Source organism: Streptomyces sp. NPDC000345, assembly GCF_042898825.1.
Taxonomy (GTDB): domain Bacteria; phylum Actinomycetota; class Actinomycetes; order Streptomycetales; family Streptomycetaceae; genus Streptomyces.
In genome coordinates, this window is sequence record NZ_JBIAZE010000006.1 from 1 (window position 1) to 55,437 (window position 55,437).

Here is a 55,437-nt window from a genome sequence, read left to right on the forward strand (position 1 = left end):
CGCCCCGGCCGGGGGGGGGGCCCCCCCCGCCCCCCCCGCCCCCCGGGGGGGGGCGGGGCCGGGGGGGGGGTGGGGGGGTGGGGGGGGGGGCGGGGGGCGCCCCCCCCCCCCCCCCGGCCCCCCGCCCGGCGTCCGGATTCAGGCGGCCGGCTCGCCGCCGAAGCGCTCCTTGTACGCCGCCAGGTCGTCGTCCGTGAGCTTGGCGAACAGGACCGGCGGGACGGTGAAGGGGGTGCCGGCGGGGACGGAGGCGAGGGCGCGGGCCTCGTCGGCCGTGACCCAGGTCGCCGTGTCGTCCGTGAGGGCGAACGCCTCCCGCATGGTCTTCGCCGTCGTCGGGATGAAGGGCTCCGACACCACCGCGTAGAGGTGGATCAGGTTCATCGCCGTCCGGAGCGTGAGGGCCGCGCCGTCCTTGTCGGTCTTGATCTCCAGCCAGGGGGCCTTCTCCTCCAGGTAGGAGTTGCCCGCGGACCACAGGGCGCGCAGGGCGGCGGCCGCCTTGCGGAACTGGAGGCTCTCCATGTGGCCCTCGTACTCGGCCAGCAGCTCGGCGATCTGCTCCCCGAGCTTCGCCTCGGCCTCACCGGCGGCGCTGCCCGCCGGCACCTCCTCGCCGAAGCGCTTCTTGGAGAAGGACAGGACGCGGTTGACGAAGTTGCCCAGGGTGTCGGCGAGGTCCTTGTTGACCGTCGCCGTGAAGTGCTCCCAGGTGAAGGACGAGTCGTCCGACTCGGGGGCGTTGGCGATGAGGAAGTAGCGCCAGTAGTCGGCCGGGAGGATGTCGAGCGCCTGGTCGGTGAAGACGCCGCGCTTCTGCGAGGTCGAGAACTTCCCGCCGTAGTACGTCAGCCAGTTGAAGGCCTTGACGTAGTCGACCTTCTTCCACGGCTCGCGCACGCCCAGCTCGGTGGCCGGGAACATCACGGTGTGGAAGGGGACGTTGTCCTTGGCCATGAACTCGGTGTAGCGGACCGTGTCGTCGGCCTCGTACCACCAGGACTTCCAGTCCCGGTCCTCCGGGTCCGTGTCTCGCGCGGCGTCTGCCCACTCCTTCGTCGCGCCGATGTACTCGATCGGGGCGTCGAACCAGACGTAGAAGACCTTGCCCTCGGCGGCCAGCTCCGGCCAGGTGTCGGCCGGGACCGGGACGCCCCAGTCCAGGTCACGGGTGATGGCGCGGTCGTGCAGGCCCTCGTTCAGCCACTTGCGGGCGATGGAGGAGGCCAGCTGCGGCCAGTCGTCCTCGTGGCGGGAGACCCACGCCTCGACCTCGTGCTGCAGCTTGGACTGCAGGAGGAAGAGGTGCTTGGTCTCGCGGACCTCGAGGTCGGTGGAGCCGGAGATCGCCGACCGCGGGTTGATCAGGTCGGTGGGGTCGAGCACCCGGGTGCAGTTCTCGCACTGGTCGCCGCGGGCCTTGTCGTAGCCGCAGTGGGGGCAGGTGCCCTCGACATAGCGGTCCGGGAGGAAGCGGCCGTCGGCCGGGGAGTACACCTGGCGGATCGCCCGCTCCTCGATGAAGCCGTTCTCGTTCAGACGGCGGGCGAAGTGCTGGGTGATCTCGACGTTCTGGGGCGAGGAGCTCCGGCCGAAGTAGTCGAAGGCCAGCGCGAAGCCGTCGTAGACCGCCTTCTGCGCGTCGTGCGCCTGCGCGCAGAACGCGTCGACCGGGAGACCCTGCTCCTTGGCGGCCAGCTCGGCGGGGGTGCCGTGCTCGTCCGTCGCGCAGATGTAGAGGACGTCGTGGCCGCGCTGGCGGAGGTACCGGGAGTACACGTCCGCCGGGAGCATGGACCCCACCATGTTGCCCAGGTGCTTGATTCCGTTGATGTACGGAAGGGCGCTGGTGATGAGGTGTCGAGCCATCGGGGGCTGCTCCCAGGTCGGTCGTTTTGTGAGGCTTGGAGTCTTGAAATCGTAGCCGACACGGGTGGGCCGCCCGCCTCCCGTTTTAAGGGGTGGGAAGCGGGCGGCCTGATCACGCCGGGTCGCGGGTGCCGCGGGTGCCGCCGGCACCAGGGGGTGTCACGGGCGCCAGTCGGCCAGCACGCCCTCGTAGAGCTCCTGGTCGGTGAGTTCGCGGGGGGTGGGGCCCGCGTGGAAGAAGGCCGTGTTGCCGGTCTTCAGCTTGCGGAGGTAGTCGAAGGCCTTGTTGTCGTGCTCACCGAAGGCGACGAAGGAGAAGAACACGGTGGGGTGGTTCTTCTTCGCGTCGGTGAGGGACTGGGTGGCGGGGGTCTTGGCGTCGGGGGCGCCGTCGGTCTGGAAGACGACGAGGGCGGGGCGGCCCTGTCCGTGCTCGCCGTGGTGGCCCACGACCGCCTCGACGGCGGCGTGATAGCTGGTACGGCCCATACGGCCGAGGCCGGCGTGCAGCTCGTCGATCCTGTCCTCGGGGTCGCTGAGGGTGAGGTCGGCGGTGCCGTCGAGCTCCGTCGAGAAGAAGACGACGTGGACCGTGGCCTCGGGGTCCAGGTGGGCCGCGAGGGCGAGGGTCTGGTCGGCGAGGGACTGGGCGGAGCCGTCCTTGTAGTACGGCCGCATCGACGCGGAGCGGTCGAGCACCAGGTACACGGAGGCCCGGGCACCGGTGAGACCGAGCTTGTCGAGACCGTCACCGGCGGTGCGGTAGGCGGCGACGAGGTGAGGGGCGCTGTCCTGGACGCGGGCGAGCGGCGTCGCCGCGTCCCCGCCCGGCTCCCCCGCGGCGGCAGCCGCGAGCACCGGCTCCGGAGCCGCTTCGGAGACGTCAGCAGCGGCAGCGGCCGGCTCGGGCTCGGGCTCGGCGTCCGCTTCGGCGGCGGGCTCGGCCGCAGGTTCGGCGGGTGCGTCGGCGGCGGCCTCCGACTCCGCCTCGGCAGCGGCCGGAGCGGCCTCGGTGTCGGCGTCCGCCGGGGTCTCGGCCGTCGGCTCCGCCTCCGGCTCGTCGGCGGGCTCGTCGGTGGGCGCCTCGGGCTCGGCTTCGGCGTCCGCGCCGACGGGGGTCTCGGCTTCCGCGGGAGCTGCTGCGTCCGCTTCGGCGGGTGCGTCGGCGGCGGCCTCGGGTTCCGCCTCGGCGGCAGCCGGAGCGGCTTCGGGCTCGGTGTCGGCGGGGGTCTCGGCCTCGGTCTCGGCGGGGGCTTCGGCGGTGGGCTCCGCCTCCGGCTCGGCGGCGGGCGCGGCGGCCTCGGGCTTCGGCTCCGGTTCTGCCGCAGCGGCGGCGGCCGGCTCCGGCTCGGTGTCCGCCTCGGCGGGGGCGGTCTCGGCCGCCGGTTCGGCGTCCGCGTCGGCGGCAGCCCCGGCCGGGGCCTCCGGCTCCTCGGCGGCAGCCGGCTCGGTCGCCGTGTCCGGCGCCGGCTGGGTCGCCGCCTCGGGCTCGGTCTCCGCAGGGGGCTCGGCGGCAGCCGGCTCGGCCTCGGCCTCTGCCTCGGGCTCGTTCGCCGGTGTCGGCTCGGCCGGGGCAGCCTGCGCCGCCACCGGAGTCTGCTCCTCCGCCGGCGTCGGCTTCTCCGGCTCGTCCGTGTCCTCAGCGTTCGCGTCCGCCGAGGGGGTCGGCTTGGGGACGGTCACGTTGTCGAAGGCGGCCGAGACGAGTTCGTGCTCCTCGTCGGTCGCCGGGCGGGGCTCGGGGATCCGGGCGGTGGGCGCCGGGGCACCCTCGGTGCCCGGGGCGGGGTCGGAAGACTCCGGTGCGTGATCCCGCAGCTCCTCCCGCGAAGCAGCCGGTTCCTGCGAGGGAACCAGTTCCGCACCCTCCGCCTCGGCGGTGCGCTCCTTGCGTGAGCGGCCGAATGCGTTCCGAAGGCGAGTGAGAATGCCCATGCGCGCAACCCTTCGCGTGAGTTGAAGCCCGTCAATCCCTGGCCAGGACGGACACGTAAGGTTAGCGGCCCCCCGTGGCGATCTTGGGCAGGGGTGAGTGAGGGGAAGCGGGGTGTGTCAACACCGCCTCCGGGCCGTCCGGCGGCCGCGCCCGGGCCGAATGCGCCGCCCGTCTCAACACCCGTGTGGCTGCCGGGGATTCACCCCTCGTTCACTCCGCCGCCGCGCCTGCGCACATACGTGCCCCTACCGTCACGCTCACACCAAGGGCACGCAAGGGGAGATTAAAGGTGCGCAAGCTGCTGCCGCTGATCGGAACGCCGTCCCAGTCCCACCCCGGCGGACGATCCGCCATGACCTGTCGTTTCCGGTGTGGTGACGCCTGCTTCCACGAGGTGCCCAACACCAGCGACAACGCCTACGTCGGTGACGTCATCGCTGGGGCCCTCAGCCGCCGGAAGGTGATGCGCGCCGCCGCCGTCGTGACCGTCGCGGCCACCGCGGGAGCGGCCGGCGCGCTGCCGGCCGCCGCGACGACCACCGCGACGGCCACCGGGCCGTCCCACGGCGCACCCACCGGAGCCGCGGCCCGCGGCCTGCGCTTCACCCCCGTCCCGCCGAACACCGCCGACGCCGTCACCGTCCCGGACGGCTACCGGCAGAACGTCGTCATCCGCTGGGGCGAGCCCATCCTGCGCGGCGCCCCCGCCTTCGACCCGGAGAACCAGACCGCCGCCGCCCAGGCCGGCCAGTTCGGCTACAACAACGACTTCCTCGCCCTGCTCCCCCTCCCGGGCGAGCGCCGCCGCCAGCTGCTCGTCGCCAACCACGAGTACACGGACGAGGTGCTGATGTTCCGGGGCTACGACCCCGCCAACCCGACCCGGCAGCAGGTGGAGGTCGCCTGGGCGGCGCACGGGCTCGCCGCGGTCGTGGTGGAGGAGGACCGCAGGACGGGGGCGCTCACCGCCGTACCCCGCCACCCCCTCAACCGGCGGGTCACCGCCACCACCGAGTTCCGGCTGACGGGCCCCGCCGCCGGATCGGACCTGCTCAGGACCTCCGCCGACCCGACCGGGACCAAGGTCCTCGGCACCCTCAACAACTGCTCCGGCGGCACCACCCCCTGGGGCACCACCCTGCACGGCGAGGAGAACTTCAACCAGTACTTCGCCCACGGCAGCCGGCCCACCGACAAGCGGTACGGGATCGGGGCCGGGGCCACCGAGCGCAAGTGGGAGCGGTTCGACGAGCGGTTCGACGTCGCCCGGGAGCCCAACGAGGTGCACCGCTTCGGGTACGTCGTCGAGTTCGACCCGTACGACCCGGCCTCCACGCCCCGCAAGCACACCGCCCTCGGACGCTTCAAGCACGAGGCCGCCACCGTCCGGCTGACCGACGACGGGCGGCCCGTCGTCTACTCCGGTGACGACGAGCGGTTCGACTACTTCTACAAGTTCGTCGGCAGCAAGCGCATGCGGAAGGGGTCGTCCCGCGCCGTGCGCGAGCACAACCTCTCGCTGCTCGACGAGGGCACCCTGTACGTCGCCCGCCTCACGGGCGACTCCCCCGCGATCGAGATCGACGGCACCGGCAAGCTGCCGGCCGACGGGGAGTTCGACGGCAGCGGCGAGTGGATCCCGCTGGCCACCGCCTCCGCCGGGGGCGCCGTCTCGCACGTGGAGGGCATGACCGCGGAGGAGGTCTTCGTCTTCACCCGCCTCGCCGGTGACAAGGTCGGCGCGACGAAGATGGACCGGCCCGAGGACATCCAGCCCTCGCCGGTCACCGGCAAGGTGTACGTCGCCCTCACCAACAACGGCAACCGCGGTGTCGGCACGAACGCCAAGGCCGACGAGGCCAACCCGCGCAACGCCAACAAGCACGGGCACATCCTGGAGCTGACCGAGCGCCGGAACCGGCCGGAGAGCACGTCCTTCGCCTGGTCGCTGTTCCTCGTGGCCGGCGACCCGGAGGACCCGGCCACCTACTTCGCCGGGTTCCCCAAGGACGACGTCAGCCCCATCTCCTGCCCGGACAACGTCGCCTTCGACCCGTACGGCAACCTGTGGATCTCCACCGACGGCAACCAGCTCGGCTCCCACGACGGCCTCTTCGGCGTGGCCACGCGAGGTGCGCGGCGCGGTGAGCTGAAGCAGTTCCTGACCGTGCCGACCGGCGCCGAGACCTGCGGGCCCGTCATCCAGGACCGGCGGGTGCTGGTCGCCGTACAGCATCCGGGCGAGGTCGACGGGGCGTCCGTGGAGAAGCCGGCCAGCACCTGGCCCGACGGGCCCGGCAAGATCGTCCGTCCGGCGGTGGTGGCGGTGTGGCGCGCGGACGGCTGCGACATCGGGAACTAGCTGCGAGGGGGGCGGGGGCGCCGCCCGGCGGCATGACCGCCCGTGGGCCGCGTCCGCCGCTCAGTCCTGGTGGAGGGTGAGGTCCACGAGCAGGGTCCGGTGGTCGGTGCCGTCGAGGTGGAGGAAGCGGGCGTGGCTCGCGGAGAACTGCCTCGACACGAGGACGTGGTCGATCTGCGCGCCGAAGGCGGGGGCCGTACGGCTCGGCCAGCTCGGGGCGCGGGCGGCCCCGGACAGGCGGGCCGCGTCGCGCAGTCCCGTGTCCAGGACGCGGCGGAAGGCCGCGTGGTCCTGGGAGGCGTTGAAGTCCCCGGCGAGGACGAGCGGGCCGTCCCCGTACCGCGCGGCGACGTCGCGCAACCGCCCCAGCTCCCGCTTCCACAGGCCGACCTGACCGGGCAGCGGCGGCTTGGGGTGCGCGAGCTGGAGCCGTACGGGACGCCCGGCCACGTCGGCGACGGCCCCCGGCATCCCCATGCTGCCCGGAACGCCCTCGGCGGGGGTGAGCCGGAACCGGCTGAGGATCACCGATCCCACGGAGGTGCCCCCGGGGACGGCCTCCCGGTAGGGGTACTCCCCGCCCAGCTCCCGCCGCACCGCCGCCTGACAGGTGTACTCGCACTCCTCGACGAACACGATGTCCGGGCGCTCCCGTCGCACCACCCGGATCAGCGAGCCGGTGGCCCGGCCGAACTCGACGTTGGAGGTGAGCACCCGCACCCCGGCGACCGCCGCCCCCTCGGGCCCGCCCCCGTCCCCGTAGGGCCGTACGCACCAGGCGAGCAGGGCGAGCACCACGGCCCCCCAGACGAGGCCCGTCCGCCACCGGGCGAGAAGGGCCACCGCCACCGCGGCCCCCGCGGGTACGAGCAGCCACGGCAGGAACGCCAGCACCTGCGGCACGGGGGTGACCGCGTCGGTGCCGGCGACCCGGCACCCGACGACCGCACTCACCGCGGCGAGCGGCACTCCCGCCCACCAGGCGCCGAGCAGCCGCCACCGCGGGCGTCGGCCGGGCGCGTCAGCGGAACTCCCGGACGACCTCGATGCGTCCGACGATGTGCGCGTTGAACTCATCGAGCTCCTCCGCCGGTACCCACAGCTCCAGGATGGTCTCTCCCCCGGCCTGGCGCACCGGATACCGCCGCAGGAACTCCGTGTCGACCTCGAACCGCGTGACGTGGCCTGATCCGGAGGCGGGCACGTTCCAGTCCCGCGCGATCCGCACCGCGTAGTCCTCGTTGAGCACCGGATAGAAGATCGGCTGCTCGGGCAGGCGCGGCGGCCAGGCCGTCCAGCCGGAGGCCTCCACCAGTGCCAGCTCCTCGGGGCCGGTGGGGCGCCAGAGGGTCGTGGTCTTCCGGTTCGGGGAGCTCATGAACCGGACGGTAGCCGGGCGGGCGGGGCCGGGGCCAAGGGATTACGACGCGTCGGCCCTGGCCAGGAAGGCCCCCAGCACCTCGTTGAACTCCGCCGGCCGCTCCAGGTTCGGCATGTGGGCCGCGCCCTCGACGACGTGCAGGACGGAGTCGGGGAGCGCCGCGTGCATCGCCCGCGCGTACGGGACGGGGGTGTACGCGTCGTCCGCGCCGACCACGACCAGGGCCGGGACCGTGACCCGGGTCAGCAGGCCGCGGTAGTCCGGGCGTTCGGCGCGGCCGCGCAGGGCCGCCGCCGCTCCCTCCGGGGGCGTCGACGTCATCATGCGGTGGACGTGCGCCTTGACGGCCGGGTCGGCGTACGGGGCGACCATCTTCTCCAGCACCTCGTCGGCGTAGCCGCGCATGCCTTCCGCGAGGAGGCGGTCGGCCGTCTCGTTGCGGGCCCGCCTGCCCCCGGCCGTCTCCGGGTCGGGGAAGGTGTCCGCGAGGACCAGGCCCCGCACGCGGCCGGGGAACCGCCCGTAGCAGTCCATCGCGATCTGGCCGCCCATGGAGAGGCCGGCCAGCACGAAGTGCTCCACCTTCAGTTCGTCCAGGAGGGCCTCGATGTCCTGCGCGAAGTCGGACAGGAGCGTGATGCCGGGGACCACCGGGGAGGCGCCGTAGCCGCGCAGGTCGGGGGCGATCACCCGGCGGCCGGTGGCGAACGCCTCGATCTGCGGATTCCACATCGTGCGGTCGAAGGGGTGCCCGTGGACGAGGACAAGGGGGAGAGCGGGGGAATGCGCGTCGCCTTTGTCCTCGTATGCGAGGAAGGGGGTCATGGCGGCGACTCTAGGGCGGCTCAATTCCTCGGTGCAATAAGATCTTTGCTCTCGGTGCAATCCCAAGGAGGGCCGGCGCGTGGGTGACTTCCGGGCCATCGCCGACCGGATCGCGGGCGACATCGCCTCCGGGCGGCTGCGCCCCGGTCAACAGCTGCCTCCCCAGCGGTGGTTCGCGCGACGGCACCGCATCGCGCCCTCCACGGCCGGGCGGGTGTACGGCGAACTCGTGCGGCGCGGACTGGTCGTGGGCGAGGTCGGGCGCGGCACCTTCGTCCGGGCCGCCCCGGAGCCGGCGCGGGGGCGGGCGCTGATCGAGGCGGCCACCGCCGCACCCGTCAACCTGGAGCTCAACTACCCGGTCGTGGCGGGGCAGTCCGAGCTGCTGGGGCAGGCCCTCGCGCCCCTGCTGCGGGCCGACGCGCTGACGGAGGCGTTGCGTCCGGGCGCCGCCGCCGGGACGCCCGCCGCGCGTGAGGCCGCCGCCCGGCTGCTCGGACTGCCGGACTGGCGGCCCGGGCCCGACCGGATCCTCTTCGCGGGCAACGCCCGCCAGGCCATCGCCGCCGCCCTCGCCTCCCTCGTCCGGCCCGGCGGCCGGGTCGGGGTGGAGGAGCTGACGTATCCGCTGGTCATGGAGGTCGCCGCACGGCTGGGGATCGTCCTGGTGCCGCTGGCCGGCGACGCGGAGGGCGGAGTACGGCCCGACGCGCTGCGCGCCGCCCACCGGGCCGCCCCGCTCCGCGCGCTCTACCTCCAGCCGACCCTGCACAACCCGACCTCGGTGACCATGACGTACCCGCGGAAGAAGGAACTCGCGCTCGCCGTCGCCGACTTGGACATCCCCGTGGTCGAGGACCGGATCTGGTCCTTCCTCCACCCGGACTCCCGGCCCTTCGCCGTCCACGCCCCCTCCCTCACCCATGTCGTGGACGGGCTGTCCAAGCGGGTCGCGCCCGGGCTCACCGTCGGCTTCCTCGTCGTACCGGAGGGCCGGGCGCAGGCCGTGGGGGCCGCGGTGCGGTCCGGGGGGTGGAGCGCCGCGGGGTTCGCGCTGGAGGCGGCCGTGCGGTGGGAGGCGGAGGGGATCGTGCGGCGGCTCGTCGAGGAGAAGCGCGCGGACGCGGCACGGCGGCAGGCGGTGCTCGCCGAGCACCTCGGCGGGTTCTCCGTACGGACCGACCCGCGCGCCTACTTCGCCTGGTGGGAGCTGCCCGCGCCGTGGCGGGCGGACACCTTCACCGCCGCTGCCGCCGCGCACGGCATCGCCGTCACGCCGGGTACCGCCTTCGCCGTCGACCCGCACCGCACCCCGGACGCGGTCAGGCTCGGGCTCGCGTCGGCTCCGGTGGAGGAGCTGGCGCGGGCGTTGCGGACGCTCGCGGGTGTCGCGGCGGGCGGCCCGCCCTCAGGTACCCCGTGAGCCAGGTCGCCGCGGCGACCGTCAGGCCGACGCCGAGCAGGAGCCAGGCCGCGGTGCGCAGGGTGGTGGTGAGGGCGTCGTAGACCGCGGCGGCGGCCGGGCGGTGGGCCGGGTCGGGGAGGTCGGCGAGGGTGAGGTGGCGGCCGATGGCGACGGCGAGGCCGAGGAACGCGCCGCCGAGCGCGGTGCCGAGGGCGGTCGCGGTGATCGCGCGGCGGCGGCAGGCGGCGACGGCGATGCCGCCGGCCGCGAAGACGACGGCCGCCAACGGCAGCCAGAATCCGGCGACATCGAGCACGTGGTAGCCCTTCCGCAGGGTGGCCAGGTCGTCGGGCGGCAGCAGGGCCACCCGGGTGTGCTCGATCGGGATGCGCTCGGCGAACGGCACGTGGTCGAGGGTCATCTGGTGCTTCAGAGGGGTCGTGACGGTCGCCAGGTCGACCGTCACCGGGCCGTCGTCCCGGTCGGCGCGCTCGTCGTTCAGCGCTCTCATCACGGCTGTGTGCGCGGCCTCGTTGCCCGCGTCCCACGCGGTCCGGTAGGCGCGGGTCGAGGTGAACGAGCGGACCGCGTCCCGTGTGAACAGCGGGCTCATCCCGGACTCGCGGGCCACCCCGTCGCCCACCGTGTCCGCCACGGCGTCCCGCACGGCGGGGTCGGAGGCGAGCGGCGCCATCGCGGTGACGTAGCTGCGGGTGTCGGTGAGGCCGTACGCCGCCCAGGCCGCGAGCGTGCCGAACGGCACGAGCAGGCAGGACAGGGCGGTCAGGACGGCCGAGAGGGCGGTCCGCAGGCTTCGGGACACGCCTCCAGGCAACGGGCTGGGCGCGGCCCACGCCAGCCGACCTGAGCCGTACGGGTGCCCCTGGGACTGCCGGGATCTCTGGGGCCTGTGGGGCCTCCGGTGGAGCGTTCACCCGAACGGGTGTTTCCTGGTTCTGGGGAGAAGGAGGCCGATCATGCGCACCACTCCGGCTCTGCGGACACTGGCCGCGGCTCTGCTCACCGGCGGCACCCTCGCCGTGACCACGGCGGGAACCGCGGCGGCGGCCCCGCCGACCAGCGGCGACGACCATCCGATCCGGGGCACCGTCGTCTCCCGCACCGACCTGAACGTGCGACAGCAGCCCACCACACACTCCGCCGTGGTCGCCTCGCTGGCGCCCGGCAGCCACGACCAGGTGCAGTGCAGGGTCGTGGGACAGAGCGTCAACGGCAACCCGTACTGGTACTGGCTCCTCGGCGCCCAGGGCTGGGCGAACGCGGCGTTCGTGGACACCCGCGGCGCCCACGTGCCGGCCTGCGCCGACCCGTGCCCGCGGTGGAAGAACGGGGACTGGACCAACTGGGACGACCCGTTCACCAACAGTTCCTTCAGCGTCTCCGGCTCCGGCTCGTTCAGCGTCTCGGGCTCCTGGAGCTTCAGCGCAGGAACGTCACAGACCTCGTCGGGTGGCTGGGAGTGGATCCCGGTCGGCCGGTGAGTGGAGGGATGAGGGAAACGCATGGGCCCCGGCCGACCGCCGGGGCCCATGTGCGCGTGCCGCGCTCCGTGCGTGCCGCGCTAGCGGATGCGGTGTCCCTCCGCGTCCTCGTGCGTGTAGTAGCGGTAGAACAGGACCGCGAAGACGCTCGCCGCGATCACCAGGCCCATGGCCGTCGAGCGCAGGACGGTCTTGTCCGTCTGGCTGTACATGAAGCCGAAGGCGCAGCCCGCGAACGCCGCCCACAGCAGGGCGTGCAGTTCACGCGGCAGACGGGGGGTCATCGCGGCCAACCCCATCCACAGGGCCGCGAACACGATCGTGCTGGCGAAGCCGAGCAGGAGGTTCCAGCCGGTGATGGGGCCGCCGGCGCGGCTGTTGGCCGCCACCCAGTAGCCGTAGACGAGCCCCAGCGCCACGGGGACCGCCCACCGCGCGATCCGGTGGGTCCGCTCGCTGAAGATGTCGGGAGTCCTGGCCGGCCGGGCCGGCGTCAGTGCGGGTGCCGCATGAGCCATGAGAGCGCTCCTCTCTCTCCTCGCCCCCGACTTCCAGGGCACACCTGGCAGCGGGCGGTGGCAAGTCGGGTGCGTCGAGTACCCGGATGCGGGCCGTCCCACCCCGTGATTCGCTGACCTCATGCGCGACTCCGGGGGCCAGGGAGGCCACGGGGGCCACGGTCCGCTCGACCGCGGCCTTCCGCGTACCCGGCGCCGGGACGTCCTGCAACGCCACCAGCTGCTGCAGATCCGGGGCCGCAGCGTGACCTGGCTGGTGCCGCTGACGGTGCTCGTCGCCATCACCTTCGCCGACTTCCACAGCACCGGCGAGTTCCGGATCGTGTCGTGGTGCGTGTTCGTCTCCGCGATCGCCGCCGCGCTGTGCGGGGTGTGGACGACGGCGCTCTTCGCGGTCCTCGCGCTCGTCGTCTACGTCGCCAGCGACGCCGCCTGGCCCACCGAGTACCGGGAGGGCCCGGCCGACTTCGTGCTCGTCCTCGTCGGCGGGGTGCTCTCCGTGCTCGCCTCCTCGGTCCGGGTGCGCGGCGAGCTGCGGATGCTGCACATGATGGACATCGCGGAGACGACCCGGCGTACGGTGCTGCGCCCGCTGCCGCCGGGCTGGGGCGGCCTCGACCACGCGGCCGTGTACCTCGCCGCCGACGCCGACGCCCGGGTGGGCGGCGACTTCTACGACATCCAGCCCGGACCGCACGGCACCCGTGTCCTCCTCGGCGATGTGCAGGGCAAGGGGCTGGGCGCGGTGGACGCGGCGGCCGCGCTGCTGGGCACGTTCCGGGAGGCGGCGTACCACGAGGCGGACCTGGCGACGGTCGCCGGCCGTCTGGAGACCCGGCTGCGGCGGCACCGGCTGCACACCGTGGCGCTGGGGCGGGACGACGGGGACCGGTTCGCCACGGCCGTGCTGATGGGGTTTCCCGACGCCGAGCGCGGGGTGGCCGAGGTGGTCGGCTTCGGCCATGAGCCGCCGCTGGTGGTGGGGGCGGCGGGGGTACGGCCGCTGCCCTGCGGGGACGGGCTGCCGCTCGGGCTCGCCGACCTGGCCGGGGCGGGCGGGACGCCGCCCGCGCTGCGGGTGAAGCTCGCCGCCGGGGAGACGTTGCTGCTGGTCACGGACGGGGTGACGGAGGCCCGGGACTCCGCCGGCGTGTTCTACCCGTTGGCCGAGGAGGTCGCCGCGGCGGTGCGCCGGGACGCCCGCGCGGCGGAACCGGCCCGCCTGGTGGCGCTCGTCCGGGACGGCACGCTGCGCCACTGCGGCGGCCGCCTCGCCGACGACACGACGATCTTCGCGGTACGGCGGACCGGGCGCGCGGCGGCGGAGGGCGCGTCGGGGGCGGGGAGCGCGTCGGGGGCGGTTCCGGACCGGGGTGACCGGGGCCCCGTACGGGGGCGTTCACAGGTCTGAGGCAGACCTTTGCAGCAGCAGCCGTTACGGTGCTGAGGTACTGATCGACAGGGGGAGGGGACCATGCCCGGAACCGTGCTGCTGCTGGCGGCCTCGCCCGTGGGCAAGGGGTGTCTGGTGGACGCGGCGTCCGTCCTCCCCGTGCTCGCGGCCGTGCCGCCCTCCGTGCTGGCCGGAACGGACACGGCGAACGTCGTCGAGCTGGCCGATCCGCTGGAGCCGCAGGCCGTGCTCACCCGGCTGCGGGCCGCGGCGGCGGCGGCCGGGCCGCTGACCGTGTTCCTCACCGGGCAGCTGCAGCTCGACCGGCGGCAGCGTCTGCCGCACCTCGCGCTCGCGCGGACGACTCCGTCGACCGTGCGGTACACCGGGTTTCCCTGGCACTGGTTCCGCGAGGAACTGCGGTTGCGGGCGGCCGGGACGACGACCGTGGTGGTGGATCTGCACGCCGACGCGGAGACCTGGGGCTGGCTGCGGGACCACGCGCTGGAGTGCGGGCCGACGGTCGCCGTGTACGGGCGGGTGGCGCCCCCGCCGGGGCGGCGGGCGGTGGCCGCGCCGACGTACATGAAGGCCGTCGCGACGATACTGCGGAGCGGCGGGCGGCCGGCGGACGAGCAGCTGCACCAGATGGCGTTGGGGCGGATCGCGGGGGAGGGGGAGGTGGGGGACCTGGTGCTGTCCGGGGCCACCCGGCCGGGTCTCGCCCCCGCCGCGCCGGCCGGGGCGGGTCTCGCCCCCGCCGCCCCCGCCCTGCCCGGCCCCGCCCTTCCCGCCTCCGGGGGCCACCGCCCCCAGCCCACCGTCACGACCTTCGCCGTTCCCCGTCCCCAGACGGCGGACGGGCCGGCCGGCGACCCCCACGCCGCCATCTCGAGCGCCGTCCAGGCCGGGCGGCACGCCGACGCCGACGCACTCGCCGCCCGGTGGGAGCAGGCCGCCGCCGCCTCCCGCGGGGCGGGCTCCGAGGAGGCGCTGCACTGGGCCGAGGTGCGCGCCGATCTCGCGATGTTCGCGGGGGACGCCGAGCGCAGTTGCCGTACCTGGATGGCGGTCGCCGCCGCGCGGCTGGCCGCCGGGCAGGCGGTCGACGCCCCCGCCGTCGAGGCGGCCGTGGACCGGGCGCACCACCAGTGGGGGCGGATAGCCGACGCGGCGCGGGCCCGTGAGCTGGGGCCCGCGCTCGCGGAGCTGCGCGGCCGGGTGCCCGGCCGGCGGCAGGGCGCGCTGGACCATGTCCGGCGCCAGCTGGAGCAGTTGCAGCTTCAGGCGTGATCGGCCGTACGGCCCGGGAACGCGTGCCGGGCGTCGCGCGGCGGGCGCCGCCCTCCCACCGGCTTCAGCGGCCCGCCGTGTGTTCCCGGGCCGCCGGGGCGGGCGGGGGCGTGGAGGTCGCTCCGGCCGGGATCGCGTTGGCCGCGGTGATCAGGGTCGCGGCGGCCAGGACGGCGGCGGCGAGGGCCCTGGCGTAACGGCGTCCGTGGTGGGCGGATGTGGGTCCGGGCACGGCAACCTCACAGCATCGGCGAACTACGGCTCACGACACTCATGTATTAAGCATGCTTAACTCGCCGTTTAACGTAGGGGCTGCCATAGTCCAACGGCAAGGGCGCAGGGGGAGTTGGGGGGCCGAGGCGTGGGAGAACGGGATGAACCGGAGGTCATCGGGCGGCGCGTGCAGCGGATGCGCGTCGAACAGGGCCTGACCCAGAGGCAGCTGGCGGAGCCGACGTACACGCCCGCCTATGTCTCCACCCTGGAGGCCGGACGGGTGCGGCCCTCCGACGAGGCGCTCCGGCACATCGCCGAGCGGCTCGGCGTGGACTTCGAGGAACTGGCCACCGGGCGCTCGCCGCGGCTCGTGACCGACCTGCGGCTCCGGCTGACCGAGGCACAGCGGGCCCTCGCCACGGGAGAGGCGGAGGAGGCCGCGGCACAGTACGCCGTCCTGCTCACCGAGGCCGAGACGCACGGGCTCGCCGAGGAGCAGGCCACCGCGCTGCTCGGACTCGGCGAGTGCGAGATCTCCACCGGCGACCTGGAGAAGGCCCGGGTGTACTTCGAGCGGGCCGAGGGGTGTCTGGCCGACGCGCCGCTCCCCGCGCGGGTCCCGGCGCTGCGCGGACGGGCCGTCGCCCACTACCTCGCCGGTGAACTCCGTTACGCCGTCTATCTGCTGGAGTCCACCCTCGACGAGCTCAACCGGGGCGGCCTGCACGACCCCGACGCGCTGCTGCTGCTCTACGCCTCCGTCATCGGGCCGTACATGGACATGGGCGCCCACGCCCGCGCCGCGCAGGCCGCCGAGTTCGCGCTCGCCCTCGCACCCCAGGTCGCCGACCCCGCGCTGGTCGCCCGGATGCACCGCTCCGTCGCCCGTACGCTCCTCGCCGAGGGCCGCCTCGCCGAGGCCGACGCGTCCCTCGCCAAGGCCGCCGACCTGTACCGCCACCTCCAGCTCCGTACCGAACTCGCCAACTGCCACTGGATGCGCGGCTACGTCTACGCCCAGAACGGTCAGCTGGAGCACGCCGAGGAGGAGCTGAGGCAGGCGCAGACCATGCTCGCCGCCCAGCGCGCCGCGCTCTACGGCAGCCAGGTCGCCGTCGAACTGGCCGACGTACTGCACCGCAGGGGCAGGTCGCAGGAGGCCGCCGCACTCCTGCACGGCGTCCTCGGGGACCTCTCCCCCGAACGCGGCGCCGTCCACGCCGCCGCCGCTCACCGGCTGCTCGGCATCATCGCCGAGGACGCGCGGGACACGGAGGCCGCCGAGGAGCACTACGTCCGGGCGCTGAGCCTGCTGGAACGGGCGGGCGCCGCCGGTGATCTCGCCGACCTGTGCCGGATGCTGGGGGATCTGCTGCGCCGCACGGGACGGGTGGAGGCCGCGCTGGACGCCTACCGGACGGGACTCGGCCACCGCACGGCGCCGGGCACGACGACCCTGGGACCGGCCCCGGCCCAGCCGCCGCTCTAGGGACGGCCCCGGGACGGCTTCCCGGTCACAGCGGCCTCTCCGGCGGCTGCCGGGCTGCCCACAGCCTGCCCCTCTAGCGTGCGCCGGGTGCAGAACCAACGGACTGTGGGCGACAACCTGCGGGTCGTCGTGCGCGCGTCCGTGTACGCCGTGCTCGGCGGGTCCGCGCTCGTCGCCATCGCGACCGTCGTGTCCGTGCTCGGGCCGACGCTCGCGCTCGACCTGTACACGCCACCGGTGGCCGCGTGGTGGACCGTGTTCACCGCCGTCGTCGTCCAGGGCGTGCCCTTCCTGCTGCTCGGCACGGTCGTCTCGGCGGCCATCGGCGCCTTCGTGTCCGAGCGCGCCCTCGGACGCCTCCTGCCCCGCGACCCCGCGCTCGCCGTGCCCGTCGCGGGTGTCGCCGGGGCCGTGCTGCCGGGGTGCGAGTGCGCGTCCGTGCCGGTGGCCGGGAGCCTGATGCGGCGCGGGGTCGCCCCGGCCGCGGCCCTCGCCTTCCTGCTCTCCGCGCCCGCGATCAACCCCGTCGTGCTCGTCGCCACCTCCCTCGCCTTCCCGGGCCGGCCGGAGATGGTCCTCGCCCGGCTGCTCGCCTCACTCGGCACCGCCGTGGTCATGGGCTGGCTGTGGGCGCGGTTCGGCAAGGAGGAGTGGCTGCGGATGCCGGGGCGGGAGGCCCCGCACAGCACCGGCGCCCGTGCCTTCCTCACCGGTCTCCAGCACGACTTCCTGCACGCCGGCGGCTTTCTCGTCCTGGGAGCGGCCGCCGCGGCGACCTTCGACATCGCCGTCCCCCGGTCGGTGCTCGACGTCTTCACCGGCTCGGCGTGGCTCGCGGTGCCGCTGCTGGCCCTGCTCGCCGTCGTGCTGTGCGTGTGCAGCGAGGCCGACGCCTTCGTCGCCGCCTCGCTCAGCGCCTTCCCGGCCACCGCCGGGCTGGCGTTCATGGTGGTCGGCCCGATGGTGGACCTGAAGCTCCTCGCGCTGCAGGCGGGCACCTTCGGCCGCTCCTTCGCCGCCCGGTTCGCGTCCGTCACCTGGCTGGTGGCCGTGGCGGCCAGCGTGCTGGCGGGGTGGTGGCTGCTGTGAGGCGGTACGGCCCGGCGGTGCTGCTCCTGCTCACGGGCGCGGCGGTCCTGCGGATCACCCTGTTCGGCGACCTCTACCTGCGCTACGTGCAGGCGGGCCTGCGTCCGTACCTGATCGTCTCCGGGGCGGCACTGGTACTGCTGGGCCTGATCACCCCCGTCCTCACGTCCCACCCCCACCACTCCCACCACTCCCACCACGGCTCCCGCACCGCCTGGCTCCTCACCCTCCCCGCCCTCGCCCTCCTCCTCTTCCCGCCCCCCGCCCTCGGCTCCTACAGCGCCGCGCGCGAGGCCGCCCAGCGGGCCGCGCAGGGTGTCGGCACCTTCCCTGCGCTCCCCGCCGGGGACCCCCTCGACCTCGGCGTCGCCGGGTTCAGCTCCCGGGCCGTCTACGACAGCGGCCGCTCCCTGACGGGCCGTACCGTGCGGCTGACCGGCTTCGTCACCCGGGACGACGACGGGACCTGGTACGTCACCCGGCTCGTCGTCAGCTGCTGTGCCGCCGACGCCACGACCGCCAAGGCCGAGATCCGGGGCGCCGACGCCGGCGCACCGCCCACCGACACCTGGGTGACGGTCACCGGCACCTGGCGGCCGGAAGGCGCGCCGGGCTCGGACGAGGCCTGGCCGCCGGTGCTGGACGCGGAGAAGGTGACACGGGTGCAGCAGCCCGCGGATCCGTACGAGAAGCCGTAGGCGCGCGGGTTCCCGCGGTGGGCGGAGGGTACCCGGCGGACGCGGGAAGTGGTCGGACCAGTCCCTTTCGCGGAGGTGGTCGCCGTGCGCGACCGGGAGCGGGAGCGGATCGCGGCGGTGATCGCCGACGCGGTGCGCGGTGCCGAACCGGGCGAGGTGCCCGGGCGGCTGTGCGCCGCTGCCGTGCGGCTGCTGCCGGTGAGCGGCGCGAGCGTGTCGCTGTGCGGCGAGGGGATGCCGGTACCACTGAGCGCGAGCAGTGAGCGGGCCGCGCATCTGATGGAGGTGCAGGCCACCCTGGGCGACGGGCCCTGTCTGCGGGCCGCCGAGACCGGGGTGCCCGTGTTCGCCTCCGACCTGACGTCCGGCCGGGACGCCTTCCGCTGGCCGGTCTTCGCCCAGCAGGCGGCCGCGGCCGGGGTGCGCGCGGTGTACGCGCTGCCGCTCGGCGACCGCACGGTCTGTGTGGGCACCCTCGACCTCTACCGGGACGTCCCCGGCGAACTGGCCGGCGACGAGGTGCGCACCGCACAGCTGGTGGCGGACGTGGTGATGGCGGCCCTCATGACCCTGCCGCTCGCGGAGGACGACGGTCTGCGCCCGCCCGGCGAGGAGCCCTGGCTGAGCGCCCTCGCCGCCGACCACGACGTCGTCTACCAGGCCGTCGGCATGGTCATGGCGCAACTCGGCGTCAGCGCGGACGAAGCTCTGGCCCGCCTGCGCGCCCACGCCTTCGCCCTCGGCCACACCGTCCTGGACGAGGGCCGCGACGTGGTGGGCCGCCGAACCCGCCTCGACGACACAGACTGAACCCCCCCTCCGACGCCACCCCGACGAAGCCCACCCCCCTCACCGACGGACCCGACGGACGGCGGCCCCACGCGGCCCGGCGGGACCCCGGCCCGGCGGCTCCGGGCGGGTGGCTCCGGGCGGGCGGCTCCTGACGTGCCCGGTGGTGGTTCCGGTCCGGTGGCCCCGGTGGTGGTTCCGGGCGGGCGGCACCTGACGTGCCCGGTGGTGGTTCCGGTCCGGTGGCCCTGGTGGTGGTTCCGGGCGGGTGGCTCCTGACGTGCCCGGTGGTGGTTCCGGCCGGTGGGCCCGGTGGGCGGCTCCTCTTGGGAGGTCGCGGCAGGTGGGCTCGAGCGGGGGCTTCGGGTGGGTGGCGGCTGTCGGGCGGTCCCGGCGGGATCCCGGGCCGACGGCTCCTGACACGCCCCGCCCGGTGGGCGGCCCCTGCCCGGTGGCCGGCCTCGGCAGGGGGACTTGAGCTGCGGCTTCTGGGGGGCGCCGGCGGGAGGCTGCTGACGGGTGGCTCTCGACGGGCGGCCGCCCGTCGGTCCCGCGTGCGACGGGCGGCCGGCCGTCGGTCCCGCGTGCCCGGGGCCCCGCACGAGTCCCGTCCCGCGGGAGGGGTTCAGACCTGGACTCTGCCCTGTTGTCTGACGTCTGTCAGCCGGCGTACGCCGAGTTGTACGGCTGCCTGGGTCGCCTCGTTGGGGACGTCGCCCAGGCCGCCGTTGGTCAGGGCGAAGGCGTCCTCGCCGGCGCGGACGGCGGCGACGTCCAGGGCGAGGACGGTCGGCTCCCCGTCGGCGTTGTCCTCGGCGGTTCCCCAGAGCGTCAGCGACACCCGCAGCCCCTGCCGGGCGTCCCCGACCTCCGGCAGCGGCAGCTCGGTGACCTGCACGTCCTCCACGGTGTCCTGCCCGGCCGTGGCCGTGAACCGGGCGCACTTCTGCGGCAGCGACCGCAGCCAGGCCAGCGTCCGGTCCACGTCCGCCGGGCGCCTGCCGGTGAGCTGGTAGCGCAGCTGGGCCGCGCTGTCGGGGTCGTCGAGCCCGACGACCGCGCGGGCGGGCTCGCCGAACAGCTCGTCGGTGTAGAGGGCGTCGAGCAGTTTCTGGCACTCGGCGACGGGCGTGCTCGCCTTCAGCAGCTCGTCCCGCCAGGTCGCCGCGCCCCGGGTCGGGACCCAGGGCGCGCCGAGGTCGGTGTCGGTGATGAGCGCCGCCCGCGCCTGGGTGTCGGTGAGGACGGACGGGGTGGCCGACGTGGCGGGCGCGGACGCCGAAGCCGGGGCGCTCGGGTCGGCGGGTTCGGCGGTCGGCGGGTGCTCCAGACCGAGGGCGGCGCACCCGGTGACCGTCGTGAGCAGCAGCGAGGAGACCAGGAGAGCGCGGCGGGTCATGGAGGGTGCCTCCTGAACGGGGGATGCGGACCTCCTCTCACGGCAACATCGCGGCCGCGACGCGACCAGCGCGGCGGGCCGTACGGGTTACCGGCGTTGCTGCGCGCGGTGGAAAACCGGTCGTCCCCGGTCCGCCCGCGCTGTTACGGTCCCGGCATGCAGCGCGCCCTGCCGTCCCTCACGACGACGCCGGAGCAAGTCCCGGCGCGCTGATCCACGACTGGATGACCGAAGCCCCGGGGCGAGTGCCCCGGGGTTTCTTCGCGGCCGCTCGCCCCCGACCCGGAGGAGCAGCCATGCACGACCACCGCCGCCTCGGCCGCGAACTCGGCCTCTTCGACACCGATCCCCTGATGGGCGCGGGCCTGCCGTACTGGCTGCCCGACGGGGCGACCGTGCGCCACACCCTGGAGGAGTACGTCCGTGAGGCCGAGCGCGCGGCCGGCTACCGGCACGTGTACTCGCCGGTCCTCGGCAAACGCGAGCTGTACGAGATCTCCGGCCACTGGGACCACTACAGCGAGGACATGTTCCCGCCCATGGAACTCGGCGCGGAACAGGTGGTCCTCCGCCCCAGCCTCTGCCCCCACCACGCCCTGATCTACCGCTCCCGCTCCCACAGCTACCGCGAACTGCCCCTGCGGATCGCCGAGGTGGGCGGCATGTACCGCTCCGAGCCGTCCGGGGTGCTCGGCGGGCTCACCCGGGTCCGGGCGATCCAGCTCAACGACGCGCACATCTTCTGCACCCTGGACCAGGCCGTCGAGGAGGCCCGCGCGGCCCTCGCCCTGATCGGCCGCGCCTACGCCGACCTGGGCATCCGCGCCTCCCGGTACCGTCTCTCGCTCCCCGGCGAGGGCGGCAAGTACGTGGCCGGCCCCGGCCTGTGGAGCCGGGCCACCGCGCTTCTGCGGGAGGTGCTGGACGGCTCGGGGGTGGCGTACGAGGAGGCCGAGGGGGAGGCCGCCTTCTACGGACCGAAGATCGACGTGCAGATCGCGGACCGGGCCGGCCGCGAGGCGACCCTGTCCACCGTGCAGATCGACTTCCACCAGCCCGAACGCTTCGATCTGCACTACATCGGCGCCGACGGGGCGAGGCACCGCCCGGTGATGGTGCACCGCAGTGTCATCGGCAGTGTGGAGCGGGCGGTGGCGCATCTGATCGAGGAGCACGGCGGGGCGTTCCCCGCCTGGCTGGCGCCGGTCCAGCTGGTCGTGCTGCCGGTGTCGCAGGCGCAGGAGGAGGCCGCGGCGGAACTGGTGCGCGGGGCGTCGGGGGCGGGACTGCGGGCCGAGGTCAGTGGTGAGGGCAGTCTCGGGGCGCGGATCCGGGCGGCGCGGCTGGTGCCGTATCAGGCGGTGATCGGCGCCCGGGAGGCGGCGGACGGGCTGGCGGCCCTGCGGCTGCGGGACGGCCGCCGGCCGGGAGCGCTGCCGGCGGGCGAACTGCTGCGCCGGATCGGGGAGCGGGTCGCGGCCCGCGGAACCGGGCTGTGGGCGTGAGCGCCTGCGCATAGGGTGCACGCACCGACGGCTCGACGGAAGGATCTCCCGAGGTGACCGACCAGCCCATCCCGGTGATCATCGACTGCGACACGGGGGTCGACGACGCCCTCGCCCTGCTGCTCGCCGTACGCCACCCGGGCCTGGACCTGCGCGCGGTCACCTGTGTGGCGGGGAACACCGGCGTCGACGGGGTGGTCCGCAACACGCTGACCGTGCTGGAGGCGGCGGGCGCCGGGGACGTCCCGGTCGCGCGCGGCGCCGCCCGCCCGCTGATCGAGCCGGCCCGCTCGGCGGCCGTGCACGGTCTGGACGGCATGGGCGACCTCGACGGTCTGCCCGCACCGGCCCGCACCGCCGTCGACGTGGACGCGGTGACGCTGCTGCGCCGCGAGATCCTCGCCTCCCCGCGCCCGGTGACCCTGATCCCCACCGCCCCGCTCACCAACATCGCCCTGCTGCTGCGGACCCACCCCGAGGTGACCGGCAACATCGAGCGGATCGTGTTCATGGGCGGCGCGGTGGCCGTCGGGAACGCCACCGCGGTCGCGGAGTTCAACGTGTGGCACGACCCGGAGGCGGCCGCGATCCTGCTGTCCGCCGAGGTGCCGGTCACCATGTACGGGCTGGACGTGTTCCGGCGGGTGGTGGTGCCGGGGGCGGACGTACGGCGCCTGCGCGCGAGCGCGGAACCCGGCACCCGTCTGGCCGGTGAACTCCTCGCCCACCGCCCGTCCGCCCCCGAATCCGACGGCGACGGGCTCGCCGGTGGGCTCGGCGACGCGGGCGCGGTCTGCGCGGTCGTGGACCCGGCCGGTATCGCCACCCGGCTGCTGCACGTCGAGGTCTCCCTGGCCCCCGGGCCCACCCGGGGCCAGACGGTCGTCGACCGCCGCCCCCGCCCCGGCGAGTCGGAGATCCACGGGGGCGCGCGCGAACCCCAGCTGGTCGACGTGGCGCTGGACGTGGACGTGGAGCGGTACGTGAAGCTGTATCTGGAGACGGTGGAGCGCGCCTAGGGGGTGCCGGCCCCGGTCTCCCCGGCGGCGTCCGGGGTGGCGTCGTCCGCGGGTGCGGCGGACGCGGCGAGCTCGGCGAGGCCGGGCAGCATCCCGGCGAGCGCCTTCAGCAGCCTGTTCATGTCCACCACCTCGGGCAGCGGGAAGTAGAGGAAGCACACCCCGTGGTCCGTGCGGGAGACCGCCGGCGCCGCGAACCTCGTCAGGCGGTCCGGCAGATCCGAGGCGTAGAACCGCTCGGCCGTCGCCGCGGAGTTGTTCGTGCTCATCGGCAGGTACGGAACGTCCCCGCCGAACCGGAGGCCGAGCTCCGCGGCACTCCAGTCGCGCTCCAGGCGCAGCATCGGCTCGCTGCCGCGCACCTCGAAGCACACGATGAGCCAGTGCTGCATGTCCCTGCGCCCCACCGGTTCCCAGCGCCTGGCGACGGTGACCCGGCGGCCGCCGAGCGTGCCGGTCACGGCGAAGCCGGGCACCGTCCGCAGCAGCCAGGGGAAGTGGCCCGCCCACCGGTCCTCCTCGTCCCGGCGGCGCTCGATCCGTTTCCAGCCCGGACGGGCGGCGAGGGCCCGCATCGCCCGGTCCGCCTTGCCGGCCCGGTGCGCGGTGCGGAACGCGAGCGTGCCTCCGACGACGAAGGGCGCCAGGAGGATGGCCGACCACATGATCCAGGGGAACATGTACGTCCCTTCCTTCCGCGCCGGGGACTCGGGTGCCCCCGCATCGTCCCGCCCGGGCGGCGGCGGGACATCGGTGGATCTACGTAGAGCCCTACGGAAGTCCCCGAGTCGTCGGCCGGGGGGTCCAGCGCTCCTCCACCCTGGCGATCCGCCAGTAGGCGATCGCCGCCGCCCACACGAGCACGAACAGGCCGACGATGACGTATCCGACGTGGTCGAGGTCGAGCGCCGCGATCCGGCCGGTGACGCCGTCCGTCAGGCCGAACTTCTCGTGCAGGACGCCGACCAGCTCGATCGTGCCGATGAAGAAGGCGACGGCGACGGACAGTCCGGTGATGGCGAGGTTGTAGAAGACCTTGCGGACGGGGTGGGAGAACGCCCACTGGTAGGCGAAGTTCATGAAGGTGCCGTCGAGGGTGTCGAAGAGGCTCATCCCGGCGGCGAACAGGAGGGGCAGGCAGAGGATCGCGTACCAGGGCAGTCCGGCCGCCGCCCCGGAGCCCGCCATCACCATCAGGGTGACTTCGGTGGCGGTGTCGAAGCCGAGTCCGAAGAGGAAGCCGAGCGGGAACATCTGCCCGGGCCGGGAGACGGACTTGGTCAGCCGGCCGAGGATCCGGTTCATGAACCCGCGGGAGTCCAGGTGCTGTTCCAGCTCCCGCTCGTCGTACGTCCCCGACCGCATCGCCCGGAAGACGCGCAGGATCCCCGTCAGGGCGACGAGGTTGAGGGCGGCGATGAGGTAGAGGAACGTGCCGGAGACGGTCGTGCCGAGGAAGCCGAGGACCTGGTGGGTGCGTGAGTCCTCGTTCATCACCGTGCCGGCGAGCCGGGTGCCGCCGGCGATGAGCGCGGCGAGGAGCACGACCACGCTGGAGTGCCCGAGGGCGAACCAGAACCCCACCGACACCGGCCGCTTGCCGTCCGCCATCAGCTTGCGGGTGGTGTTGTCGATCGCGGCGATGTGGTCGGCGTCGAAGGCGTGCCGCATGCCGAGGGTGTAGGCGGTGACGCCGAGTCCGATGCCGAAGGCCTTGTTCCCGACCTCGTAGTGACCGGGCGCGACGAGCAGGAAGAGGATGCCGAAGGCCAGTACGTGCAGGCCGGCTATGGCGGCCATCAGCCCCGCCGTCCTGACGGTGTCCTCGCGCCGCCATCGGAAGGCGGCGGCTCCGGGCAGGGCGACGGGCTCGGTCATGCGGTCACGCTCCAGCACCTCGTGGATCACTTCGTGAGATGCCGTGGCCGGTCTCCTGGCTGCGGGTGTCGACGCCTCCGGCCCGCCTTCCCGGCCGTCTCATGACGGCCAGTGGCTGTCCCGCGGGGGGACTCGGGCCGGGGACTCCCCGATCACAGTGGCGAGGGCCGCTCCGGTGTCGCACCGGATTCCCGAACACCACGACCCGCCCACCGTAACGTACGGCCGCCCCGGCTCCACGAGGGTGCCGGGGCGGCCGGGGCGGAGAGCTGCGGGTCAGGCGCGGGTCGCCCTGCGGCGGCGGGTGGCCACCACGATCGCCGCGCCGCCGAGCAGCAGGGCGGCGGCGCCGCCCGCGATCAGCGGGGTGGCGCTGTTCGCGCCGGTCTCGGCGAGGTCGCCACCGCCGCCGTGGGGCGTGGTGGCGGGGGCGGTGGTCGACTCGGAGGCGGACGGGGCCGGGGTGCCCGACTCCGACTCGGACTCCGACGCCGTCGGCGACGGGGTCGTGCTCTCGGACGACGAGTCCGACGGCGGGGCGGAGGAGGCGGGCGCCGACGGCGACTCACCGCCGCCGGCCGGCGGGGACGACGACGGCGGCTGCTCGGTGACCGTGCAGTCCTTCGTCCCGCCGTTCCACGCGGCGATCAGCTTGTCCTTGATGACCGGCCGGTCCGGTCCCTTGGGCAGGTCGCCGTGCTCGAAGCCGTCCTTCGCGTCGAGCTTGCCGTCGAACTTCACGGCACCGCGGTAGAGGTCGATCTGCGCGTAACAGCCCGCGTCGGGGACGGAGATGTCGAGCGTGTCGGTCTGCCCGGGCTTGACGGTCACCGAGTCGAAGTCGACGAAGACCTGCTCACCGGAGGTGCCGAAGGTGGCGCCGTGGGCGAGGTAGGAGGCCAGGGAGGCGGTGCAGGTGCTCGCGTCGCCGGCCGTGCGGACGCTGACGTGGACCTTGCCGTCCTGGGTCGGCTTGAGGTTCTGGTCGTCGACCCGCACCGAGTCGAAGAAGTTCTTGCCGTCGAGCGAGAACTGGCAGCGGTCGGTCCCCGTCTCGGTCCCCGCGCCGGTGCCCGGCTGGTAGTGACCGCCGGTGTTCCAGCCGTCCCCGCCGGGGGTGCCGGAGTGGGCCCAGGCGCCGGAGGCGGCGGCGACGGAGGCGGCGCAGAGGGTGAGCGAAGCGGCGCCCGTCCCCAGCAGGCGGCGCACGGTGACACGTCTCGCTATGGACATGCGGATCCATTCTTGGCGAATGCCAGGGCAAAGCCAGGGCTGATTGGTCAGATCAGAAGAAACACGGGGCCCTTCGGTCACAGGCGCCACAGTGTCCGCCCATCGTCGTGTGGACGTGAGAGCGCTGTCAACCTGGTGCAAACCCTGGGGAGTTCAAGCTTCCGTCACGACTTCATCACGTGCGGAACGATCCCCTCCGGACCGTCAGCACGTTCACTTTCCCGGCAACTTGGACAGACTCCCGTTCGTGACCGACATCTCCTCCCGCAACCCCGACTGGTGGCGCCAGGCCGTCGTCTACCAGGTGTACCCGCGCAGCTTCGCCGACGCCGACGGAGACGGTCTCGGCGACCTCCCGGGCGTCACCGACCGGCTGCCCCACCTCGCCGCCCTCGGCGTGGACGCGCTCTGGCTCAGCCCCTTCTACCCCTCCGAACTGGCCGACGGGGGCTACGACGTCGCCGACCACCGCGACGTCGACCCGCGCCTGGGCACCCTCGCGGACTTCGACGCGCTGGCCGCCGAGGCCCACCGCCTCGGACTGAAGGTGATCGTCGACCTCGTCCCCAACCACACCTCGCACCAGCACCCCTGGTTCCAGGAGGCCCTGGCCGCCCGCCCGGGCTCCCCGGCCCGCGACCGCTACGTCTTCCGCGAGGGACGCGGCGCGCACGGCGAACTCCCGCCCACCGACTGGCAGTCGGTCTTCGGCGGCAGCGCCTGGGAACGCGTCCCGGACGGCCAGTGGTACCTCCACCTCTTCGCCCGTCAGCAGCCCGACCTCAACTGGGACCACGAGGAGGTCCGCGAGGACTTCCGCACCACCCTGCGCTTCTGGTCCGACCGGGGCGTCGACGGCTTCCGCGTGGACGTGGCCCACGCCCTCGCCAAGGACCTCACCGAACCCCTCCGCGACCTCGGCGCGCCGGACCTGAGCGGCGAGCAGGCCCTCGCGCGGCTGCCTCATGGCACCCACCCGTTCTACGACCGCGACGAGGTCCACGAGATCTACCGCGACTGGCGCCGTGTCCTCGACGCCTACTCCCCGCCCCGCACGGCGGTCGCCGAGGCCTGGGTGCCGGGCGCCCGACGCACCCTGTACGCCCGCCCCGACGAACTGAACCAGGCCTTCAACTTCGAGTACCTGCAGGCCCCCTGGGACGCGGACGCGCTCCGCCGGGTCATCGCCGACTCCCTCGCCACGGCCCGCGCCGCCGGCGCCTCGGCGACCTGGGTGCTGTCCAACCACGACGTCGTACGCCACCCGTCCCGCCTGATGCTCCCGCCCGGCACCGACGAGAACACCTGGCTGCTCTCGGGCGGCAGCGCACCCGCCGTGGACGAGGCGCACGGCCTGCGCCGGGCCAGGGCGGCCACGCTCCTGATGCTGGCGCTGCCGGGATCGTCGTACGTCTACCAGGGCGAGGAACTCGGCCTGCCCGAGGTCGCCGGTCTCCCCGTGGAGGTCCTCCAGGACCCGCTCTGGGAACAGTCGGGCCGCGTCCGCAAGGGCCGTGACGGCTGCCGGGTCCCCCTCCCGTGGACGACCACGGGACCGTCGTACGGCTTCGGCGCGGCCGGGGCCTGGCTGCCGCAGCCGGCGTCCTTCGCGCGGTACGCGGTCGAGGCGCAGGACGGCGTGGCGGGCTCCACCCTGGAGCTGTACCGCACGGCCCTGCGCCTGCGCCGCAAGCTGCTCGACGGCGAGGAGCTGACCTGGCAGCAGGACACCCCGCCCGGCGTCCTGGCGTTCGCCCGCTCGGACGGCTGGCGGTGCGTCACCAACCTGTCGGACGCGCCGGTGCCGCTGCCGCCGGGGGAGGTGCTGCTGAGCAGCGCGCCCCCGGACGGCGACGGGCCCGGCCGGCCGGGCCCGCTGCTCCCGGACACGACGGTCTGGCTGGCGTAGCCGCCCGCCCGTCCGCCGTGCGCGGGCTACCCGCCCGTGTTCTGGTTCGCGTTCTGGTTCCCGGCCGCCGCGCCGCCCGCGATGCCGTCGATGTCCACCGGGGTGGACGTGGCGTTCGGCGGCGGGGTGAGCACGACCTGCGGCTGACCGGCGGGCGGGGCCGGCGGGGTCAGGTCCGACTTGGGCAGCTTGGGCGGGGTGGTCTGCTGGAAGAGCGTCGAGTCGAAGTCGACCAGGCCGGTCTTCTCCATCACCGTGATGTGGTCCAGGACGGTGTCGTTGGCCTGGTCGGCCAGGGCGCGCACCAGGGAGTTCTTCGTCGTCGAGCGGACCTTCGCCACGGTGTTGAAGATCGAACCGTGCGTCATGCGCAGGATGTTGGCGAAGTCGGTGTCGAACTGGGCGCCGGTCTCGCCCTTGAGCTGGGTCACGAAGCCCTCCTGCTGGGGGCTCGCCACGTTGGGCAGCGTGATGTTGAGCATCGGGGCGATCTTGCGGCAGGTGGTGTCGAGGGCCGCGTGGCCGTCGACCAGGTGCTCGCTCGCGGTGAGGACCGCCTTGCTCGTCCCTTTCTGCAGCCCGATCTGGCCCAGCGGGTACTCCCACAGACCGGCGGCCCGCACCTTGACCACGAAGTCCCGGTCACCCTCGGTCAGCGGACCCCACTGGGTGTTGGCGATGACTCTGTCGGTGGACGTGGACACCGTGTCCAGCCCCAGCATCGAGGGGTAGGCCAGGGCGCCCAGGGTCAAGGTCAGGGCTCCGCCCACGAAGAGAGTTCCCATCGCGTTCCGCGAGAGTTGCACCGTTCCTCCTGCCCGTTCGGGGATCCGCCGGTGGTGTGACTCCGGCGGGGTCGGACGCAGAGAGGTACGGAGAAAGAGCCGCCGCGACTCTATGAACTTCGTAAAATCTTTGCGAGGCGGTGAGTTCTCTCGAAGACCCGCTGCTCCGGGCGGCCGGGAGGGGCGGTCGCGGGGGTGGTGGCCCTCCCGGGTGGGCGATCGGGCGGGGTGCCACCCGTACGGACCTGTTGGGAGATCGTTCGGGGCGTTCGGCGGGTCGAATGGGGGGATGACGTTCGACGAGGAAGAGACGGGGAGCGGGGGCGGCGCGCCCTTCAGCCGGCCGGCGCACGCCGCACGGCTGCACCGGGCCGCGGACCAGGCGGCCGCCGCTCGCCTCACCGGTCTCCTCGTCACCCCCGGACCGGACCTGACCTGGCTGTGCGGCCACCGTCCGGGGACCGCCCCGGACCGGCTGACCCTGCTCGTCCTCACCCCCGAGGCCCAGCCCCGGCTCCTGGTGCCCGCCCGCGACCGCGCGGACGCCTCGGCGGCCCCGGCCGCGGCCGCCCTGCGCATCACGGCGTGGGAGGACGACCAGGACCCGTACGCGACGGCGGCCGGTCTGCTCCTCCCGCACGGCCACTACGGGATCTCCGACACCACCTGGTCCCTGCACCTCCTCGGTCTCCAGGAGGCCCTGCCCCTCACCACCTACCGGCCCCTGTCCACCGCCCTCCCCCTGCTCCGGGCGGTGAAGGACGACGACGAGCGGACCCGTCTCGCCGCGGCGGCCGACGCGGCGGACGCGACGTACGAGGCGATCCTGGCCGTACGGTTCACCGGCCGCCGCGAGTCCGAGCTGGCCGCCGACCTCGCCCGCCTGCTGCGCGTCCACGGGCACGACCGGGTCGACCTCGCCCGGGTCGCCTCCGGGCCCCACGGCGCGAACCCCCACCACCGGCCCGGCGACCGCACGGTGGAACCCGGTGACACGGTGGTCCTGGACTTCGGCGGCCGCGTGGACGGCTACGCCTCCGCCGTCACCCGCACGGTCCACGCGGGCCCGCCGCCGGACGAGGTGCGGCGCCTGCACGAGACCGTCCGCGCGGCCCAGCAGGCCGCCGTCGAGGCGGTGCGTCCCGGCGTGCCGTGCGCGGAGATCCACCGGGTGGCCCGCGCGGTCGTCACGGACGCCGGGTACGGCGGGAGCGCCCTCCCCGTCACGGGCCACGGTGTCGGGGTGACCCCGGACGAGCCGCCGTACCTCGCTCCGGGCCGCACCCAGCTCCTCGCGCCCGGCATGTGCTTCTCGGTGGGGGCGGGGATCCTGCTGCCCGGCCGCCTCGGGGCGCGGGTCGCGGACGTCGTGACCTGTACGGCCGACGGGGCCCGGCGGCTCGGCGGTGCCGCCCGCGACCTCGCGGTGGTGGCCTGACTCAGGCCATCCAGAAGAACACCGCCGTCATCCGCTTCTCCTCCAGCGTCGTACCGGCGTAACCGGTCGCGCTGTGCACGAGGTTGGCGTGGTAGAGCAGCAGCCGGTTGTACCTGTGCGGAACCCGTACGTCCTCCTCGAAGGCGTCGGGTGCGACGAACCGGGTGCCGAGGGCCTCGACGAGGTTGTGGTGCGGGGCCTGGACGACATTGCCGCCGAGCCGTCCGCCCGGCAGGGACTGCCGGTAGAAGCTGGTCCCGCAGTCCTTGGGGACGCCGGGGTTGAGGTAGAGGACGGCCGCGTACCGGCACAGCGCACGGGAGTCGGAGTGCGGCCGGGGAGTGCTCTCGCCCTCGCCGACGACCTGGACGCAGTTGTGGTTGAGGGTTCCGCCGCCGGGCGCCTGCTGCACCCACAGCTCGCGTGCGCCGGTCGCCTTCCTCACCAGGCTTTCCACCCGGGCCAGTTCACCGGCTTCGAGGCCGGGCATGGTGCGCAGTCCGGGCCAGCTCTCCGCGGTGTACGGGTGTCCCCTGACCCAGTCGTCCCTGGCCAGACAGCGTTCCCGGATCGCCGCGATGCGGGCCTCGGGGAAGACGTCGTCCAGCACCCAGTAGTCGCGTCCCCGGGTGGGCTTGCGGTAGGGGAGGACGGGCAGGACCGCGCCGGGCCGCGGTTGTGGCATGGACATGCGGCGAATCTAGGCCGGAGGGCCGTCAGGACTCGCCCGCGGTTTTCCCCGGAGTCCGGCGAGAACTGGTCAACGGTTCGTCAATCCGGGTCAAGGGCAGCCCTGTCACCGGCCGCCCCGGGAGCCGGGCCGCCGGTCCCGTGCAAAGGCGCCCGGTCTCAGAACCCCTCCCCGAGCACCCGTTCCACCAGGCGGAGCTGGGCGTCGGTCAGCCCGGGGTCGGCGAACTCGACCGGCGGCTGGTCGTCCACGGTCAGCGTGTACCGGTAGGCGTCGGGCACGCCGGGCCCGGGCGGGGGCTCCCCGGTCCCGGCGAGGACCTCGTGCGCGAGCCGTTCCAGCGCCGCCCCGTCGGGCCGGGCGGAGGTGTCCACGTCGGCCCGGCGGGGCATCCCGAGCAGCCCGCCGCTCCTGATCATCCGGATACGCATGCCGACGCGGCCTCAGTGGACGCTGAGACCCACGTCGGACCAGGCCTTGACCACCGACTCCAGCTCGTGCCGGGTGCCGTAGAGGCGCTCCGCCGTGTCGGTCGTCGCCTGCGCGAACTCCTCGAAGCCGCAGGTCTCGGAGAGCCGCCCGGAGGTGATCGTCTCGTACCAGATCCGTCCCGCCCGCTCCCAGGCGAAGCCGCCGATGGCGATCGCCGTCAGGTAGAAGGCGTGGTTGGGGATACCGGAGTTGATGTGCACGCCGCCGTTGTCGAAGTCGCCCTCGACGTAGTGGGTCATATGGCTGGGTTGCGGGTCCCTGCCGCCCAGCAGTGGGTCGTCGAACCCGGTCCCCGGCTCCTTCATGGACCGCAGCGCCTGCCCGCGCACCCGCGGGGTGAACAGGCCCGCGCCGATCAGCCAGTCGGCCTGGTCGGCGGTCTGGTGGCGGTCGTACTGCTTGACCAGTGAGCCGAAGACGTCCGAGACCGACTCGTTGAGCGCGCCGGACTGGCCCTGGTAGACGAGACCCGCGGTGTACTGCGTGACACCGTGGGTGAGTTCGTGGCCGATGATGTCGGGCGAGATGGTGAAGTCGTTGAACACGACGGCGTCACCGTCGCCGAAGACCATCCGCTCGCCCTCCCAGAAGGCGTTGTTGAAACGGCGACGGTAGTGGACCGTCGCGTCCAGCGGCAGATTGGCGTCGTCGATCGAGTGCCGGCCGTAGGCCTCCTTGAAGAACCGGAAGGTCAGACCGAGGCTGTCATAGGCGCGGTTGACCGTGCCGTCCAGGGACGGGTCGCCGCTCTCCCGGCGGACGAGGTCGCCGGGGAGCGCGCTGGTGTGGTGGGTGTCGTACAGCGTCCGGTCGAGGACGAACTCCGTGGGCGCGGCGGGGGAGACCAGACTGGGCGTCTCGATCCGGTTCTGCCGGAAGCCGGCGTCGACGGCCAGAGTGTTGTGCGCGGCCTCCCGGACATGAGGGTTCTCGGCCTCGGTCAGTTTCTCGAGGATGAACGGCGGCAGAATGCCGCAGACCTGGCGCGTGGGGCGCATGGGGGTCCCTCCTTGGAAGAGGGCTTGCAGACAAAGGGGTGATGGGCCGCGGGTCCCCGGCGCGGGGACCCGGAGCGGGGGCCGCGTTGCTCACGCAGGCCGAACGAGTCCCATGCGTCCCATTCTGCGCCCGTACGCGGCGAGGCGCATGCCGAGCGGGTGACGGTACCTCAGCTGCGTCAGTAGCGCACCGCCCGCGCCACCCGTGCCTTCACGGTGCCCGAGAGTGCGCGGTTGCTGCGGGCCGTGGTCGTGCCGGTCCTGCCGGCGGCCACGTCGGAGACGGTGACGACGACCGTGTCGAGGAGCTTGCCGCCGCTGTCGGTGAAGTCGACCTGGACCGCGAAGGACTTCGTGGAGTCGGCGGTGTTGGTGACGGTGAGGTCGACCGTGGCGCGGCCGTCCTCGGTGCCGGGGGAGCCGAGGGCGACGTCGGACGTCACGTCGACGCCGTTCTTGATCTCGTCCAGTTGCCGGCCCGCCTCGGCCGTCGCCGAGGACAACGCCGACTGGGCCTGCGAGGCCAGGGAGGACGCGGCCGCGGAGGCCTCGCTGCCCAGCGACTCGGCCGCGGAGGCCGCCTTGCTGGCTGCGGACGACACCGAGGAGGGGGTGTTGTCGTCCGAGCAGCCGGTCAGACCGGCGGCACAGCAGACCGCCACCGCCGTCAGCAGCACCCCCTTGGTGCGCGGCATCTCGCCTCCTGGTGTGTCCCGCGGGCCTCCTTCCAGTGAAGGGCCGGCGGGACCGCCGCGCATGCCGGGTCACCCGGGCGGGTGGCCGGGCCCGCCGGGCGTCAGCGCCGGGCCTTCCTGCACCGGCGCATCGGTTCCACGATCCGTGCCTGGCCGGCCCCCGCGTTCAGTGCGGCCGGCAGGTCGTCCGGGCACAGTGCGTGGAAGTCGCCCCAGGAGCGGCGGCCCTCCCCCGCACGGATCTACGACGGCGGTGCCTTCGCCGGCCGCGGGGCCTCAGCCGACCGGCGGGGCCTCAGCGGCGAGGGCGGCGAGGGGTTCGCCGGTGAGGTGGCAGACCCGCCAGTCCTCGATGATCCGGACACCGATCGACTCGTAGAAGTCGATCGTCGGCTTGTTCCAGGCCAGCACGCTCCACTCGAAGCGCTCGTAGCCGCTGCGGGTGCACACCGCGGCGAGGGCGGCGAGCAGCGCCTTGCCGTGGCCCGCGCCGCGCGCCTCCGGGCGGACGAACAGGTCCTCCAGATGCATGCCGCGCACACCGGTCCAGGTGGAGAAGCTCGGGAACCACAGGGCGAACCCGACGGTCCCGGCCGTCCCGTCGTCCTGGGCGATCAGCGCGTACGCGGCGGGCAGTTCGCCGAACAGGGCCTCACGCAGCTGCTCCTCGGTGGCGCGGACCTGCTCCACCTCCCGGTGATAGGCGGCGAGTTCACCGATCATGGCGCGGATCTCGGGGACGTCGTGGACGGTGGCGGCTCGGATCATGGTGGGGAGCATGAGCCACGGGGGCGGACCGTGTCCATCGGCTTGGGCGGGACCCCGGACAGGCCCTATCTCCTCAGGTCCACGTCCTTGCGCCGCAGCCACGGCAGCGGGGCCACCGCCGACCCCATGTAGGGCGTGATCCGCACCTCGAAGTGCAGATGCGGGCCGGTGACGTTGCCGGTGGCGCCGGAGAGGCCGATACGGGTACCCGGCGCGACGCGGTCGCCCCGGCGGACGTCGATCCGGGAGAGATGGGCGTACTGGGTGAAGTAGCCGTCGGGATGGCGGATCACCACCTGGTTGCCGAAGCCGTCACCGCAGGTGGTGGCGCGGACGGTGCCCGGACCGACGGCGAGGACGGGGGTGCCGGCGGGCACGGCGAAGTCCTGCCCGGTGTGCCGGCGCGCCCAGTGCGTGCCCCGGGCGGCGTAGCCGGCGGAGAGCCAGTAGCCGAGGGTGGGCGCGGTCCAGGGGCCACCGGTGCGGTGGTGGGGGTCGCGGCCGCGCCGGCCGACGGGGCAGTGGCCGGACCGCCCGGACGGGTCGACCGCGACCGGGTCGCCGACCTCCTTCTCCGTCGCCCGCAGCAGGTTCCACAGCCCGGAGCGGACGGCCTCGCGGCGGCGCTCGGCGGAGTCGATCTGGTCGGGGCGGGCGCCGGCCTCCGTGAGCCGGTCGACGAGCAGCCGGGCCTCTTCGTGGGCGAGGACGGCGTCGGCCGTCGTACGGGACGCGCCGCTGCCGCCGCCCCCGGCGCCGGCGGGCACGGCGGCGAGCAGGACGAGCAGCAGGGACAGTCCGGCGGGCACAGTAGCGAGGGAGTGTTCTCGTCGCATCTTGGGATCATCCGACCGGCGGTGGGGGCGGGGCGGGGCACGCCGCCGGACCGGCACCGGGTTTTCAGCCGAACGGCCCCGTCATCAGCCGGCGGTACACGTCCGACGACCTCGGGTTCGCGGCACACCGCCACACGCCGTGCGGGCAGTAGTCGCTGATGGTCTGGTAGAGCGGCCGGTGCCGCGCGAACCAGCCGAGCATGCCGCGGACGTAAGCCGGGTTGTCGCCGTTGCGGAACAGCCCCCACTCGGGATACGAGAACGGCTTGCCGTGCTCCCGCGCGAACCGTACGTGCGCGGCGAGGCCGTACGGCTCGTGGACCTGTTCCTCGAAGGACATGCCGGGCGGCTGGTCGTAGGCGTCCATGCCGAGGACGTCGACGTACCGGTCACCCGGGTAGCAGGCCGTCCACGGGACGGCGTCCCGCCCCCGGTTCGGGGCGAACTCGAAGCGGAACCGCTGGCCGGCCACGGACCGCATGGTCTCGACGACGCGCACCCAGTACGCCTTCCAGGCGGCGGGGTCCGGCCCGCACCGGTGGGTGTAGGTGATCCCGTTCATCTCCCAGCCGACGACCAGCACGGTGTCCGCGATCCTGAGCGACACCAGCCGCCGGGCCAGCGTCCGGAAGTGCCCGTCGTACGCCCCGTCCGCCCCCCGGCGCAGCAGCCCGCGCACCACACGGTCGGGCAGGTGCGCCTCCGCGCGGTCGAGCATCGGCACATTGAGCACGAACAGCCGGTCGGCGCGGGCCCGTCGCCACCGCGCCCAGTGGTGGAGATCACCGGACGCCCCCTCGATGTGGCTCCACTTGTCCCCCGCCAGATAGGCGTGCCCGACCCGGGGCGTGGCCGGTCCCAGCCATCCGTCGAGCCCGGAGATCCGCCGCACCCCCTCGGAGCCGTACCCGACGTAGGCCCCGAAGGGGGCGGGCGGCGGACCGCCGGCGGTCTTCCCGTCGGGCACCCCCGCCGCCCGATCCCGGCCGGGCGCGCACGCGCTCGCGGCGAGGAGGACGAGGACGGCCAGAAGGAGCGTCAGGAAGGGGTGACCGGGGCGAAGGGGGCGTACAGCCGACTGAAGCACCGGCTCATGATGACCCCGCGCGCCCCGGCCGCGCCCCGGACTCGCCACCGGACCACCCGTACCGGGGACGCGGCTCCCGCACCAGGAAGACGTCCACCGCGTCCTCCCGCTCCGGCACGAACCCGTGCCGCTCGTACAGGCGGCGGGCCGGGCTGCCCTGGAGCACGTCGAGCCGGACCCGCAGGCCGTCGCGGTCGGCGCCGTCCAGCAGGCCGGTGAGGACGGCGGTGCCGATGCCCCGGCCCTGGACGTGCGGGGCGAGGTAGAAGTGCTCCAGCCAGTGCGCGTCGTCGGCCGGACGCAGGGCCACGCAGCCGGCGAGCGCGCCGTCGGCCTCGATGACCAGGGTGTGGGCGGGCTCGAACCCGTCGCGCAGCCGCTGCCGTACGCGGTGCTCGTCGTAGCGCCCGAGCCGCTCCAGGCCGGCCCGCATCGCCACCGCCCGCAGCTCCGCCAGCGCCTCGACGTCCGCCGCCGTGGCCGGCCGTGTCTCCCAGTCCGCCATGGCGCCGATGCTACGGGCGGCCCGCGGGCCGCCCGGCACCGCCTTCTTCACGGTTCGCCGCCCGATTTTCCCCAACAGGCAACCCCCACACGCCCTTTACCTCTCTCACAGGGTGCTCGCAGTTCTCGGCCGGGCGGGCGCGTGGGGTGCGCCCGCCCGTGCACCGGCCGGGGTGCGGGCTGTCCAGTCCGATGCCACTGACCATGGCACTCGCAGACGAGGAACCGATGACCAGACCGCAACACCGCAAGGGCCTCAAGCGCGGCGCGTTCGCCGCGGGGGCCGCGCTGACCGTCGTCGCCGTCGCCGGGGCCGCTCCCGGCGCCGGCGCGGCACCGCAGAGCACGGCCGGCAAGCCGAAGCTCAAGCTGATCGCCGCGTCGAAGGCCGTGACCCTCGACCGGTACGAGTGGGACGGGGGCTTCCAGCTCGACTTCGACCTCGGCACCTATCTGACCGTCGACAACGCGCCGCTCGAGTTCAAGACGACGCGCAAGTCGTACAAGGACCCGGTCGTCGTGCAGCAGGTCCTGCGCAACGGGTCGAAGGTGACCACGAAGAAGCTGCCCGCCGGGCTCGTCAAGGACTTCAGGGGGCTGCCGGGCTTCCTGGAGATCTCCGTGAAGAACAGCGCCGGGGCGGAGGTGAAGAAGGTCAAGAGCACCTTCTGCCCCAACAACGCCGCCGGACGGCTGCGGCCCGACGCCCCGGCCACCTCGCACTATCCGGAGAGCTGCCCCACCAACCCCTTCACCCTCGGATCGGTGTGGGGCGTCGAGAAGGGCTGGGCCGCCAACACCACCGCCTACGACTACGACCACCCGGTGGACCTGCCGGCCGGCGAGTACACGGCCAAGGTGTCGGTCGCGAAGAAGTACCGGGACCTGTTCGGCATCCCCAACGACCAGCCGACCATCAAGGTGACCGTCCGCCAGAACAGCGACGGCGGCGAGGGCGAGGGCGGCGGCGCCGGGCTCACCCGCGGCGGCTCCGCCATGTCCCACGGCATGGACCACAGCGGCATGGACCACAGCGGTATGGACATGGGGGGTGCCGGGCACCACTACGGTCCGCGCGGCGCCGACGCCCCCGTCCCCTCCGCCCTCTCCCACGCCCTGGAGGACCGCGGCCTCGCCCACCACCTCGGTGACGGCGCCGGTCACACCGACGGCTCGCGGGTCGCGCCCGCGCTGAAGGCCAACACCAAGCGGCCCACCGGCCGGGCGGGCGTTCCCGCCAACGCGCCCAAGCCGGACCTGCGTTCGCTGCCCGCCTGGGACATCGCGGTCACCGACGGCGAGGACGGCGACGCCCCGGGCAAGGACTACCTCGCCTTCAGCGCCAACGTCTGGAACGCCGGCCCCGCGCCGCTCGTCGTGGACGGCTTCCGCAAGCCGGGCGCCGACCTGATGGACGCGTACCAGTACTTCTACGACGCCAAGGGCAAGCAGATCGGGTACGCCCCCACCGGCACCATGGAGTGGGACCCGCGGATCGGCCACGAGCACTGGCACTTCACGGACTTCGCCAGCTACCACCTGCTGTCCGCGGACAAGAAGGAGATCGTCAAGAGCGGCAAGGAGGCGTTCTGCCTCGCCAACACCGACGCGGTCGACTACACGGTGAAGAACGCCAACTGGCACCCGTACAACACCGATCTGTCCACCGCCTGCGGCGAGCAGAACTCCATCTCCGTGCGCGAGGTGCTCGACGTCGGCTCCGGTGACACGTACACCCAGTACCGTCCCGGCCAGTCCTTCGACGTCACCGACCTGCCCAACGGCACCTACTACATCCAGGTCGTCGCCAACCCGGCCAACCGCCTGAAGGAGACCAACCTCAAGAACAACATCTCGTACCGCAAGGTGGTCCTCGGCGGCACGCCGGGCGCCCGTACGGTGAAGGTCCCGCCGTACGACCTGATCAACGCCCCGTAGTCCCGCGTCCCCATCGCCCCGGCCCGCCCCGGCGGGCCGGGTGCGTGGGCGCTCGACGTACTGCTCCCCCGGCGGACCGGCGGTCGCGGTCCGGCCGGGGTGCCCGCCGTCAGCCGAACATGCCGGGCTCGTAGTCGCCGGCGGGCTGCTGCACGACGACGTTGAGCCGGTTGTAGGCGTTGATCAGGGCGATGAGGGAGACGAGGGCGGCGAGCTGGTCCTCGTCGTAGTGCTTGGCCGCGGCCTCCCAGGCCTCGTCGCTGACGCCGCCCGCCGCGTCGGCGATCCGGGTGCCCTGTTCCGTCAGCTCCAGGGCCGCGCGCTCGGCGTCGGTGAAGACCTTGGCCTCCCGCCAGGCGGCGACCAGGTGCAGGCGCTGGGCGGTCTCCCCGGCGTGCGCGGCGTCCTTGGTGTGCATGTCGGTGCAGAAGCCGCAGCCGTTGATCTGGCTGGCGCGGATCTTCACCAGTTCCTGCGTCGCGGCCGGCAGCGCCGAGTCCGAGACCGCCTTGCCCGCCGAGTTGATGTACCGCAGGAACTTGCCCGCGACGGGGTTGGCGAAGAGGTTCAGACGAGCTTCCATCGTGAGCTCCCGTGTTCTGGCCGGTGGGTTACACCTCTCTGACGGAACGGCTCGGTGAAGTGTGACCGGTGTGCGTGTGACGTGAGCCACACCGCCGGCGCCGCTTCGGCCGGTCGCCGTACGCGGTGGTTTCTGACGGACCGGAGGCAACCGTTGCACGGTTCGGTGAGTCTCCTGAGACGTCTGTGCTCGCCGGACGTATTCCTCCTTGCGTGTAGGGTTCCGGCGTTCGGCGGTGACCTCGCCGACGGTCCGAGCACGGTGTACGGGGCGTAACGGCCGATGCGGAGGAGCGAGCGCCGGTGAGTGGAACGAGGAGGCGCGGGCGTACTCCGCTGGAGGCGGCCGGCCGGGGGAACAAGGGCAGGAGCACGGGCCGCACCAGGCTCACCCGGCGGGGGCGGATCGTCGCCTGGGGCGCCGGGGTGACCTCGGTGGTGGTCCTCGGGGTCGGCGGGGTCGGCGCCTGGATCTACCAGGACCTGAACGGCAACATCAAGCAGGCCGACGTCGACGGCAAGCTGGGCGGGGACCGGCCGGAGAACCTCAGTCCCGGCTCGAAGAACATCCTGCTCGTCGGGTCCGACAGCCGCGACGGCGCCAACGCCGCGTACGGCAGGGAGCTGACCACCATGCAGTCGGACACGCTGATGGTGCTGCACATCCCCGCCAACCGCGAGTGGGCCTCGGTCGTCTCCTTCCCGCGTGACTCGTGGGTGCGGATACCGTCGTGCGAGAAGGGCGACGGCAGTTCGTCCGACCCGCACCACTTCAAGATCAACGAGGCGTTCGCGATCGGCGGCAGCGGCGGCAAGGTCGCCGAGGCCGCCGCGTGCAGCATCAAGACCATCGAGGCCAACACCGACCTGCGCATCGACCACTTCATGTCGATCGACTTCTCCGGCTTCAAGGGGATGGTCGACGCGCTGGAGGGCATCGAGGTCTGCCCGGAGGAGGCCATCCACGACGAGAAGGCCCACCTGGACCTGGAGGCGGGCTGCCAGACCGTCAAGGGCGAGAAGGCCCTCGGCTATGTCCGTACCCGCTACAGCGTGGGCGACGGCTCCGACATCGGCCGCATCGGCCGCCAGCAGGAGTTCATGGACGCCCTGGCGAAGAAGGCCCGGTCCAAGCTCACGGACGGCGACGCGATGTACGGCTTCCTGCAGTCCGTCACCAAGTCCCTCACCGCGGACCCCGACCTGGCCGGCATCAAGCCGCTGTACGGGCTCGCCAACGAGCTGAAGGGGGTCCCGAGCGACCGCCTGAGCTTCCTCACCGTGCCCAACTACGGCCGTGAGGCGGACGATCCGAGCGACCGGGCCAACGTCGTCTGGCAGTACCCGCAGGCCGCCGACCTGTTCACCTCCCTGGCCAGGGACAAGGAGGTCACCAAGGCGCAGGTGGACGCCGCGAGGAAGGACGTGGTGTACGCGTCCTCCGTGAAGGTCCAGGTGCTCAACGGCACCGGCGTCGGCGGGCGCGCGGCGGCCGTCGCCAACCGGCTCACCGAGGCCGGCTACAGCCTCGCCGGCACGGGCAACGCCTCCGCGTCGGTCACCCGGACGACCGTCACCTATCCGGCGGGACTGGAGCGCCAGGCGGCGGTGCTCGCCTCGCGGCTGCCGGGTGTCCGCGCGGTGAAGGACGCTTCGGCGGCGGCCGGCGTGGTCACCGTGGTGGTGGGGCCGGACCTGAAGGTCGAGGACGTCGCCTGACCGGCTTCTGATCATCGGTGGTGCACAGGTGGTCCTCGGATGGGGTAAAGTTGATCTCGAGCCGGTCACCGGGAAGCAAAAACGGTGAACGACCTCTGCGTTGGTGGTCCAAGGAAAGACGCCCCGCTTCCTGCGGGGAGATGCAGGTGCAAGGCCTGCCCGGCGCTCCTCTTCGACGAGTCCCATCCCGTGTCAGGCGGGGTGGGACTCGTCGCTTTTCCCGCTGTGTCCCTCGCGTCCTTATTGCTTGAGTGAAGCAAGCATCTGTACTGTGGGGTAATGTCCCCACCGCCACCGGCCTCCCGGGTCCCCGCGGATGTGATCGCGATCGAGCGGTCCCTCACCCGCATCACCTACCTGGCCGGACGCGCCCGCCGGCACGAGCGGCTCATGGCGCTCGCCGGACTCCCGCTGGACCGGGCCGCGGTGGCGATCCTGCGCCACCTGGCCGAGGACGAACTGCTGCGCCCCGGCGTGCTGGCGGTACGCCTCTCCGTGGAGGCGTCCCATGTCACCCGCCAGCTCGGCCAGTTGGAGAAGTCCGGCTACGTCACCCGCGTCCCCGACCCGGACGACCGCCGCGCCCGGCTGATCCGCCTCACCGCCCGCGGCCGCACCGCCGTGCACCGCATCCGGGACGCGGGCCAACTGGGCATGCAGGCGGCCCTGGCGGACTGGCCGCCCGCCGAACTCCACCAGCTGGCCCAGCTCTTCGAACGCCTGGTGGCGGACTTCGTGGCCCACACGGAAACCCCGGCAGAGCACCCCTGACACGTGCACGACCGGGGCGCGGGGCCGGTCGTGTCCGGGGCATCAGAGGTCATGAGGCGGGCGGATCACGCCGGAGGGGTCACGGCCGGCCGCGTCGTCCTCTTCGCGGCCGGCCGTGACCCGTCGTCAGGACGCGTTCGCGTGGGACGGGCCGAAGAACTCGATCTCGGCGATCGCCACCTGCTTGCTCGCGGAGGCGCCGTACGCCGACTCGATCGTGAAGCGGACCTTGGTGACCTCGCCGACGCGGAAGGCGCGGCGCTGGCCGCCCGCCTGCTGGTCGAGGACGAGTTCGCGGGTCGTGGTCGTGCCGTCCTTCAGGGTGATCGTCGCCTTGACGCGGTGCGGCAGGGCCGACTCGGTGAGCTGGTCGGGGCGGGTCGAGGTGCCGGAGGTGATCATCAGGTCGAGCAGGCGGGTCGGCTCGCTGAAGCGGGCCTCGATCCACTCGCCCTCGCCCGACTGCGAGACCCCCGGCCCCCACCAGCTGTTGTTGATCTTGTCGAAGGCCAGGTCCGGCTTGTGACCGGGGTACGAGCGGGACGCCGCGAACGTGTCCGGTGAGACCGCCGCCCGCTTCGCGAAGTGGTCCTTGGTGGCCTGCACGGCGGCCGGGGCGTTCACGCCGGCGACGATCAGGAGGGTGAGGACGACCGCGGCCATCACCCAGGTGACGATGCGGTCGAAGGTGCGGCGCAGACGCGGGCGGTCCCCGGCCCAGGGGGTCTCGCCGCGGCCGAACAGACGCCGCCACCACGGGAGCCGGACCGAGGAGCGGTCCTCCAGGGTCATGGGCATCGCGCAGCGCGTGCAGTAGTGCCGGTCGGGCCGGTTCGGCGTGGCGCACCAGGGGCAGGCGACGCCGTTCTCCTCGCCCTGGACCGGTCCGGGCGCGCGGACCTGCGGCCGGTCCGCCACCGGGACGCCCGGCAGCACCGGCGCGACGGAGGGCGGCGCGGCGGGCGCGGGCTCCTCCGGTTCGACGACGGGGACGAGGAGGGAACGGGCCCGGGCCGCCATCGTGTCGCCGAGGGCGGGGGCCGGTGTGGTGGGCGCCGTCCCGTCGTCGTCGGCGGCCGTGGCCGTCGTCGGGGGGAGCGCCGGGAGAGGGGTCTCGGTGGTGTCCTCGTCGTCCCCGTCGTCCTCGGTGCGGTGGTCGTCGGCCGCCGGCGGCTCGGAGGCCCGGTCCTCGTCGCGGGCGCGCGCCGAGGTCTGCGGTGCCGCCGACGGGGCGGTGGAGGACGTCGTACGGGAGGCCGCGGCCGGGTCGGGGCGCTCCGCGCCGGGGGCCGGGGCGGACGCGGACGAGGCGGCGGGGGCGCCGGCGGACCCGGAGCCCGTGCCCGCGCCGGCGGACGGCGCGGTTCCGGCGGACGAGGCGGCGGGGGCGCCGGCGGACCCGGAGCCCGTGCCCGCGCCGGCGGACGGCGCGGTTCCGGCGGACGAGGCCGTCCCCGCTCCCGTCCCGGCCCGCGCCGGGGTGCGGTCCGTCCAGCTCAGCACGGCTCCGCACGCGTCGCAGAAGGACTGGCCGGGTTCCGCCCGGGTGCCGCACTCGGCGCAGTTCTGGGTGGTCATCTCTCCGGGATCCTTTCGGCGACGGTCACCTTGACCGTGTAGGGCATGTGGGCGGGGCGGGCGGCGGCCACGAGGGCGTCCAGACGGTGTGCGTCCGCCGGGCGGGGGTCCGGCAGGCGGAGCGTGACGTGGAGATGCGGGCGGTGGTCGCCGGGGAAGGGGCCGAGGGGGCGGGCGCTCCACGCCGAGCCGCCGCTCTCCTCGATCTCCGGCTCCACGCCGAACGCCAGCCGGATCGCCTCGGACAGGCCCCGGCGGGTGCCGCGCACCCGGTGCAGATACGCGGCAGCGGCGACGGCGGCCCGCAGCCTCGGCTCCGGTTCCGTGCCGTCGGTCTCCGCGCCGACCCAGCCCGACAGCCAGCGGGTGAAGTCGACGGGGGCGAGGGCCGGGTCGAAGTAGGAGGGCAGACAGTCCAGGACGTTGAGGATCGGCGCCATGACCTCGTCCAGGCCGGCGACGAAGCGCTGCGCGAGGTCGTCGTCCGCGAACACGGCGGGCAGCATCGCGCCGATCGGCGCGGACGAGCCGAGCCCGTCGACGGAGCCCCTCATCGGCTGCCTCCTTCCCGGCGCGGGACGGCGCGCCCCGGGAACGCGGGGCCGGGCCGGCCGGCGGAGCGCCCCCTCACGCGCCGTCCCCGATCACGCGCACCCGGTGGTCGTACGAGAACACCAGGGCCGGCGCCGCCAGGTCGATGCGGTCGGTCGCCTCGCCGCGCTTGCCGGTCAGGGGGTCGGCGGGGTGCAGGATGACCTGGTCGACCAGCTCCACCCCCGGCACGCGCTGCAGCACGGCGAAGACCTCGCCCGACTGCACCGGGCGGCCGAACGGCCAGCCCTTCCCGTCCGCGCCGCCGGTCAGCGGGTCGAGGTGGCGGTACAGCGCGTCGTGGGCCTGGCGGCGGACCCGGTCGGTGTCGACGCCGCGGAAGGCGTGCACCGTCGCGACCACCGTCACGCCCTGGTAGTACGGGGGGCCCACCGCCAGCCTCGTACCGATCAGGCGGCGTTCGTCCAGGTGCCGCATGATGCGGTCCAGCAGGGCGTCGCCGGGCACCAGTTGCTCGAAGCGGAGGCGGCCGCCGGGGTCCGGGACCGCCTGCGGGACCACCAGCACCCGTACCGCGTACGAGCCGTGCTCGTCGGGCTCGCCCTCCAGGCAGGTGATGCGGGCCGTCTCGGGGGCCGCGCGGCGCGCCAGCTCCTCGTAGTCGCGCAGGGTCACCGCCCGCTCCTGGGCGCGCAGGGTGATCGGCGCCCGGAGCTTCGCCTCCTCCACCGTCTCGCCGTCGACCCCGCCGCGCGCGGCCTCCCGGTTGACGACCTCGGAGACGTACGGCACGGAGGTGCGCAGGACCTGGACGGCGCCGCGCGCCACGTTGCCGGCCCGGCCGCCGCCCGTGCGGTAGCGGCGGGCCCGGACGACCGCGCCCTTGGGCGCCACGGCGCCGTACTGCCGCAGGGTGCCGTCGGGCTCACGGACGGACGGGCCGAAGGCGATCTCGCCGGTGGCCGCGTCGAGGGTGACATGACGGTCGTCGGGGCCGGAGGCGGCGAAGTGGGGGACCACCTGCCAGTCGGCCCAGCCCTCGTGCTCGGCGGTCTGCAGGAGGAGGGGCGGGTCGTCGCCGACCACCGGGGCGTGGGCCAGGCGCAGGCGCTGGCCGGGCAGACCCGTCGACTCGCCGAGCGCCTCGTCGTACACCGTCTCGGCGTGCACGGCGGGGGCGGTGCCGCCGACCGTGAACGCCTCGGCGGAGCGGACGGTGGGCGACAGGGTGTAGAAGGGCTGGCCGGGCAGGGGTTCGGTGACGCGGCAGCGCAGCCAGCCGGCCTCCTGGCCGCCGGAGCGGGACAGGACGTGCCCGCCCGGGACGTGCAGGACGACCTCGCCGGGGCGGTTGAGGCCGCCGGTGCCGTCGCGGTCGACCTCGCAGGGCTGCCAGCCGTCCTCCGTCCACGCCTCCCAGACCAGGGGCGGCTGGCGGGGGTCGACACCGACGCCGTCGACGCGGCTGTCGAGTTCCAGGGCCACGGCGCAGTGCGGGACGGCCGCACTCAGGCCGAGGAGCATGCAGTCGCCCGGGGCCGGGGCCTCGGCGAAGCACAGCACGTCCTTGCCCTCGGCGAGGTCGGTGGTGACGTCGGTGACCGGCTCGCCCTGGTGCTGGACGACCAGATGGGCCAACGCGCTCGGTACGACGGCGAGTTCGCGTTCGGTCGCGAAGACGACCGCCTCCTCGCTCTCCGTCCGGACCGTGGCCACCTCGGTGCCGGTCGGCAGCAGGACCGTCTCCTCCTGGGGCGCGGACAGCCAGAAGGTGACGTCCGTGCGGGCCGCCGACGGCGGGAAGAGCCGGATGCCGACCAGGTCCAGGAAGGCCAGGTGGTTCTTGTCCGGGACCCGGTTGAGGCGGTAGACGATCTGGTCGGCCATGTGGGCGACCGTCTCGACGAGCGTGACGCCCGGGTCGGAGACGTTGTGGTCGGTCCACTCCGGCGCGCGCTGCTGGATGTAGCGCTTGGCGTCGTCGACGAACTGCTGGAAGCGGCGGTCGTCCAGGTTGGGGGAGGGCAGGGCCATCAGCGGTCGCTTTCAGGAGCCGGACCGGAGACCGGGCCGGGTGCCGGACCGGAGGAGTCCGGCTCGTCGTGGGACGGAATGACGTAGAAGGGGAAGACGAGACTGCGCGGGTTGTTGGTCCCGCGGATGGAGTAGCGGACGTCGATCCACAGCACGCCCTGCTCGCCACCGGCCGTGACCTCGACGTCGTTGACCTCGATGCGCGGCTCCCAGCGGTCCAGGCTGGTGTACACCTCGTGCTGGATACGGCCGGCCGTCGCCTCGTTGACCGGGGCGAACACCAGGTCGTGGATGGCGCAGCCGAACTCCGGGCGCATGGGGCGCTCGCCCGGCGCGGTGGCGAGGATCAGCCGGATCGCCTCCTCGATCTCGCGCTCGCCGCTGACCAGGGCGATGCCTCCGGTGGGGCCGATGCGCAGCGGAAACGCCCAGCCCGACCCGACGAACTGTTCGGCCATCAGACGGCCACCCTCCTGAGGAAGTGCCCGGCCCTCACGGGATCGGATACGGCTTGTTGTTGACCATCACGACGCCCTGGAGCAGGAGCGTGGCGGCCCGGATGCCGACATTGGCGGTGGCGTTGACCTGGATGGTGCCGCCCGCGCTGAGGGTCGCGGCGCCGCCCGCCTTGAGGCTCAGCGCCCCCATCGCGTCCACGGACACGACGCTGGACAGCGACTTGACGTTGACCGGGCCGGTGCCGCGGATGTCGAGCAGGCCGCCGCTCTTGATGGTGAGCTTGCGGCCCGCGCTGAGCGTGAGTTCGGTGCCGGCCTCGACGGACACCGAACGGCTGCCGGTGATCTTCACGGTGCCCTTGCTGTCGACGGTGATCTCCGTCTTCGTACGGTCCAGGTTGATGACGAGCCTGTCGTCGCCGGAGGTGACCCGGACGCCCTGCTTGCGGCCGCCGGTCTTCTGGCTGAGCAGGTCGACGCGGTTGCCGTCGCGGTCGGAGAGGGTGTGCCGGGCGGCGCGTCGGCGGGCGCCGTCGTGCAGCGGCACGTCCTTCACCGGGGTCGGCTTGTCCTTGCCGTTGTAGAGGCCGCCGATGACGTACGGGTGGTCCAGGGCGCCCCGGTCGAAGGCGACGAGCACCTCGTCGCCGACGTCGAGCGGGAAGATCGACCCGCCGTCCTTGCCGCCCCACTGCATGACCCGCGTCCAGTCGCTGATGTAGACGTCGTCGAGCCAGGGGAACTGCAGCTTCACCCGGCCCTGCTTCAGGGGGTCCTGGATGTCGGTGACGAGGGCGTTGGTGGTGCCGGGCAGGCTGAGGCCGTTCTGCGCGCCGCCGCCGGAGGCGAGGCCGTACAGGGACCGCCACTGGCGGCCGCTGACGGTCACCCAGGCCTCGTAGTGCTTGCCGTCGCCGAACACGTGACGGACGGAGGTGGCGGTGTACTTGCCCTCGAAGGGCGCCCCGACGTCGGCGAGGGTGACGGGCAGCCCCGGGCGGAGCTTCGGGGTGCCGCGCGCGATGACCTCCAGCTCGGCGAAGGAGCCGGTGACGTCGTCGGCGAGGGCCTCGGCGGCGAACCTCACCTCCGACTGCCGGTCGTACGGCGTCTGCGCGTCGACCAGTCTGGTGGGCTTGAACTTGGCGGCGGCCTCGCCGGGGGTCGTTCCGATCTTGATGCCGGGGTTGGTGGTGGCGGGCGCGGTGGCGGTCAGCGCCTTCTTGGTGGTGACGTCCCAGCCGCGGGCCTCGACATAGGCGACCTGCTCGGCGGAGGTGACGGCGGCGCGCAGCCGCAGGATGTCGGTGCCGGCCTCGAGGACGAAGGGGCTCTTCTCGCCGGGAGTGGAGGTCGGCGGCGCCCCGGTGGCGGGGTCGGGCTTGACGAACTGGAACTTGCCCTTGGCGTCGACCGACATGACCATCTCGTTCTCGTCGGCGAGGCGGGCGAGGAAGTCCCAGTCGGTCACGTTGGCCTGGCTGATGAACTCGTAGACGGTCTTGGTGGACTGGATCTTCCCCACGGGCACGCCGGCCTGGGCGGCCAGCTTGCGTGCGATGTCGGAGGCGCTCTGGTTGCGGTACGCGGCGATCCGGCGCTGGCGCATCAGGCGGTGGCCGGCGTCGTAGCCCCGGACGACGGTGAAGGAGCCGGTGCCGTCGTAGTCGGCCTCCAGGCCGCAGACCTCGCCGGTGAGCAGGGGGTCGCCGGCGCCCTGGCCGTCGGCGACGGGGGTGAGGACGACCGGGGTGCCGAACTTGACGCCCAGCTTGCCGAGGACGAGCCGGTAGGGGTCGCGGAAGGTCAGCCGGAAGGAGGCGGGCACGCCGAGCCCCTGGTCCACCCAGCCCTCCACGAGCAGTGGGGCGAAGTCGGGCGGGAGCGGGCTGCCGCCCAGGGTGACCTTGATGATGCTGGAGAACGCGGTCGCCACCATCAGGCACGCACCTCCCCGGCGGACGGGAGGATGAGCTCGATGCCGGTGGGCAGCCGGGTGGGGTCGTCGATGCCGTTGGCCTCGGCGATGGTCCGCCAGGCGGCCGTGTCGCCGTACTCGCGCCAGGCCAGCGACTGCAGCGAGTCGCCCGCCACCACCCGGTGGACGCGCTGGGCGGTCAGCGCGCCGGAGGTCGGGTTCTGGCCCTTGGTCTTGCTGGGGATCTCGTGCAGCCGCACCTGGCAGGTCGCGCGGATGGGGACGCCGGTGGTGCCGAAGAGGGAGTAGGTGACGTCGACACTGCTGACGTAGGCCGTGAAGTGCACGGTGGAGAAGGAGCCCCACTGGAAGACCACCCAGGGCGGCGAGGGCTGGTTGGCCGCGATGCTGCCGGTGGTGACCTCGCAGCAGTCGAACAGCGCCTCCACCTTCTGCATGACGGTGTTGCTGTCCGGCTGGTCGGAGGAGTCCAGGAAGATCTCCACGCTCATCTCGCGCGGCTCCGGGCCCATGAACTCCGGCTTGGAGCCGTCGCGGACGGCGGCCGTGGGGGTCACCTTCCACAGCGCCCGGCGGGCCACCTGGAGCTGGGCCGGGTTGAACTCGAACGCGAAGGATTTCCGCAGCCCGCCCGGTGTGGTGCTGGTGCCGACCGGCGGTTCGTGGATCGAGAGGGTCGCGCGGACCAGGCTCTTGCCCGCTCCGCTCCTGCTGCCCTTGGCCATGATGTGTGTCCTCGCTCCCGGCCTAGTCGGTGAAACCGTGGTGGGTGATCTCCAGGACCTCCGTGGCGACGCCCGGGTTCGCGGGGTCCAGGGAGGGGCCCTGCCAGCTCACCGGCAGTACGTCGATCAGGCCCCAGCGGGCCACCTCCGAGCCGTCGGCCCGCAGGGCCGCGATCTGCGCGGTGGGGCGGGTCACCCCGGTGGTGATCGAGGAGATCCACTTGGCCACCTTGGCGGTGTCCGGGGTGAGGGGCCGGGTCAGGCGGATGTTGGAGAACGTGACGCGGGAGGGGAGCGCCCACACGAAGCCGTTGTTGCCGCCCTCCTGGCGGTGCTCGATCTCCACCTGGGAGGACAGTCCCTCGCACCCGTTGAAGTAACCGAGGCTCTCGCCGTCGATGGTCAGGGTGAAGAAGATGGTGGAGCCCGGGTCGAGATCGCGGGACATCGAGGGGTCTGGCCTTTCTGGGGGCGCCGCTCAGTGGCGGGGGTCGCGGAGTCTGCCGATTCGTTCGCGGTCCAGGCGGAGTTCGGTGCGCAGGAGGCGGGTGATCCGGCCGGTGAGGCGGTGGGTCAGTTCGTCCAGCTGGAAGTCGGTGAGGGCGCGGGGGTCGAAGGGGGGAGGCGGGGTCGCGTCGGGGGTGGAACCCGGGCCGGCGTCGGCACGGGCGGTGGCGGTGGGGGGCGGCTTCTGAGGCGTCCGGGGCACGGCCGGAGGCGCGGGGGCCTCGCGTCGTTGGACGGCCGGGGTGGCCGCGGGCGGGGGCGTGGGGGCGGGGAGCGGTGCCGGCGCGGGCAACGGGGGCGCGCTCGTGGGGGTTTGGGGTGCCGGGCCGCGCGTCGGGAGGGGCGGGGCGCCGAGGGCGGCGGTACGGGGCTGGACCACGGGCACGGAATCCGTGCCGGGGGCGGTGCGGCGCAGCGGTACGGGGGCGGTGACCGCGCGGCGCTGGACGGGGGCGGGAAGCGGCGCCGACTGCGCGGGCGGCGGCGCCACGGGCTGCGCCACGGCGCGCTGAACCACCGCCGGCGCAGGGGCGGTCGGCGCCGACCGCGGTGCGGGGACGGTGCTGCCGGGGGGTGCGGGTGCGCGGTCGAGCGGGGCGGCGTCCGCGGGGCGGGCGGGGAGGGGTGCCCCGAGGACGGGGCGCGCGGGGGGCTGCGGCGCGCGCTGGACGGCGGGTGCCGCCTTGAGGGGGGCGCCCAGGCCTGTACGGGGGCGGGCGGACACGGTGGGGGCGGGGGCACCGGAGGCGGGGCCGGCCGGCGCCGCGTCGCTCCGGCGGCCGCGCACGGACCGCTGCACGGGGGCCGGGCCGGCCGCACGGGTGGGAGCCCCGACGGGGGTGGCCCGCTGGAGGGCGGGGCCGGGGGGCGTCACGGGCGTGGGCGCGTCGAAGGGCGCGGGCTCGGGCACGGGTGGTGTTACGGGGCCCGGTGTGCCGGTGGTGTGCGCCGTGGCCGCGTTGTGCGTACGGGCGTGCTGATGCCCGGGTGCGGCGGGCGGGGTGGCTTGCGGGGGCGTGGACGTGCCGGAGTTCTGGCGGGACGGCAGGGCTCGCTGGACGGGGTGCGCGGGGCCGGCTGCCGGGGGCGCGGAGGCGGCGGCGCGGTCGGCGGTGCCCGGGAGGGTGTCCTGGTGCCGGGCCTGCGGTGGGGCGACGGACGCCGGGGGTGTGGGCGCGGGCGCGGACGCGCGGTCCGGCGTACGCGAAACCGTCCGCCGGGCCGGGTGTCCGGCCGCGGGCGGGGTGGACGCGGGCGTGGACACCGACCGCTGGAGGGGGTGCCCGCCGGCCGCTTCCGGTGGGGAGACCGGGGCGGCCACCGCCTCCGGACCCGGCGCGGGTTCCTTGCCGGACGCCTGCCGCTCGCCGTCGGCTTCCGTGCTCCGGGGCGCGGCCGGAGCCGGTGCGGTCGGGGCGGACGGGAGCCGGGCGGGCAGCGTACGCCGCTGCACCGGGGCCGGGGCCGACCTGGTCAGAGGGACGGCGGGCACCGCCGTACGCGGTGCGGCCGGGGCCACACGGATACCCCGCGCCGGGGTGGGCGCCGGCGGGTGCACGGGCTCCACGGGGCGCCGCTGCGCGACCGGGCGGGCTGCGGGCGAAGCGGCCGGGCGCGACGGTGCGGCCACCGGCGGGGCGGCTTCCGGCCGGGCCGGGAGCGAGGCCGTCGGCGAGCTCGGTGACCGGGCCGGCCGCGACGGCGTGGACAGCGACGGAGCCGACGGCATGCCGGGACGCGCGGAGAGCGCTCCGGGCAGGACCGGGGAAGGCCCCGGCCCGGCCGAAGCGGCTCGCTGCACGCCGGGCACGGCTGCGGGGCGTGCAGGTCCCGCTCCCGGCAGGGCCGTCCCGGTCCCGGGGAGACTCGCCCCGGTCTGCGGCGGGGCGGTCGCTGCACCCGGTGGGGTGGACGCGGCTGCGGGCCGGGCGGGGCCGGTTCCCGGCGGGGTGGATGCGATTCCCGGCGGGGTGGACGCGGTTCCCGGCAGGGCGGTGGTGGGTGCGGGCGCTGCATCCGGCAGGGCCGAAGCGGCTCGCTGTACGACGGGCACGGCTGCGGGGCGTCCCGGTCCCGCTCCCGGCAGGGCCGTCCCGGTCCCGGGGAGTGCCGGTCCGGCGTGCGGCGGGGCGGTCGCTGCACCCGGTGGGGTGGACGCGGCTGCGGGCCGGGCGGGGCCGGTTCCCGGCGGGGTGGATGCGATTCCCGGCGGGGTGGACGCGGTTCCCGGCAGGGCGGTGGTGGGTGCGGGCGCTGCATCCGGCAGGGCCGAAGCGGCTCGCTGCACGCCGGGCACGGCTGCGGGGAGACCCGGTCCGGTCCCGGGAAGGGCCGGTCCGCTTGCCGCAGGTCCCGGCAGGGCGCTGGTGGGTGCTACGGCCGAGGTGGCTCGCTGGACGGGGGGCACGGTTCCGGGAAGGGCCGGTCCGGTTGCCGCAGGTCCCGGCTGGGCGGTCGGGCGTGCGGGCGCCGCACCCGGCAGGGTCGACGAAGCTCGCTGCATGCCGGGCAGGCCTCCGGGGAGACCCGGCCCCGCTCCCGGCAGGGCCGTCCCGGTCCCGGGGAGACCCGCCCCGGTCTGCGGCGGGGCGGTCGCTGCACCCGGCGGGGTGGACGCGGCTCCGGGCCGGGCGGGGCCGGTTCCCGGCAGGGTCGACGCGGTCACCGGCAGGGCGGTCGTGGGCCGGGGCGGTGCGGTCGCTGCACCCGGCAGTGCCGAAGACGCCCGCTGTACGACGGGCAGGCCTCCGGGGAGACCCGGCCCCGCTTCCGGCAGGCCCGGCCCGGCCCCGGGGAGGCCCGGCCCGGTTGCCGCGGCCCCCGGCAGAGCGGGTCCGGTCCCCGGCAAAGTGGACGCGGGTGCGGGCGCGGCGGTCGCTGCACCCGGCACGGCGGCTGTGGCTCCGGGCAGGGCGGTGAGCCTCCGTGGAGCAGGTGCCGTCCCCGGCAGGGCGGTCTTGAGCCCGGGCAGGGCGGAGGCCCGGCCCGGTAGCGCTGACACGGCGCGCTGCACGACGGGTGCGGCGCCCGCAGCGGTCGGCACCGCCCCCGGCAAGGAGGAGGCGCCCCTCGGCGGGGTCGACGCGCCCCTCGGCGGCATCGACGCGGCTCCGGGCAGGCTGGGTGCGGTGCCCGGCATGGCGGGCACGGCCCCGGGAAGGCCGGCAGCGCGTCCCGGCACGGCCGGTACGGCCCGTTGCAGGGCCGGCGCGGCTCCAGGGAAGGCCGGTGTGGCCCCCGGGGCGGCCGGCGCGGCTCCCGGGAAGGCCGGTCCGAGCCCCGGAAGAGCCGGTGCGGCTCCCGTCGGGCCCGGCGCGACGCCGGTCCGGCGAGGCGCGTGCCCCGCCATGCCCGGCATGCCCCCTGCCACGCCCGGTACGACCCCCGCCCCGCCCGGCGTCCGGCCCGGTGCCGTCCCCGGCGAGCTCGGTGCGTGGCCCGCTCGCAGCGGCGCCGGCTGCACCGGGACCACGGGGGGCGCCGGGCGCGAGGGGGCGGGGCCCGCCGGTGCGGGCGCCGGGGAAGCGGGGGAAGGCGCCGTGGCCGACAGGTTGCTCAGCCGGCCGCCCGCGGTTCCGTCCAGGACCATGGGTGAGCGCGTGCTGGTGAAGCTGGGGTTCTGCCAGGTGGCCAGGCGGCCGCCGAACCGGGCGTCGGCGACACCCGTCGCCGGCGTACCGGCCGCCACCGCCCGCTGGATGGGCGGCAGCCCCGGCCACGCGGCCGCGGCCCGCACGCCCGTCCCGCCACCGGCCGCACCGGCACCCGAGCGCACGCCGCCCGCGTCCGCCGGAGTACCGGTACCGCCCGCGCCGCCGCCCGCCTCCGCCGGCGTACCCGCGCCCGAAGCGCCCGTGCCCGTGCCCGCAGCCGCGGGGGTCGTGCCGCCTCGGCCGCCGCCCCGGAACCGATCCAGAAGCCCCACGCCTCAGCCCTCCGTCCCGCCCCGGGTCACCAGGGAGCTGATCTGGTCCGTCCAGCGGCGGCGGTCGTGGTGTTCGAGGTCCAGGATGTCGTCCAGGGACCAGTGGAAGTGGTAGGCGACGTACGCGATCTCCTCGTGCAGTCGGTCGGTCGCGTACGTCACGATTCCCCCAGGCGGCTCCCGCCCAGTTCCACCTCGAAGGGCTCCGCGCAGTGCGGGCACTCCACCGAGGCGCGGGTGTGGCCCTCGGCGTTGATCTGGCGGTAGAAGTCCTGCAGGAACGCCAGGTCGGAGGCGAACATGTTCTCCACCACCCCGTCGTGGACCAGCGGGAGGGTGCCGAGGCGGGTGATGACCCGGCCCAGGAGGACCACCGACAGGTACGCGGGGTTCTCCTGGACGCGGATGTCCCGGAGCGGGACCAGTTCGTCCCGCGCCGTCGACAGCCGCATCACGCCCTCGCGGTGGACGGTGCCCGCCTCGTCGACGTAGCCGCGCGGCAGCTCGAAGGGGAACTCCGTCTGCAGGCGCTGCTGCACCGGGGCCGGCGCGGGCGCGGGCGCCACCGACGGAAGCGGAGCCTCCTCCTGGGGCTGCTCCGCGCCCGTCGCCGGCCCCCGTACAGCCGTACGCCGCATTACTCGATGACCAGTTCTTCGAACGTGATCGTCACGGTCTCGGTCAGCGCGGACGCCTCGCCCGCCTTCACCGTGCTGGTGTCGATCTTGCTGCACCAGGCGTTGCGCATGTTGTACCGCTTGACCGGGTTGTTCTGGTAGTCCATCACCATGATCGTGGCGTTCTTGCGGGCCGTGCCCATGACGCCGTTGATCGACTCGGTGATCCACTGGTTGAACGCGGCGGACTGGGTCATACCGCGCACGACCGTGCAGGTGCCCGCCTTCTTCACGCCCGGCAGCTTCTTGGTGACCGGCTTGCCCTGCGCCGAGACCTGCTGGTACTCGATGACGTCCTGTTCGAGGCTGAGGCCGCTGACCTCGGCGAGGTACTCGACCATCACGCCGTCGATCTGCAGGCCGAAATTGTGCGAAGTAAGGGCGTCACCCGGCTGGAGACTCATCTGGAAGTTCCTCGTTTCGAATGCGGTCAAGTGCCTTGCGGGAGAGGGGGCGGAGGACTACTCCTCCAGCTCCCCGCTGCCGCTCGAGAACTGGGCCAGCCGGAAGATCACGAACTCGGCCGGCTTGACCGGCGCGATGCCGATCTCGCACACCACACGGCCGACGTCGACCGACTCCGGCGGGTTGGTCTCCTCGTCGCACTTGACGTAGAACGCCTCCTCGGGCCGGGCGCCGAAGAGGGCCCCCGCGCGCCACTCGTTGACGAGGAACGCGGAGACGTTGCGCCGGATCCGGGCCCACAGGGCGTGGTCGTTCGGCTCGAACACCACCCACTGGGTGCCGATCAGGATCGACTCCTCCAGGTAGTTGAAGTACCGGCGGACGTTGAGGTAGCGCCACGCCGGGTCCGAGGACAGCGTCCGCGCGCCCCAGACGCGGATCCCGCGGCCGGGGAAGGCCCGGATGCAGTTGACGCCGATCGGGTTCAGCAGGTCCTGCTCGCCGCGCGTGATCTGGATCTCCAGGTCCACCGCGCCCCGGACGACCTCGTTCGCCGGAGCCTTGTGGACACCGCGCTCGGAGTCGTTGCGGGCCCAGACACCGGCCACGTGGCCGCTCGGCGGGATCAGCCGGGCCTGGCCGCTGGCCGGGTCGAAGGACTTGATCCAGGGGTAGTACAGGGCCGCGTACTTGGAGTCGTAACCGGCCGTCTCCTGGCGCCAGACGCGGATCTGGCGGGCGTTGAGGCCCGGCGGCGGGTCGATGACCGCGACGCGGTCGCCCATCAGCTCGCAGTGCGCGATCAGGCCCAGCTGGACGGCCTTGACGGCCTCCAGGTCGATCGCGCCGCGCTGGTAGGCGGCCATCAGGTCGGGGACGGCGACCATGGACACCTCGTCGACGGCCTCCAGGCCGCCGAAGCCGGTGCGGTCGGCGCTGTCGCCCAGGTACTGGGCGGGTCCCACGGTCACCGGCTCGTCGGCGGCCGGGGCGGCGGGGGCGGCGGGGGCGGAGGCGGCGGGCAGCGCGACCGTCTGGTTATCCGGACGGGCCAGCTGCGCGGCCGGCGCGGCCTCGGCCACGGTGATGAGCTTGGAGCGCTCCTTGACCTGGGTGACGACGTAGGAGCGGTTGCCCTTCTTGGCGGAGACGTCGAACGTCTCCACGGCCCGGTCGCCGTCCTTGACGATGAGCTTGAACCGCTCGGCGGGGCCCTCGCCCTCCGCGTCCGCGACCTCCACGCTCAGGTTGCCCGGCGCCACGGCCGTCACGGTGAACGTGCCGAGCTGGCGGGGCTCACCGGCGGGAAGCGCGGCCGGGGCGGCCGAACCGCTCACGGCAGCGGGCGACTTGGCGTCTCCGGCCGCGCCGGCCGGGGAACCGCCGACCCGGACGACGTACGCCGCCGAACCGCCGTTGTTGAAGAAGCCGTAGACGGAGTGCGCCAGGTAGTACCCGTCGGTGAAGTCACCGAAGGCCGCCACGTACTGGGTCCAGTTGGTCACCAGGGTCGGCTCGTTGAGCGGGCCGGTCGGAGCGAGCCCGACGAAGGCCGCCACCGAGGTGCCCACCCCCTCGATCGGGCGGGAGCCGCTGGCCACCTCCTCGACGTATACGCCGGGCGA

50 protein-coding genes and 1 riboswitch (1 of these 51 only partly in view) are annotated in these 55,437 nt (G+C 74.1%); of the genes, 16 read left to right on the top strand and 34 right to left on the bottom strand.

Annotated features, from left to right (window positions below):
- Positions 1 to 138: 138 nt before the first annotated feature.
- Both metG and ACFY30_RS15755 read right to left on the bottom strand, forming a co-directional pair.
- The gene (metG, locus tag ACFY30_RS15750; protein ID WP_390845753.1) at positions 139 to 1,869 is read right to left on the bottom strand and encodes a methionine--tRNA ligase; all 1,731 of its coding nucleotides are present in this window, start codon (positions 1,867 to 1,869) and stop codon (positions 139 to 141) included.
- A gap of 159 nt (positions 1,870 to 2,028) precedes the next feature.
- Positions 2,029 to 3,804, bottom strand: coding sequence for a VWA domain-containing protein (locus tag ACFY30_RS15755; RefSeq protein WP_390845754.1), 1,776 nt, complete (start codon positions 3,802 to 3,804; stop codon positions 2,029 to 2,031).
- 290 nt (positions 3,805 to 4,094) lie between these two features.
- Between ACFY30_RS15755 and ACFY30_RS15760 the strand changes: the two genes are divergently transcribed.
- The gene (locus ACFY30_RS15760; protein WP_390845755.1) at positions 4,095 to 6,167 is read left to right on the top strand and encodes a PhoX family protein; all 2,073 of its coding nucleotides are present in this window, start codon (positions 4,095 to 4,097) and stop codon (positions 6,165 to 6,167) included.
- Between the two features lie 60 nt (positions 6,168 to 6,227).
- Here the strand turns inward: ACFY30_RS15760 and ACFY30_RS15765 are convergent, their stop codons facing one another.
- Genes ACFY30_RS15765 through ACFY30_RS15775 form a run of 3 tightly spaced genes read right to left on the bottom strand, consistent with a single transcriptional unit; the run spans position 6,228 to position 8,373 of the window.
- Complete coding sequence (locus tag ACFY30_RS15765) at positions 6,228 to 7,244, bottom strand: endonuclease/exonuclease/phosphatase family protein (RefSeq protein ID WP_390845756.1); 1,017 nt, start codon at positions 7,242 to 7,244, stop codon at positions 6,228 to 6,230.
- Entirely contained in the window at positions 7,189 to 7,545 is a 357-nt protein-coding gene (locus tag ACFY30_RS15770; RefSeq protein ID WP_390845757.1) for a hypothetical protein, read from the bottom strand. The genes ACFY30_RS15765 and ACFY30_RS15770 overlap by 56 nt, the downstream gene beginning before the upstream one ends.
- Before the next feature lie 42 nt (positions 7,546 to 7,587).
- Positions 7,588 to 8,373: an alpha/beta fold hydrolase gene (locus tag ACFY30_RS15775; protein WP_390845758.1), complete on the bottom strand. Its 786-nt coding sequence runs from the start codon at positions 8,371 to 8,373 to the stop codon at positions 7,588 to 7,590.
- Positions 8,374 to 8,452: 79 nt separating this feature from the next.
- On the opposite strand from ACFY30_RS15775, the gene ACFY30_RS15780 reads away from it, so the two are divergent.
- Complete coding sequence (locus tag ACFY30_RS15780; RefSeq protein ID WP_390845759.1) at positions 8,453 to 9,796, top strand: PLP-dependent aminotransferase family protein; 1,344 nt, start codon at positions 8,453 to 8,455, stop codon at positions 9,794 to 9,796.
- On the opposite strand, the gene ACFY30_RS15785 is transcribed toward ACFY30_RS15780, so the two are convergent.
- Complete coding sequence (locus ACFY30_RS15785; protein ID WP_390845760.1) at positions 9,696 to 10,601, bottom strand: hypothetical protein; 906 nt, start codon at positions 10,599 to 10,601, stop codon at positions 9,696 to 9,698. The genes ACFY30_RS15780 and ACFY30_RS15785 overlap by 101 nt on opposite strands.
- Positions 10,602 to 10,755: 154 nt before the next feature.
- Between ACFY30_RS15785 and ACFY30_RS15790 the strand changes: the two genes are divergently transcribed.
- A complete protein-coding gene (locus ACFY30_RS15790; protein ID WP_390845761.1) occupies positions 10,756 to 11,280 on the top strand; it encodes an SH3 domain-containing protein in 525 nt (174 codons plus the stop codon).
- A gap of 80 nt (positions 11,281 to 11,360) precedes the next feature.
- Here the strand turns inward: ACFY30_RS15790 and ACFY30_RS15795 are convergent, their stop codons facing one another.
- Positions 11,361 to 11,798 (bottom strand): hypothetical protein, encoded by a 438-nt coding sequence (locus ACFY30_RS15795; RefSeq protein WP_390845762.1) that lies wholly within the window; start codon positions 11,796 to 11,798, stop codon positions 11,361 to 11,363.
- Between the two features lie 121 nt (positions 11,799 to 11,919).
- Here ACFY30_RS15795 and ACFY30_RS15800 point away from each other — a divergent pair, with 121 nt between their 5' ends.
- Together ACFY30_RS15800 and ACFY30_RS15805 are read left to right on the top strand one after the other, a co-directional pair.
- The gene (locus ACFY30_RS15800; protein WP_390845763.1) at positions 11,920 to 13,209 is read left to right on the top strand and encodes a PP2C family protein-serine/threonine phosphatase; all 1,290 of its coding nucleotides are present in this window, start codon (positions 11,920 to 11,922) and stop codon (positions 13,207 to 13,209) included.
- Positions 13,210 to 13,272: 63 nt separating this feature from the next.
- Complete coding sequence (locus ACFY30_RS15805) at positions 13,273 to 14,484, top strand: hypothetical protein (RefSeq protein ID WP_390845764.1); 1,212 nt, start codon at positions 13,273 to 13,275, stop codon at positions 14,482 to 14,484.
- A 64-nt stretch (positions 14,485 to 14,548) separates the two neighbouring features.
- On the opposite strand, the gene ACFY30_RS15810 is transcribed toward ACFY30_RS15805, so the two are convergent.
- Entirely contained in the window at positions 14,549 to 14,716 is a 168-nt protein-coding gene (locus ACFY30_RS15810; RefSeq protein ID WP_390845765.1) for a hypothetical protein, read from the bottom strand.
- 129 nt (positions 14,717 to 14,845) lie between these two features.
- On the opposite strand from ACFY30_RS15810, the gene ACFY30_RS15815 reads away from it, so the two are divergent.
- The 4 genes from ACFY30_RS15815 to ACFY30_RS15830 all read left to right on the top strand — a co-directional run bounded on the left by ACFY30_RS15815 (position 14,846) and on the right by ACFY30_RS15830 (position 18,786).
- Complete coding sequence (locus tag ACFY30_RS15815) at positions 14,846 to 16,189, top strand: helix-turn-helix domain-containing protein (RefSeq protein ID WP_390845766.1); 1,344 nt, start codon at positions 14,846 to 14,848, stop codon at positions 16,187 to 16,189.
- Between the two features lie 87 nt (positions 16,190 to 16,276).
- The gene (locus ACFY30_RS15820) at positions 16,277 to 17,278 is read left to right on the top strand and encodes a permease (RefSeq protein ID WP_390845767.1); all 1,002 of its coding nucleotides are present in this window, start codon (positions 16,277 to 16,279) and stop codon (positions 17,276 to 17,278) included.
- On the top strand, positions 17,275 to 17,976 hold the full coding sequence (locus ACFY30_RS15825) for a TIGR03943 family putative permease subunit (protein WP_390845768.1): 702 nt from the start codon (positions 17,275 to 17,277) through the stop codon (positions 17,974 to 17,976). Before ACFY30_RS15820 ends, ACFY30_RS15825 begins: the two co-directional genes overlap by 4 nt.
- A gap of 84 nt (positions 17,977 to 18,060) precedes the next feature.
- Positions 18,061 to 18,786 carry a GAF and ANTAR domain-containing protein gene (locus ACFY30_RS15830; protein ID WP_390845769.1) on the top strand — a complete coding sequence of 242 codons (726 nt, stop codon included), beginning with the start codon at positions 18,061 to 18,063 and terminating at the stop codon, positions 18,784 to 18,786.
- 604 nt (positions 18,787 to 19,390) lie between these two features.
- Here the strand turns inward: ACFY30_RS15830 and ACFY30_RS15835 are convergent.
- Entirely contained in the window at positions 19,391 to 20,164 is a 774-nt protein-coding gene (locus ACFY30_RS15835) for a hypothetical protein (RefSeq protein WP_390845770.1), read from the bottom strand.
- A gap of 296 nt (positions 20,165 to 20,460) precedes the next feature.
- Here ACFY30_RS15835 and thrS point away from each other — a divergent pair, with 296 nt between their 5' ends.
- Complete coding sequence (gene thrS / locus ACFY30_RS15840; RefSeq protein WP_390845771.1) at positions 20,461 to 21,669, top strand: threonine--tRNA ligase; 1,209 nt, start codon at positions 20,461 to 20,463, stop codon at positions 21,667 to 21,669.
- Positions 21,670 to 21,722: 53 nt separating this feature from the next.
- Positions 21,723 to 22,688 carry a nucleoside hydrolase gene (locus ACFY30_RS15845; RefSeq protein WP_390845772.1) on the top strand — a complete coding sequence of 322 codons (966 nt, stop codon included), beginning with the start codon at positions 21,723 to 21,725 and terminating at the stop codon, positions 22,686 to 22,688.
- Here the strand turns inward: ACFY30_RS15845 and ACFY30_RS15850 are convergent.
- The 3 genes from ACFY30_RS15850 to ACFY30_RS15860 all read right to left on the bottom strand — a co-directional run bounded on the left by ACFY30_RS15850 (position 22,685) and on the right by ACFY30_RS15860 (position 25,799).
- Positions 22,685 to 23,368 (bottom strand): hypothetical protein, encoded by a 684-nt coding sequence (locus ACFY30_RS15850; RefSeq protein WP_390845773.1) that lies wholly within the window; start codon positions 23,366 to 23,368, stop codon positions 22,685 to 22,687. The genes ACFY30_RS15845 and ACFY30_RS15850 overlap by 4 nt on opposite strands.
- Positions 23,369 to 23,459: 91 nt before the next feature.
- The gene (locus ACFY30_RS15855) at positions 23,460 to 24,566 is read right to left on the bottom strand and encodes a HoxN/HupN/NixA family nickel/cobalt transporter (RefSeq protein WP_390845774.1); all 1,107 of its coding nucleotides are present in this window, start codon (positions 24,564 to 24,566) and stop codon (positions 23,460 to 23,462) included.
- A 27-nt stretch (positions 24,567 to 24,593) separates the two neighbouring features.
- Positions 24,594 to 24,784, bottom strand: a riboswitch (cobalamin riboswitch).
- Between the two features lie 58 nt (positions 24,785 to 24,842).
- Positions 24,843 to 25,799 (bottom strand): LAETG motif-containing sortase-dependent surface protein, encoded by a 957-nt coding sequence (locus ACFY30_RS15860; protein WP_390845775.1) that lies wholly within the window; start codon positions 25,797 to 25,799, stop codon positions 24,843 to 24,845.
- A 247-nt stretch (positions 25,800 to 26,046) separates the two neighbouring features.
- Here ACFY30_RS15860 and ACFY30_RS15865 point away from each other — a divergent pair, with 247 nt between their 5' ends.
- Entirely contained in the window at positions 26,047 to 27,708 is a 1,662-nt protein-coding gene (locus tag ACFY30_RS15865) for a glycoside hydrolase family 13 protein (protein ID WP_390845776.1), read from the top strand.
- A 26-nt stretch (positions 27,709 to 27,734) separates the two neighbouring features.
- Here ACFY30_RS15865 and ACFY30_RS15870 read toward each other — a convergent pair whose 3' ends face one another.
- A complete protein-coding gene (locus ACFY30_RS15870) occupies positions 27,735 to 28,493 on the bottom strand; it encodes a DUF4142 domain-containing protein (protein WP_390659628.1) in 759 nt (252 codons plus the stop codon).
- 289 nt (positions 28,494 to 28,782) lie between these two features.
- Between ACFY30_RS15870 and ACFY30_RS15875 the strand changes: the two genes are divergently transcribed.
- On the top strand, positions 28,783 to 29,931 hold the full coding sequence (locus ACFY30_RS15875; protein ID WP_390845777.1) for a M24 family metallopeptidase: 1,149 nt from the start codon (positions 28,783 to 28,785) through the stop codon (positions 29,929 to 29,931).
- A 1-nt stretch (position 29,932) separates the two neighbouring features.
- Here ACFY30_RS15875 and ACFY30_RS15880 read toward each other — a convergent pair whose 3' ends face one another.
- The 8 genes from ACFY30_RS15880 to ACFY30_RS15915 all read right to left on the bottom strand — a co-directional run bounded on the left by ACFY30_RS15880 (position 29,933) and on the right by ACFY30_RS15915 (position 36,003).
- Positions 29,933 to 30,622: a DUF6445 family protein gene (locus tag ACFY30_RS15880; protein ID WP_390845778.1), complete on the bottom strand. Its 690-nt coding sequence runs from the start codon at positions 30,620 to 30,622 to the stop codon at positions 29,933 to 29,935.
- Positions 30,623 to 30,780: 158 nt separating this feature from the next.
- Positions 30,781 to 31,053, bottom strand: coding sequence for a protealysin inhibitor emfourin (locus ACFY30_RS15885; RefSeq protein WP_390845779.1), 273 nt, complete (start codon positions 31,051 to 31,053; stop codon positions 30,781 to 30,783).
- Positions 31,054 to 31,065: 12 nt separating this feature from the next.
- Entirely contained in the window at positions 31,066 to 32,112 is a 1,047-nt protein-coding gene (locus tag ACFY30_RS15890) for a M4 family metallopeptidase (RefSeq protein ID WP_390845780.1), read from the bottom strand.
- 179 nt (positions 32,113 to 32,291) lie between these two features.
- Complete coding sequence (locus ACFY30_RS15895) at positions 32,292 to 32,807, bottom strand: hypothetical protein (protein ID WP_390845781.1); 516 nt, start codon at positions 32,805 to 32,807, stop codon at positions 32,292 to 32,294.
- 276 nt (positions 32,808 to 33,083) lie between these two features.
- Positions 33,084 to 33,575, bottom strand: coding sequence for a GNAT family N-acetyltransferase (locus ACFY30_RS15900; RefSeq protein WP_390845782.1), 492 nt, complete (start codon positions 33,573 to 33,575; stop codon positions 33,084 to 33,086).
- 65 nt (positions 33,576 to 33,640) lie between these two features.
- The gene (locus ACFY30_RS15905) at positions 33,641 to 34,411 is read right to left on the bottom strand and encodes a M23 family metallopeptidase (RefSeq protein WP_390845783.1); all 771 of its coding nucleotides are present in this window, start codon (positions 34,409 to 34,411) and stop codon (positions 33,641 to 33,643) included.
- 64 nt (positions 34,412 to 34,475) lie between these two features.
- On the bottom strand, positions 34,476 to 35,498 hold the full coding sequence (locus ACFY30_RS15910) for a glycoside hydrolase family 26 protein (RefSeq protein ID WP_390845784.1): 1,023 nt from the start codon (positions 35,496 to 35,498) through the stop codon (positions 34,476 to 34,478).
- Between the two features lie 4 nt (positions 35,499 to 35,502).
- Complete coding sequence (locus ACFY30_RS15915) at positions 35,503 to 36,003, bottom strand: GNAT family N-acetyltransferase (protein ID WP_390845785.1); 501 nt, start codon at positions 36,001 to 36,003, stop codon at positions 35,503 to 35,505.
- Positions 36,004 to 36,230: 227 nt separating this feature from the next.
- Between ACFY30_RS15915 and ACFY30_RS15920 the strand changes: the two genes are divergently transcribed.
- Positions 36,231 to 37,940: a lysyl oxidase family protein gene (locus tag ACFY30_RS15920; protein WP_390845786.1), complete on the top strand. Its 1,710-nt coding sequence runs from the start codon at positions 36,231 to 36,233 to the stop codon at positions 37,938 to 37,940.
- A gap of 109 nt (positions 37,941 to 38,049) precedes the next feature.
- On the opposite strand, the gene ACFY30_RS15925 is transcribed toward ACFY30_RS15920, so the two are convergent.
- On the bottom strand, positions 38,050 to 38,523 hold the full coding sequence (locus ACFY30_RS15925) for a carboxymuconolactone decarboxylase family protein (RefSeq protein ID WP_390845787.1): 474 nt from the start codon (positions 38,521 to 38,523) through the stop codon (positions 38,050 to 38,052).
- 404 nt (positions 38,524 to 38,927) lie between these two features.
- Here ACFY30_RS15925 and ACFY30_RS15930 point away from each other — a divergent pair, with 404 nt between their 5' ends.
- Both ACFY30_RS15930 and ACFY30_RS15935 read left to right on the top strand, forming a co-directional pair.
- Positions 38,928 to 40,241, top strand: coding sequence for an LCP family protein (locus ACFY30_RS15930; RefSeq protein WP_390846118.1), 1,314 nt, complete (start codon positions 38,928 to 38,930; stop codon positions 40,239 to 40,241).
- Between the two features lie 279 nt (positions 40,242 to 40,520).
- Positions 40,521 to 41,012: a MarR family winged helix-turn-helix transcriptional regulator gene (locus ACFY30_RS15935; RefSeq protein ID WP_390845788.1), complete on the top strand. Its 492-nt coding sequence runs from the start codon at positions 40,521 to 40,523 to the stop codon at positions 41,010 to 41,012.
- Between the two features lie 126 nt (positions 41,013 to 41,138).
- On the opposite strand, the gene ACFY30_RS15940 is transcribed toward ACFY30_RS15935, so the two are convergent.
- The 12 genes from ACFY30_RS15940 to ACFY30_RS15995 all read right to left on the bottom strand — a co-directional run.
- The gene (locus tag ACFY30_RS15940) at positions 41,139 to 42,590 is read right to left on the bottom strand and encodes an NADase-type glycan-binding domain-containing protein (RefSeq protein ID WP_390845789.1); all 1,452 of its coding nucleotides are present in this window, start codon (positions 42,588 to 42,590) and stop codon (positions 41,139 to 41,141) included.
- Positions 42,587 to 43,144, bottom strand: coding sequence for a phage tail protein (locus ACFY30_RS15945; RefSeq protein ID WP_390845790.1), 558 nt, complete (start codon positions 43,142 to 43,144; stop codon positions 42,587 to 42,589). Before ACFY30_RS15945 ends, ACFY30_RS15940 begins: the two co-directional genes overlap by 4 nt.
- 73 nt (positions 43,145 to 43,217) lie before the next feature.
- The gene (locus ACFY30_RS15950; protein WP_390845791.1) at positions 43,218 to 45,176 is read right to left on the bottom strand and encodes a putative baseplate assembly protein; all 1,959 of its coding nucleotides are present in this window, start codon (positions 45,174 to 45,176) and stop codon (positions 43,218 to 43,220) included.
- Positions 45,176 to 45,634: a GPW/gp25 family protein gene (locus ACFY30_RS15955; RefSeq protein WP_390659612.1), complete on the bottom strand. Its 459-nt coding sequence runs from the start codon at positions 45,632 to 45,634 to the stop codon at positions 45,176 to 45,178. Before ACFY30_RS15955 ends, ACFY30_RS15950 begins: the two co-directional genes overlap by 1 nt.
- 34 nt (positions 45,635 to 45,668) lie before the next feature.
- Positions 45,669 to 47,573: a VgrG-related protein gene (locus ACFY30_RS15960; RefSeq protein WP_390845792.1), complete on the bottom strand. Its 1,905-nt coding sequence runs from the start codon at positions 47,571 to 47,573 to the stop codon at positions 45,669 to 45,671.
- Entirely contained in the window at positions 47,573 to 48,298 is a 726-nt protein-coding gene (locus tag ACFY30_RS15965) for a tail protein X (protein WP_390659610.1), read from the bottom strand. Before ACFY30_RS15965 ends, ACFY30_RS15960 begins: the two co-directional genes overlap by 1 nt.
- A 22-nt stretch (positions 48,299 to 48,320) precedes the next feature.
- On the bottom strand, positions 48,321 to 48,746 hold the full coding sequence (locus ACFY30_RS15970) for a phage tail protein (RefSeq protein WP_390845793.1): 426 nt from the start codon (positions 48,744 to 48,746) through the stop codon (positions 48,321 to 48,323).
- A gap of 30 nt (positions 48,747 to 48,776) precedes the next feature.
- Positions 48,777 to 49,715, bottom strand: a complete 939-nt coding sequence (locus ACFY30_RS15975) for an extensin (protein ID WP_390845794.1) — start codon at positions 49,713 to 49,715, stop codon at positions 48,777 to 48,779.
- 3,018 nt (positions 49,716 to 52,733) lie between these two features.
- Entirely contained in the window at positions 52,734 to 52,892 is a 159-nt protein-coding gene (locus ACFY30_RS15980; RefSeq protein WP_390659607.1) for a DUF6760 family protein, read from the bottom strand.
- Positions 52,889 to 53,368, bottom strand: coding sequence for a hypothetical protein (locus ACFY30_RS15985; RefSeq protein WP_390845795.1), 480 nt, complete (start codon positions 53,366 to 53,368; stop codon positions 52,889 to 52,891). Before ACFY30_RS15985 ends, ACFY30_RS15980 begins: the two co-directional genes overlap by 4 nt.
- Entirely contained in the window at positions 53,368 to 53,811 is a 444-nt protein-coding gene (locus ACFY30_RS15990) for a phage tail protein (protein ID WP_390659605.1), read from the bottom strand. Before ACFY30_RS15990 ends, ACFY30_RS15985 begins: the two co-directional genes overlap by 1 nt.
- 57 nt (positions 53,812 to 53,868) lie before the next feature.
- Positions 53,869 to 55,437, bottom strand: the 3' portion of a protein-coding gene (locus tag ACFY30_RS15995; protein WP_390845796.1) for a phage tail sheath family protein. The gene runs 15 nt beyond the window's last position; only the last 1,569 of its 1,584 coding nucleotides appear in the window; its start codon lies beyond the right edge, outside the window — the gene reads right to left on this strand; the stop codon is at positions 53,869 to 53,871.

What these genes read in the sequence shown, in the direction of transcription:
- ACFY30_RS15935 (WP_390845788.1), top strand. Translation starts at nt 40,521, where the DNA reads ATGTCCCCACCGCCACCGGCCTCCCGGGTCCCCGCGGATGTGATCGCG.
- ACFY30_RS15805 (WP_390845764.1), top strand. Translation starts at nt 13,273, where the DNA reads ATGCCCGGAACCGTGCTGCTGCTGGCGGCCTCGCCCGTGGGCAAGGGG.
- ACFY30_RS15835 (WP_390845770.1), bottom strand. Translation starts at nt 20,164, where the DNA reads ATGACCCGCCGCGCTCTCCTGGTCTCCTCGCTGCTGCTCACGACGGTC.
- ACFY30_RS15770 (WP_390845757.1), bottom strand. Translation starts at nt 7,545, where the DNA reads ATGAGCTCCCCGAACCGGAAGACCACGACCCTCTGGCGCCCCACCGGC.
- ACFY30_RS15870 (WP_390659628.1), bottom strand. Translation starts at nt 28,493, where the DNA reads ATGGGAACTCTCTTCGTGGGCGGAGCCCTGACCTTGACCCTGGGCGCC.
- ACFY30_RS15940 (WP_390845789.1), bottom strand. Translation starts at nt 42,590, where the DNA reads ATGACCACCCAGAACTGCGCCGAGTGCGGCACCCGGGCGGAACCCGGC.
- ACFY30_RS15925 (WP_390845787.1), bottom strand. Translation starts at nt 38,523, where the DNA reads ATGGAAGCTCGTCTGAACCTCTTCGCCAACCCCGTCGCGGGCAAGTTC.
- ACFY30_RS15795 (WP_390845762.1), bottom strand. Translation starts at nt 11,798, where the DNA reads ATGGCTCATGCGGCACCCGCACTGACGCCGGCCCGGCCGGCCAGGACT.
- ACFY30_RS15920 (WP_390845786.1), top strand. Translation starts at nt 36,231, where the DNA reads ATGACCAGACCGCAACACCGCAAGGGCCTCAAGCGCGGCGCGTTCGCC.
- ACFY30_RS15970 (WP_390845793.1), bottom strand. Translation starts at nt 48,746, where the DNA reads ATGTCCCGCGATCTCGACCCGGGCTCCACCATCTTCTTCACCCTGACC.
- ACFY30_RS15905 (WP_390845783.1), bottom strand. Translation starts at nt 34,411, where the DNA reads ATGCGACGAGAACACTCCCTCGCTACTGTGCCCGCCGGACTGTCCCTG.
- ACFY30_RS15900 (WP_390845782.1), bottom strand. Translation starts at nt 33,575, where the DNA reads ATGATCCGAGCCGCCACCGTCCACGACGTCCCCGAGATCCGCGCCATG.
- ACFY30_RS15755 (WP_390845754.1), bottom strand. Translation starts at nt 3,804, where the DNA reads ATGGGCATTCTCACTCGCCTTCGGAACGCATTCGGCCGCTCACGCAAG.
- ACFY30_RS15875 (WP_390845777.1), top strand. Translation starts at nt 28,783, where the DNA reads ATGACGTTCGACGAGGAAGAGACGGGGAGCGGGGGCGGCGCGCCCTTC.
- ACFY30_RS15960 (WP_390845792.1), bottom strand. Translation starts at nt 47,573, where the DNA reads ATGGTGGCGACCGCGTTCTCCAGCATCATCAAGGTCACCCTGGGCGGC.
- ACFY30_RS15965 (WP_390659610.1), bottom strand. Translation starts at nt 48,298, where the DNA reads ATGGCCAAGGGCAGCAGGAGCGGAGCGGGCAAGAGCCTGGTCCGCGCG.
- ACFY30_RS15765 (WP_390845756.1), bottom strand. Translation starts at nt 7,244, where the DNA reads ATGAGTTCAACGCGCACATCGTCGGACGCATCGAGGTCGTCCGGGAGT.
- ACFY30_RS15890 (WP_390845780.1), bottom strand. Translation starts at nt 32,112, where the DNA reads ATGCGCCCCACGCGCCAGGTCTGCGGCATTCTGCCGCCGTTCATCCTC.
- ACFY30_RS15860 (WP_390845775.1), bottom strand. Translation starts at nt 25,799, where the DNA reads ATGTCCATAGCGAGACGTGTCACCGTGCGCCGCCTGCTGGGGACGGGC.
- ACFY30_RS15955 (WP_390659612.1), bottom strand. Translation starts at nt 45,634, where the DNA reads ATGGCCGAACAGTTCGTCGGGTCGGGCTGGGCGTTTCCGCTGCGCATC.
- ACFY30_RS15885 (WP_390845779.1), bottom strand. Translation starts at nt 31,053, where the DNA reads ATGCGTATCCGGATGATCAGGAGCGGCGGGCTGCTCGGGATGCCCCGC.
- ACFY30_RS15775 (WP_390845758.1), bottom strand. Translation starts at nt 8,373, where the DNA reads ATGACCCCCTTCCTCGCATACGAGGACAAAGGCGACGCGCATTCCCCC.
- ACFY30_RS15880 (WP_390845778.1), bottom strand. Translation starts at nt 30,622, where the DNA reads ATGTCCATGCCACAACCGCGGCCCGGCGCGGTCCTGCCCGTCCTCCCC.
- ACFY30_RS15790 (WP_390845761.1), top strand. Translation starts at nt 10,756, where the DNA reads ATGCGCACCACTCCGGCTCTGCGGACACTGGCCGCGGCTCTGCTCACC.
- ACFY30_RS15985 (WP_390845795.1), bottom strand. Translation starts at nt 53,368, where the DNA reads ATGCGGCGTACGGCTGTACGGGGGCCGGCGACGGGCGCGGAGCAGCCC.
- metG (WP_390845753.1), bottom strand. Translation starts at nt 1,869, where the DNA reads ATGGCTCGACACCTCATCACCAGCGCCCTTCCGTACATCAACGGAATC.
- ACFY30_RS15950 (WP_390845791.1), bottom strand. Translation starts at nt 45,176, where the DNA reads ATGGCCCTGCCCTCCCCCAACCTGGACGACCGCCGCTTCCAGCAGTTC.
- ACFY30_RS15945 (WP_390845790.1), bottom strand. Translation starts at nt 43,144, where the DNA reads ATGAGGGGCTCCGTCGACGGGCTCGGCTCGTCCGCGCCGATCGGCGCG.
- ACFY30_RS15895 (WP_390845781.1), bottom strand. Translation starts at nt 32,807, where the DNA reads ATGCCGCGCACCAAGGGGGTGCTGCTGACGGCGGTGGCGGTCTGCTGT.
- ACFY30_RS15800 (WP_390845763.1), top strand. Translation starts at nt 11,920, where the DNA reads ATGCGCGACTCCGGGGGCCAGGGAGGCCACGGGGGCCACGGTCCGCTC.
- ACFY30_RS15915 (WP_390845785.1), bottom strand. Translation starts at nt 36,003, where the DNA reads ATGGCGGACTGGGAGACACGGCCGGCCACGGCGGCGGACGTCGAGGCG.
- ACFY30_RS15990 (WP_390659605.1), bottom strand. Translation starts at nt 53,811, where the DNA reads ATGAGTCTCCAGCCGGGTGACGCCCTTACTTCGCACAATTTCGGCCTG.
- ACFY30_RS15855 (WP_390845774.1), bottom strand. Translation starts at nt 24,566, where the DNA reads ATGACCGAGCCCGTCGCCCTGCCCGGAGCCGCCGCCTTCCGATGGCGG.
- thrS (WP_390845771.1), top strand. Translation starts at nt 20,461, where the DNA reads ATGCACGACCACCGCCGCCTCGGCCGCGAACTCGGCCTCTTCGACACC.
- ACFY30_RS15850 (WP_390845773.1), bottom strand. Translation starts at nt 23,368, where the DNA reads ATGTTCCCCTGGATCATGTGGTCGGCCATCCTCCTGGCGCCCTTCGTC.